Origin of the sequence: Plantibacter sp. CFBP 8804, assembly GCF_014841225.1 — a bacterium.
Classification (GTDB): Bacteria; Actinomycetota; Actinomycetes; order Actinomycetales; family Microbacteriaceae; genus Plantibacter; species Plantibacter auratus.
Genome location: NZ_JACYTU010000022.1, coordinates 1 through 41,069 on the forward strand (window position 1 = coordinate 1; position 41,069 = coordinate 41,069).

The 41,069-nt window shown below is 70.5% G+C and carries 42 protein-coding genes and 1 pseudogene; 14 read left to right on the plus strand and 29 right to left on the minus strand.

The features are described from left to right. Window positions 1–22: 22 nt before the first annotated feature. From IFU11_RS18735 to IFU11_RS18755, 5 genes are all read right to left on the minus strand, one after another. On the minus strand, window positions 23–2,032 hold the full coding sequence (locus tag IFU11_RS18735) for a hypothetical protein (RefSeq protein ID WP_192019926.1): 2,010 nt from the start codon (window positions 2,030–2,032) through the stop codon (window positions 23–25). 244 nt (window positions 2,033–2,276) lie between these two features. After that, a complete protein-coding gene (locus tag IFU11_RS18740) occupies window positions 2,277–4,103 on the minus strand; it encodes a hypothetical protein (RefSeq protein ID WP_192019927.1) in 1,827 nt (608 codons plus the stop codon). A gap of 68 nt (window positions 4,104–4,171) precedes the next feature. Continuing rightward, window positions 4,172–5,296 (minus strand): bifunctional 2-methylcitrate synthase/citrate synthase, encoded by a 1,125-nt coding sequence (locus IFU11_RS18745; RefSeq protein WP_192019928.1) that lies wholly within the window; start codon window positions 5,294–5,296, stop codon window positions 4,172–4,174. Window positions 5,297–5,420: 124 nt separating this feature from the next. Then, entirely contained in the window at window positions 5,421–6,320 is a 900-nt protein-coding gene (prpB, locus tag IFU11_RS18750; RefSeq protein WP_192019929.1) for a methylisocitrate lyase, read from the minus strand. A 31-nt stretch (window positions 6,321–6,351) separates the two neighbouring features. Next, window positions 6,352–7,890: an MmgE/PrpD family protein gene (locus tag IFU11_RS18755; RefSeq protein ID WP_371742837.1), complete on the minus strand. Its 1,539-nt coding sequence runs from the start codon at window positions 7,888–7,890 to the stop codon at window positions 6,352–6,354. 270 nt (window positions 7,891–8,160) lie between these two features. On the opposite strand from IFU11_RS18755, the gene IFU11_RS18760 reads away from it, so the two are divergent. Then, window positions 8,161–8,622, plus strand: a complete 462-nt coding sequence (locus tag IFU11_RS18760) for a hypothetical protein (protein WP_124767639.1) — start codon at window positions 8,161–8,163, stop codon at window positions 8,620–8,622. 149 nt (window positions 8,623–8,771) lie between these two features. Here IFU11_RS18760 and IFU11_RS18765 read toward each other — a convergent pair whose 3' ends face one another. The 5 genes from IFU11_RS18765 to IFU11_RS18785 all read right to left on the minus strand — a co-directional run bounded on the left by IFU11_RS18765 (window position 8,772) and on the right by IFU11_RS18785 (window position 12,933). Then, window positions 8,772–9,104 (minus strand): helix-turn-helix domain-containing protein, encoded by a 333-nt coding sequence (locus IFU11_RS18765; protein ID WP_192019931.1) that lies wholly within the window; start codon window positions 9,102–9,104, stop codon window positions 8,772–8,774. 118 nt (window positions 9,105–9,222) lie between these two features. Continuing rightward, window positions 9,223–10,047 (minus strand): SDR family oxidoreductase, encoded by an 825-nt coding sequence (locus IFU11_RS18770; RefSeq protein WP_064294896.1) that lies wholly within the window; start codon window positions 10,045–10,047, stop codon window positions 9,223–9,225. Beyond that, window positions 10,044–10,889 (minus strand): enoyl-CoA hydratase/isomerase family protein, encoded by an 846-nt coding sequence (locus IFU11_RS18775; protein WP_192019932.1) that lies wholly within the window; start codon window positions 10,887–10,889, stop codon window positions 10,044–10,046. Before IFU11_RS18775 ends, IFU11_RS18770 begins: the two co-directional genes overlap by 4 nt. Window positions 10,890–10,938: 49 nt before the next feature. After that, window positions 10,939–11,718: an SDR family NAD(P)-dependent oxidoreductase gene (locus tag IFU11_RS18780; RefSeq protein WP_192019933.1), complete on the minus strand. Its 780-nt coding sequence runs from the start codon at window positions 11,716–11,718 to the stop codon at window positions 10,939–10,941. Window positions 11,719–11,751: 33 nt separating this feature from the next. Next, a complete protein-coding gene (locus IFU11_RS18785) occupies window positions 11,752–12,933 on the minus strand; it encodes a thiolase family protein (RefSeq protein WP_192019934.1) in 1,182 nt (393 codons plus the stop codon). 150 nt (window positions 12,934–13,083) lie between these two features. On the opposite strand from IFU11_RS18785, the gene IFU11_RS18790 reads away from it, so the two are divergent. The 6 genes from IFU11_RS18790 to IFU11_RS18815 all read left to right on the plus strand — a co-directional run bounded on the left by IFU11_RS18790 (window position 13,084) and on the right by IFU11_RS18815 (window position 18,797). After that, complete coding sequence (locus IFU11_RS18790; RefSeq protein ID WP_192019935.1) at window positions 13,084–14,067, plus strand: tRNA uridine(34) hydroxylase; 984 nt, start codon at window positions 13,084–13,086, stop codon at window positions 14,065–14,067. Between the two features lie 12 nt (window positions 14,068–14,079). After that, entirely contained in the window at window positions 14,080–14,553 is a 474-nt protein-coding gene (locus IFU11_RS18795) for an SRPBCC family protein (RefSeq protein WP_192019936.1), read from the plus strand. A 203-nt stretch (window positions 14,554–14,756) separates the two neighbouring features. Further along, window positions 14,757–15,710: an L-lactate dehydrogenase gene (locus tag IFU11_RS18800; RefSeq protein WP_192019937.1), complete on the plus strand. Its 954-nt coding sequence runs from the start codon at window positions 14,757–14,759 to the stop codon at window positions 15,708–15,710. A 241-nt stretch (window positions 15,711–15,951) separates the two neighbouring features. Continuing rightward, window positions 15,952–16,857: an ATP-binding cassette domain-containing protein gene (locus IFU11_RS18805; RefSeq protein WP_137244235.1), complete on the plus strand. Its 906-nt coding sequence runs from the start codon at window positions 15,952–15,954 to the stop codon at window positions 16,855–16,857. Continuing rightward, a complete protein-coding gene (locus IFU11_RS18810; RefSeq protein WP_079706366.1) occupies window positions 16,854–17,678 on the plus strand; it encodes an ABC transporter permease subunit in 825 nt (274 codons plus the stop codon). The genes IFU11_RS18805 and IFU11_RS18810 overlap by 4 nt, the downstream gene beginning before the upstream one ends. Before the next feature lie 102 nt (window positions 17,679–17,780). Next, window positions 17,781–18,797: an MDR family oxidoreductase gene (locus IFU11_RS18815; protein WP_192019938.1), complete on the plus strand. Its 1,017-nt coding sequence runs from the start codon at window positions 17,781–17,783 to the stop codon at window positions 18,795–18,797. 360 nt (window positions 18,798–19,157) lie between these two features. Here the strand turns inward: IFU11_RS18815 and IFU11_RS18820 are convergent, their stop codons facing one another. From IFU11_RS18820 to hemQ, 9 genes are all read right to left on the minus strand, one after another. After that, complete coding sequence (locus tag IFU11_RS18820; protein WP_064294905.1) at window positions 19,158–19,448, minus strand: hypothetical protein; 291 nt, start codon at window positions 19,446–19,448, stop codon at window positions 19,158–19,160. A 111-nt stretch (window positions 19,449–19,559) separates the two neighbouring features. Continuing rightward, the gene (locus tag IFU11_RS18825; RefSeq protein ID WP_138945552.1) at window positions 19,560–19,970 is read right to left on the minus strand and encodes a DUF4190 domain-containing protein; all 411 of its coding nucleotides are present in this window, start codon (window positions 19,968–19,970) and stop codon (window positions 19,560–19,562) included. Window positions 19,971–20,163: 193 nt separating this feature from the next. Next, the gene (locus IFU11_RS18830; protein WP_064294907.1) at window positions 20,164–20,511 is read right to left on the minus strand and encodes a hypothetical protein; all 348 of its coding nucleotides are present in this window, start codon (window positions 20,509–20,511) and stop codon (window positions 20,164–20,166) included. 108 nt (window positions 20,512–20,619) lie between these two features. After that, window positions 20,620–22,035, minus strand: coding sequence for a glutamate-1-semialdehyde 2,1-aminomutase (gene hemL / locus IFU11_RS18835; protein WP_192019939.1), 1,416 nt, complete (start codon window positions 22,033–22,035; stop codon window positions 20,620–20,622). After that, window positions 22,032–23,039, minus strand: coding sequence for a porphobilinogen synthase (gene hemB, locus IFU11_RS18840; protein WP_124767648.1), 1,008 nt, complete (start codon window positions 23,037–23,039; stop codon window positions 22,032–22,034). The genes hemL and hemB overlap by 4 nt, the downstream gene beginning before the upstream one ends. 61 nt (window positions 23,040–23,100) lie before the next feature. Beyond that, on the minus strand, window positions 23,101–23,925 hold the full coding sequence (locus IFU11_RS18845) for a uroporphyrinogen-III synthase (protein WP_192019940.1): 825 nt from the start codon (window positions 23,923–23,925) through the stop codon (window positions 23,101–23,103). Then, a complete protein-coding gene (gene hemC / locus IFU11_RS18850; protein ID WP_192019941.1) occupies window positions 23,922–24,869 on the minus strand; it encodes a hydroxymethylbilane synthase in 948 nt (315 codons plus the stop codon). The genes IFU11_RS18845 and hemC overlap by 4 nt, the downstream gene beginning before the upstream one ends. Continuing rightward, window positions 24,866–26,116 carry a ferrochelatase gene (locus IFU11_RS18855; RefSeq protein WP_192019942.1) on the minus strand — a complete coding sequence of 417 codons (1,251 nt, stop codon included), beginning with the start codon at window positions 26,114–26,116 and terminating at the stop codon, window positions 24,866–24,868. The genes hemC and IFU11_RS18855 overlap by 4 nt, the downstream gene beginning before the upstream one ends. Further along, a complete protein-coding gene (gene hemQ, locus IFU11_RS18860) occupies window positions 26,116–26,838 on the minus strand; it encodes a hydrogen peroxide-dependent heme synthase (protein ID WP_064294913.1) in 723 nt (240 codons plus the stop codon). The genes IFU11_RS18855 and hemQ overlap by 1 nt, the downstream gene beginning before the upstream one ends. A 91-nt stretch (window positions 26,839–26,929) precedes the next feature. Between hemQ and IFU11_RS18865 the strand changes: the two genes are divergently transcribed. Further along, window positions 26,930–27,391 (plus strand): GNAT family N-acetyltransferase, encoded by a 462-nt coding sequence (locus IFU11_RS18865; protein WP_192019943.1) that lies wholly within the window; start codon window positions 26,930–26,932, stop codon window positions 27,389–27,391. Window positions 27,392–27,407: 16 nt separating this feature from the next. Here the strand turns inward: IFU11_RS18865 and IFU11_RS18870 are convergent, their stop codons facing one another. The 7 genes and pseudogenes from IFU11_RS18870 to IFU11_RS18895 form a co-directional block, all read right to left on the minus strand. Then, window positions 27,408–27,659, minus strand: a complete 252-nt coding sequence (locus IFU11_RS18870; RefSeq protein WP_079003603.1) for a DUF3618 domain-containing protein — start codon at window positions 27,657–27,659, stop codon at window positions 27,408–27,410. Further along, the gene (locus tag IFU11_RS18875; RefSeq protein ID WP_064294953.1) at window positions 27,649–28,071 is read right to left on the minus strand and encodes a phage holin family protein; all 423 of its coding nucleotides are present in this window, start codon (window positions 28,069–28,071) and stop codon (window positions 27,649–27,651) included. The genes IFU11_RS18870 and IFU11_RS18875 overlap by 11 nt, the downstream gene beginning before the upstream one ends. 17 nt (window positions 28,072–28,088) lie before the next feature. Next, window positions 28,089–28,535, minus strand: a complete 447-nt coding sequence (locus tag IFU11_RS18880; RefSeq protein ID WP_079706357.1) for a hypothetical protein — start codon at window positions 28,533–28,535, stop codon at window positions 28,089–28,091. 132 nt (window positions 28,536–28,667) lie between these two features. Continuing rightward, window positions 28,668–30,212 carry a protoporphyrinogen/coproporphyrinogen oxidase gene (locus IFU11_RS18885; protein ID WP_192019944.1) on the minus strand — a complete coding sequence of 515 codons (1,545 nt, stop codon included), beginning with the start codon at window positions 30,210–30,212 and terminating at the stop codon, window positions 28,668–28,670. Then, window positions 30,209–30,921: uroporphyrinogen decarboxylase family protein (locus IFU11_RS18890; RefSeq protein ID WP_305798170.1), on the minus strand; the 713-nt coding region annotated here is incomplete at its 5' end. The genes IFU11_RS18885 and IFU11_RS18890, both read right to left, overlap by 4 nt. Before the next feature lies 1 nt (window position 30,922). After that, window positions 30,923–31,297 (minus strand): annotated as a pseudogene (locus IFU11_RS20445) (uroporphyrinogen decarboxylase family protein); the annotation flags it as partial. A 76-nt stretch (window positions 31,298–31,373) separates the two neighbouring features. Next, window positions 31,374–31,847: a hypothetical protein gene (locus IFU11_RS18895; RefSeq protein WP_192019946.1), complete on the minus strand. Its 474-nt coding sequence runs from the start codon at window positions 31,845–31,847 to the stop codon at window positions 31,374–31,376. A 154-nt stretch (window positions 31,848–32,001) separates the two neighbouring features. On the opposite strand from IFU11_RS18895, the gene IFU11_RS18900 reads away from it, so the two are divergent. Then, on the plus strand, window positions 32,002–33,462 hold the full coding sequence (locus IFU11_RS18900; protein WP_137244245.1) for a glutamyl-tRNA reductase: 1,461 nt from the start codon (window positions 32,002–32,004) through the stop codon (window positions 33,460–33,462). 355 nt (window positions 33,463–33,817) lie between these two features. Here IFU11_RS18900 and IFU11_RS18905 read toward each other — a convergent pair whose 3' ends face one another. Beyond that, window positions 33,818–34,417 (minus strand): DUF4190 domain-containing protein, encoded by a 600-nt coding sequence (locus IFU11_RS18905; RefSeq protein ID WP_137244246.1) that lies wholly within the window; start codon window positions 34,415–34,417, stop codon window positions 33,818–33,820. Between the two features lie 112 nt (window positions 34,418–34,529). Here IFU11_RS18905 and IFU11_RS20885 point away from each other — a divergent pair, with 112 nt between their 5' ends. Together IFU11_RS20885 and IFU11_RS20890 are read left to right on the plus strand one after the other, a co-directional pair. After that, on the plus strand, window positions 34,530–35,372 hold the full coding sequence (locus IFU11_RS20885) for an esterase/lipase family protein (RefSeq protein WP_192019947.1): 843 nt from the start codon (window positions 34,530–34,532) through the stop codon (window positions 35,370–35,372). Beyond that, window positions 35,369–35,800 (plus strand): NUDIX hydrolase, encoded by a 432-nt coding sequence (locus IFU11_RS20890; RefSeq protein ID WP_371742838.1) that lies wholly within the window; start codon window positions 35,369–35,371, stop codon window positions 35,798–35,800. Before IFU11_RS20885 ends, IFU11_RS20890 begins: the two co-directional genes overlap by 4 nt. A gap of 231 nt (window positions 35,801–36,031) precedes the next feature. Here IFU11_RS20890 and IFU11_RS18920 read toward each other — a convergent pair whose 3' ends face one another. Together IFU11_RS18920 and IFU11_RS18925 are read right to left on the minus strand one after the other, a co-directional pair. Further along, window positions 36,032–36,937, minus strand: a complete 906-nt coding sequence (locus IFU11_RS18920; protein ID WP_192019948.1) for a serine hydrolase — start codon at window positions 36,935–36,937, stop codon at window positions 36,032–36,034. A gap of 269 nt (window positions 36,938–37,206) precedes the next feature. After that, window positions 37,207–37,977, minus strand: a complete 771-nt coding sequence (locus IFU11_RS18925; RefSeq protein ID WP_192019949.1) for an SDR family NAD(P)-dependent oxidoreductase — start codon at window positions 37,975–37,977, stop codon at window positions 37,207–37,209. Window positions 37,978–38,093: 116 nt separating this feature from the next. On the opposite strand from IFU11_RS18925, the gene IFU11_RS18930 reads away from it, so the two are divergent. The 3 genes from IFU11_RS18930 (at window position 38,094) to IFU11_RS18940 (ending at window position 41,023) form a co-directional block, all read left to right on the plus strand. Then, entirely contained in the window at window positions 38,094–38,822 is a 729-nt protein-coding gene (locus IFU11_RS18930; protein ID WP_192019950.1) for an SDR family oxidoreductase, read from the plus strand. Further along, window positions 38,819–39,496 (plus strand): FadR/GntR family transcriptional regulator, encoded by a 678-nt coding sequence (locus IFU11_RS18935; RefSeq protein WP_192019951.1) that lies wholly within the window; start codon window positions 38,819–38,821, stop codon window positions 39,494–39,496. The genes IFU11_RS18930 and IFU11_RS18935 overlap by 4 nt, the downstream gene beginning before the upstream one ends. 240 nt (window positions 39,497–39,736) lie before the next feature. Next, entirely contained in the window at window positions 39,737–41,023 is a 1,287-nt protein-coding gene (locus IFU11_RS18940; protein WP_085514313.1) for a sugar ABC transporter substrate-binding protein, read from the plus strand. The last annotated feature ends 46 nt before the right edge of the window (window positions 41,024–41,069 follow it).

A 41,069-nucleotide genomic window follows, 5' to 3' on the forward strand; every position in this document is an offset into this window, starting at 1 on the left:
GCCGGCGGGCCCGATGGTCAGCTCACTGGGTGAGGGTGAAGTCGTACCCGGACGAGGCGATGACCTTGCCGCCGACGGTCTCGGTCACGGTGCCGCCGAAGTACCGCGCCGGGAGATAGTCACGCGGCCAGGTGATGGTCCACTCCCCGGTCCGTGGGTCGGCGATCGCGGAGCCGAGGTCGGTGCCCCACGCGCCCGTGATCCGCACCCGCGCCCCCGGGTTCGCCGTACCGGTGAACACCGGCCTGGTGCCGGTGAGGGTGTCGCCGACTCTCGGCGAGGTGACGACGAGTCGGGGCTGGACGATCGTGAAGTCGTAGACGAACGTGTGCGTCACGGCCCCGTCCACGAACTGCTTCACCGTTCCCCCGACATAGCGGTTCGGAAGCAGACTCTTATTCCATGTGATCGTCCACGCCCCACTCGAGTCGACCTCGACGACCTCGCCGAGGACGGCACCGGACGCACCCCGGATCTCGATCCGCGCGCCAGGCTGGCCGGTCCCGGTGAACACCGGGGACGTCTCGGTGACCGTCTCGCCGATCGTCGGAGACGTGACCAGCAACGGAGTGACGCTCGACGCTGCGATCGTGAAGTCGTAGACGAAGGTCTGGGTCGGAGCACCGACCACGGACTGCTCCACCGTGCCGCCGACATACCGTCCCGGCAGCAGGTCCTTGTTCCACGTGATCGACCAGGCACCGTTCGCGGCGACCTCCTCAACCGATCCGAGCACCCCGCCCCACAGCCCGCGGATCACGATCCTCGAACCCGGCTGCGCCGTCCCCCGGAACACGGGGGTCGTCTCACGGATCGTGTCGCCGGACTTCGGCGACTCCACCACCAGCGGCGCGACGGGCGCCGGAGCAGCGGACTCGAACGTGGCGGACCAGACCTGGTTCAAGCCAGAACCCGCCTGGGTCACCCGACCCTCGGCCGCCCCGACCGGCGCATCGGCCTTCGCCGTCAACGTCAGCGCGACGTCCCGGTTCGTCCCCGTCACCGTGCCACGGAACCCCGGCAGCGCCGCGTCCCAGGTGAACCCGCCCGTCGCCGTCCCCGACGCGAACCCGGCCGGCACCACGATCTCCGTCGCACCGGTCGCCGTCTCGTTGAACGCTAGCGGCACGTCGACCGTCGCCCCCTGCATCACCGCGACGTCTGGCACGTTGACGGCGGGCGCTTCGCCAACCCACGCCTGGAGTTCAGCGATCTGTACGCGTCGGTCGCCCCAGGTGATGCGCCCACCCCGCGCAGCGCCGAGTCGTGCGTCCTCGTCGGCGGTCAGGGTGAACCGCAACGAGGTGGAACCGACGGGAAGGGTGCCGGTCAGCCCGCTCGACGAAACCGAGAATGCCGGATCGTCGACCGCCGTGATCGTCGTCCCGGCCGGTGGGGCGATGTCGATCCGCTGGCCTCCAGCGTCCGCACCGAAGGTCGCTTCGACGACAGCCGCCTGCCCGCGTGACACCGCGGGCACCGGAACGGAGACCGTCGGGTCGAGGTAGAGCGTCAGGTCCAACTGGTACCCCAGCCACGTGGGCCCGTCGTCGAAGATCAGGTGAGTCGGATACCCCCCGCCTGACCATTTGATGGAGCTCACGACGCGGTCGCCCAACTCGATACGCCCACTGTGGTCCATCGTGACGTCGTAGACGTCTCCCGCCGAGCAATCGCCCAGGGCGACGGTGCGGCTTCCCCCGATCAGCACACCAGGCACGAGGCAGCGTTCGCCCACTCGGATCGGGCCGGTGGCCCCGAGCGCAGGAAAGAGTGCCTCGGCTGCCGAGTCGAGCGCCTCCGCCCGGGTCACTCCCCCGATCTCCGTGGCGGCGACAAGCGAGCCCTCGGCCCCTGGGGCGAGACCGTAGTAGCCGTCGCTCCCAGGACGCCACAACACGAACTTGCCAGCGAGCGGTGCTCCGCTGTCGACCGACTCAGCGGTCGGGGTTGCAGCTGTGGAAGCCGGCGAGGTCGGCTCGCCGACCGAGGCGGAGCCCCACGTGGCACCGGCCGGGGTGACTGCCAGCATGCAGAGTGTGAGAAGAGATGTCATGAGCTTCATGAGGGGAGGAAGCAACCTTTCGTTTACCAGATGATCGCTCGAAGCCGTCACCACAGCGAGACGGTCACCCGATCGGGCGCGCTCGAGCTGGATCAAGTTAGCAGATATATCAGCACGGTACATTTGAGTCGAACATGGAGATGACACCGCCATGTTCACGCCCCGCACACGCCCGGCCGATGACGGTTCGTCGAGTCGGCGGCCCGGTGGATCAGCGGGTGAGGGTGAAGTCGTACCCGGTCGAGCCGATGACCTTCCCGCCGACCGTCTCGGTCACGATGCCCCCGGAATAGCGCGCCGGGAGGTAGTCACGCGGCCAGGTGATGGTCCACTCCCCGGTGCGCGGGTCGGCGATCGCGGAGCCGAGATCGGTGCCCCACGCGCCCGTGATCTGCACCCGCGCCCCCGGGTTCGCGGTACCGGTGAACACCGGACGAGTGCCCGTGATCGTGTCGCCGAACGTCGGCGATGTCACGACGAGCTGCGGCTGCACGAGGGTGAAGTCGTAGACGAAGGTGTGCGTCGGTACCCCGTCCACGAACTGCTTCACGGTGCCTCCGGCATACCGGCTCGGGAGGAGGCTCTTGTTCCACGTGATCGACCACGCACCGCTCGCGTCGACCCGCTCCACCGAGCCGAGGACGTCGCCCCACGCGCCACGGATCTCGATGCGCGAACCCGGCTCGCCGGTCCCACTGAACACGGGGGTCGTCTCAGTGATCGTCTCGCCGCGCCTCGGCGACTCGACCACCAGAGGGGCGATCGGCTCGTCCGGCGCACGGACGATGTTCGCCGTGAAGTCGGCGATCGTGGTGCGGGAGGAACCGTAGGTGACCTTGCCGCCCGTGGCCTCGCCGACGGGAGCGTCGTCGTTCGCCCGCAGCGTGAACCTCAGCGTGGTCGCGCCGACCGGCAGCATGCCTCCGATGCCCAACGCGTCGAGCGTGAAGGCCGGGTGGTCGACCGCGGTGATCCGCGTGTACACCGGGTGGTAGACGTCGATACGCTGACCACCGGCATCGGCGTTGAACGTCGCCTCCACCTCCACGGACTGACCGGGGGCGAGCGTCGGCGTGGGGATCGAGGCGCCGGGCGCGAGCGGCGCCGGGACCGTGAAGTCGAAACGCACCTGGACATCCGACCCGGTTCCGCTCTGGGTCGCGGCTCCCGTGTAGCGGCCGGGCTCGAGCTGGATCGACGGAACCGACCAGGAGGTCGAGTCCAGGGGGACGCTCGTGGTCGCGAGCAGGACCTGCGCGTCGGTGCGGATCGTGATGGACGATCCGGGTTGCCCGACACCGCTGAACGTGGGGGTCGGTGTGTCCACCGTGGCGCCGATCGCCGGGGTCGACAGTTCGAACGGCTCGATCGGGGCCAGCTGCGACTCCACGACGACATCGGTGAGCGCGTCCATCGTGAGCTCGACGAAGGTGTCGTTGTCCGTCCCGCCCAAGGAGTACGGACTCGACACCGGGTACAGGGCGTAGCCGGCCACCCACTTGTTCGAGACGTACCGCCACTCGAAGTCCTGCGACGGGGCCCCGGTGCACGTCCGGGCTGCGACGAGCGCCCGGGAGCCGTCGCCCGCGGGCGTCAGGCAGAGCGCCGAAGAGGTTCCCGTGCCGGTGATCGGCCCGGCCGCACCGACGGCAGGGAGGGAATACGTCCCCGCGAGAGACGCTGCTCCGCCCACCGAGGACGAGTACAGCCGCTGGACGTTCCGACCCGACTCCGGCGCGGAGAGCCCGACGTACGCCGAAGATCCGGTGGAACGGTTCTGCAGGACGAGCTTGCCGATCACCCTCGACGTGCCTGCCGAAGGGGCCACGGCGCCCGACGCACCGGGGGCATCCCCGGTGCCGAACGCGTCACCGGGTGCGTCGTCGTGCTCCTGCGGGTCCGCGATGGACCCGACGGGCGGAGCAGCGGATGCCGGACCCGGGAGTCCCACCGCGGTGAGCAGGATGGTCGCTGCGGCCAGGGCCGAGAGCGTGGAGCGCCGGAGTAGGGAGCGCGGAGCACGGATCAGAGCAGTCACGAGGACCGAGGCTACTCATCTGGAATATCGCCGTGGGGGCTGCCGCCGAATCTGTGGAGAACTCGCCCTCAGTCGGTCGGCACGTGCCGCTCGTCTGGCCCGACGTACTCGGACAGCGGACGGATGAGCGCGTTCGACGCCAGCTGCTCGGCGATGTGCGCCGTCCACCCGACGATCCGAGCGGCGACGAACAGCGGCGTGAACGTGGCCGTGTCGAACCCGATCAGGTTGTACGCCGGGCCCGAGGGGTAGTCGAGGTTCGGCTTGATGTTCTTCCGCGCGACCATGTCCGCTTCGAGCGTCGTGTACAGCTCGAGGATCTCGGGCTTGCCGTAGTGCTCGGCGAGCCGCTCGAGCGCCTTGAGCATCGTCGGCACGCGCGAGTCGCCGTTCTTGTAGACCCGGTGTCCGAAGCCCATGATCTTGCGCTTCTCGCCGAGCGCCGCGTCGAGCCAGGCGCTGGCCTGGTCAGCCGTCCCGATCTCGTCGAAGACGTGCATGACGGCCTCGTTCGCCCCACCGTGCAGGGCGCCCTTGAGCGCGCCGATCGCACCGGTGACCGCCGAGTACAGGTCGCTGAGGGTCGAGGTGATGACCCGGGCGGTGAACGTCGACGCGTTGAAGGAGTGCTCCGCGTAGAGGATCATCGAGACGTCGAACGCCTCGACGACGACCGGATCGGCCTCTTCGCCGAAGGTCATGAAGAGGAAGTTCGCGCTGTAGCCGAGGTCGTCGCGCGGCGGGACGAGCTCGAGGCCGTGGCGGCGGCGCTGGTCGTAGGCGACGATCGCCGGCAGCTTCGCGTACAGGCTCGCGGCCTTCACCGCGTTGGTCTCGGGGGTGTTGGTCTCGGCGGTCGGGTCGTTCGCGCCGATCACGCTGACGGCCGTGCGGAGGGCGTCCATCGGGTGGCTCTCGGTCGGGAGGAGGTCGATGGCCGCCTTGACGTTGTCGTCGAGCGCGCGCTGGCCCCGCTCCAACGCAGTGAACTCCGCGAGTTCGGCGTCCGTGGGCAGTTCACCGTTCCAGAGCAGGTACGCGACCTGCTCGAAGCTGCAGTGCTCGGCGAGCTCCTGGACCGGATACCCGCGGTAGAGCAGGGAGTTCGTCTCCGGGTTCACCTTCGAGACGCTCGTCACGTCGACGACGACGCCGGCGAGACCCTTCTTGATGTCGCTGGTCGCTTCGGTCATGCGTTGCTCCTTTGCGTACTGCCTGCGCGCGTCCTGCGCGCGTCGGTCGAGCTTGGCACCCGGCTCGCCCCTCGACAAGCTCGGGGAGCGGAGACCCAGGTGGTGTTCACCGGCGCGGGGACACCTACCGGTCGATGGTGAAGTTGAAGACCGAGGTGTCGAAACGGTTGTAGCCCTCGTAGTCGATCAGTTCGTAGAGGTCGGCACGGTGCTGCATCTCACCGAGCTTGCTCGTGAGCGAGCCCTCGTCGTTCAGCGTGTCGAGCGCGCGACCCGCGGCGCCCATCGCGATGCGGAGGAGCGACACCGGCCAGATGACGATGTTCACGCCCACATCGGCGAGCTGCTGACTTGTGAACAGCTCGCTCTTGCCGAACTCCGTCATGTTGGCGAGGATCGGCACGTCGACCGCGTCGCGGACGGCGGCGAACTCCTCGAGCGACCGCATCGCCTCGGGGAAGATCGCGTCGGCTCCGGCGTCGACGAGCCGCTTGGCCCGGTCGATCGCGGCGTCGAGCCCGTCGACCGCGGCGATGTCGGTGCGCGCCATGATGAGCAGGTTCGCATCGCGCCGGGCGTCGACGGCGGCACGGATCCGGCCGAGCGCGGTGGAGGTGTCGACGACCTGCTTGCCGTCGAGGTGGCCGCAGCGCTTCGGGTTGACCTGGTCTTCGATGTGGAGCCCGGCGAGCCCGGCGTCCTCGATCTCCTGGACGGTGCGCGCGACGTTCATCGGCTCCCCGAAGCCGGTGTCGGCGTCGACGATCGCGGGCAGCTCGGTCATCCGGGCGATCTGCTTGGCGCGACCGGCGACCTCGGTGAGGGTCGTCAGTCCGATGTCGGGCAGCCCGAGGTCGGCGGAGAGCACCGCCCCGGAGATGTAGACGCCGTCGAAGCCCTTCTGCTCGATGAGCCTCGCCGAGAGCGGGTTGAACGCGCCCGGGAAGCGCAGCAGCTCACCGGTGGCGAGTCGCTCGCGGAACAGCCGGCGCTTCTCGGCCGGCGTGGTCTCGCTGTACAGCATCAGCGCAGTCCCTTCTGGAGGTCGGCCGGCATCAGAACAGGCCGGTCGGGTGGGGTGCCGAGGCGAGGACCCCGGAGGCGGCCTGGATGCTCAGCTGCTTGACCTCGTCGGCGTCGAGTTCCGGGAGGCGTTCGGCGAGCGCGAGGAAACGCTCGATCTCCTCCGGGTCGAGGACGTCGGCGGCGAGGGTGCGGAACTTGTGGACGTAGTCGACGCGCGCGAACGGGCGGGCGCCGAGCGGGTGGGCGTCGGCGACGGCGATCTCGTCGACGATGGTCGACCCGTCCGTGAGCGTGATCTCGATGCGCCCGCCGAACGCCTGTTCCGCCGGGTCCAGCGAGTGGTAGCGGCGCGTCCACTCAGCGTCCTCCGCCGTCGAGATCCGGTGCCACAGCTCGACGGTGTCGGCGCGGGTGGCGCGCTCGGGACGGTAGGAGTCGACGTGGTGCCACGCGCCGTCCTGCAGCGCCACCGCGACGATGTAGGGGATGGAGTGGTCGAGCGTCTCGCGCGACGCCGTCGGGTCGTACTTCTGCGGGTCGTTCGCGCCGGAGCCGATGACGTAGTGCGTGTGGTGCGAGGTGTGGAGGACGATGCGGTCCACCTGCGGTCCCTGAGCCTGTCGAAGGGCAAAAAGCTCCGGGTGCTCGTGGTGCAGCTTGCGGGCGAGGTCGATCCACGCCTGCGCCTGGTACTCCGCCGAGTGCTCCTTCGTGAAGGAGTCGAGGATTGCGAGCTTCGGCTCACCGGCGCCGGGCAACGGGACGTCGTACGAGGCGTCGGGGCCTTCGAGCAGCCAGGCGACCACGCCGTCCTCGCCCTCGTAGATCGGCGACGGGCTGGTCTCGCCGCGCATCGCCCGGTCGACGGCCTCGACCGCCATCTTGCCGGCGAACGCAGGAGCGTGCGCCTTCCAGGTGGAGATCTCGCCCTTGCGCGACTGGCGGGTGGCCGTCGTGGTGTGGAGTGCCTGGCCGATCGCCTGGTGGATGGTGGCCTGATCGAGGCCGAGCATCGTGCCGATGCCGGCCGCGGCGCTCGGGCCGAGGTGTGCCACGTGGTCGATCTTGTGTCGGTGCAGGCTGATCGCCTTCGCGAGGTCGATCTGGATCTCGTAGCCGGTCGCGATCCCGCGGACGAGGTCGGCGCCCGTGCAGCCGACGTGCTGGGCCACCGCGACGATGGGCGGGATGTTGTCGCCCGGGTGCGAGTACTCGGCGGCGAGGAAGGTGTCGTGGAAGTCGAGCTCGCGCACGGCGACGCCGTTGGCCCAGGCCGCCCATTCCGGGGAGACGCGGCGGGCGAGGTCGGGCCCGAACACGGTGGCACCGTCGCCGCCGGTGCTGACGGGGTGGCTGAGCGCCTGGGCGCGAGCCGAGGAGACGGGCCGGCGCGTGAGCGAGGCGGCTGCGACGGCGGCGTTGTCGATCACGCGGTTGATGATCATGTCGACGACCTCGGGCGTCACCTCCACCGGATCGGTCGCGACGCGGGCGAGCTGCCAGGCGAGCTGTCCTTCGCGGGCGAGGTTCTCGTCACTGCGGTGGACGCGCAGGTGGTGCTGGATCACGGGTGTTCCTTTCGGGTGCGGCCCGTCCGAGTGTGCTGCGGGGCGTCGCATCCTCCAGCCTACGCCCGCGGGTCCGTCGCGCCGCAGCAGGAGAACCGCCCGGGAACAGGACATTTCACGTGAAATGGTCCTGCTGTCGCGCTGTTCTCCTGGCACCGTGGAATACCAGCTTCGTTCTCCGCATCCACCCAGCCCGCGTACACCGCGCATACGGCGGCCACGGACAGAGTGACACGCATACCGACCGCTGACGAACCGAAGGAGACGACCGTGCCGATGCACACCCCTGGGGCACCGCAGACCCCGCACCTGTTCGGCGACGTGATCCGAGCCGAGGCGCTCCACTACACCGAACTGTTCGCGGAGAAGCCGTTCGTGCCGGCCCTGCTGCTCTACTGCTCGAACGGTGCGTACCGCATCCTGTCGCCGGGCGAGGACCACCCCGGCAGTTACGTCGCCGAAGGGCCGCTGTCCGCGGAGCGGGTGCGCGTGAACTTCATCTCGTGGCCGTCCGAGGACTGGAACCGGAACGTCGCCTTCCACGTGCTCGACTTCGACCGGACGACCGGAGGGTTCACCCAGCGACTGCGGCTCCCGGGCGATCCCGAGCCGAGGCACCAGGCCGGCCGCCATACCGAGGTCACCGACCTCGGTGCCTGGGACGCGGACACGACGTGGGAGACGGCCGAGCCGCTCCTTCACGAGACCTTCGAGGCACTCGCCGGCGGCTGACGGAGCGAGCGGTGGGCCGAGCGAGCGGTGGGCCGAGCGAGCGGTGGGCCGAGCGAGCGGTGGACGGAGCGAGCGGTGGGCCGAGCGAGCGGCTGGCCGTCAGCGGACGGGACGAACCAGCGTGTCCGGACGATCGCCGACGGTCGGGGTCAGGCGGCGAGCAGCTGCGGGTCGGCCGCGGGGCGCAGCGGGGTGATCGTCGCGTCGGCGAGCGCGTCCTCGGCGAGGGGCAGCTCGACGACGATCGGAGCCGCCGCGGTCTCGAAGCGGTCCGCGATGTCGAACATGAGCGCGTCGAGGCGGGTGCGGAGCGCGTCGGCGATGGTCACGACCACCTCGGAGGAGGCGTCCTTGCGTCCGCGCTCGATCTCCGACAGGTAGGGCGTCGACACGGCTGCGGCGGTCGCCACGTCCTGCAGGGTGCGCCCCTGTGCCAGCCGACGCGTGCGCAGGGCCGCGCCGAGGGCTTCGCGGTACAACATGGCGACTCCTTCCGGCTGCGGGCGCGGGCTCCGTGACCGCGTGCTCTCACTGTAGGCGCGGCTCGGCCAGGCTCGGGGAGCCCGCGTTCTGCCGTCAGCGGACAGGGCGAGCCGTCCGCTACAGGAAGATGTCGGGGTAGAGCTCAGACTCGTCGACGCCCGGTGAGTACTTCGCGAGGTCGGTGACCCCGGCCTCCGCGAGGACGTCCTCCACGATGAGCGACCGACCCGTGAGCTCACGCGCCGACGCCGTCAGGACCTCGTAGGCCGCGTCGGCGTAGATCTCCGGGGTGCGACTCTTCGCCAGGAGGGCCTCGCCGCCGAGGATGTTGCCGACCGCCGCCGTCTTGATCGTCGTCTTCGGCCAGAGCGTGTTCGCGGCGATGCCGTCGCGTCCGAACTCGGCAGCGAGACCGAGCGTCACCATCGACATGCCGTACTTCGCGAGTGTGTAGCCGGTGTGCGCGCCGAGCCACTTCGGGTCGAGGTTGAGCGGCGGTGACAGCGACAGGATGTGGGGGTTCTCCGCGTCCTTCAGCATCGGGATGGCCGCCCGCGACAGCATGAACGTCCCACGCACGTTCACGTCCTGCATGAGGTCGTACCGCTTCGCATCGAGGTCGAGGGTCCGCGCAAGGCTGATGACGCTCGCGTTGTTGACGACGATGTCGATGCCGCCGAACTCACCGGCCGTCTCGAACACGGCCCGGGTGATGTCGTCGTCGTTGCGGACGTCGCCGAGGATCGGGAGCGCCTGCCCACCGGCCTCGCGGATCGCGTCCGCTGCGGTGTGGATCGTCCCCTCGAGGCGGGGATCGGGGGTGTCGGTCTTGGCGAGGATCGCGACGTTCGCGCCGTCGCGGGCCGCACGCAGGGCGATCGCGAGGCCGATGCCGCGGCTGCCGCCCGACATGAGGATGGTCTTGCCGGCGAGGGTGGTCATGCGGTGGGCTCCTTCGGGGTGGTGGTGGCGGCGCGCTTCGCCGACGCGGCGGCGCGCTTCGCCGACGCGGCCGCGAACGCCGCGACGCGCGCGACCGACTCGGGCGTCTCGATCGCCGCGCCGATCGTGCGGGCTTCGTCGTCGAGGGCGTCCTGGTAGCCGCGGCCGACGCTCTCGCGCAGCAGCCGCCGCGCCTGACCGAACGCGGCCGTGGCTCCGGCCAACCAGAACGCGGCCACCGCGCGTGCGCGGGCGTCGAGCTGCTCGGCGGGGACCACCTCGGTCACGAGCCCCCAGTCGAGCGCCTCCTCGGCGCTCAGCATCCGCGGGCCGAGGGTGAGCTCGAGCGCCCGACGCATCCCGACCGCCTCGGGCAGCAGGGTGCTCACGCCGCAGTCCGGAGTCAGGCCGATGTCGGCGTACTTGCTGACGAACTTCGCCCGGTCGGACGCGATGATCACGTCGGCGACGAGCATGAACCCCAGCCCACCGCCCGCGACAGCCCCCTGGACGGCGGCGACGATCGGCTTCGCGACCGACTGCAGCGTCCGGTGGCCCTCGTGGATGATGTCGGCGAGCTCGGTGACGAAGGCGCCCGTCGATCCCTCGCTGCCGTCACCCATCCGCGACATCGCGAGGACGTCGCCACCCGCGCAGAACGCCGGACCGTTGGCGTCGAACAGGACCGCCCGGACGTCGTCGCGCTCCGCGATCTCGAGGGCGAGGTCGCGCCACCGTCTGGCCGCACGGTCGTCGATCGCGTTGAGGCTCGCGGGCCGGTTGAGCGTGAGGTGCGCGAGGCCGTCGCTCACCTCGAAGAGGATGGTGTCGTCGCTGGTCACGGAGTGGCTCCCTGGTCGGTGGATGGGTTCGTCGGCATCGGAGAGCCGGTCATTTCGGCGCCATCCGGATCGCGCCGTCGAGGCGGATCGTCTCACCGTTGAGGTAGCCGTTCTCGACGATGTGCAGCGCGAGCGAGGCGTACTCGTCGGGGCGGCCGAGGCGGGCCGGGTACGGCACCTGGTGCCCGAGCGACTCCTGCGCCGCCTCGGGCAGTCCGGCGAGCATGGGCGTCTCCATGATGCCGGGTGCGATCGTCACGACCCGGATCCCGAAGCGCGCCAGCTCGCGGGCGATCGGCAGCGTCATCGAGTGCACCGCACCCTTGGACGCGGCGTAGGCGGGCTGGCCGACCTGTCCGTCGAAGGCGGCGACGGACGCGGTGTTGATGATGACGCCGCGGTCGCCTGCGCCGTCGACGGGATCACCGTCCGGATCGTTGTGCTGCATCGCGTCGGCCGTGAGCCGGATGACGTTGAAGGTGCCGAGGACGTTGACGCGGAGGACTCGCTCGAACGCGCCGAGGTCCGCCGGACCGTCGCGGCCGAGCACCTTCGCCGGTGGTGCGATGCCGGCGCAGTTCACGACGACCCGCAGCGGGCCACGCGACACCGCCGCTGCGACCGCCGCCTGCACCTGCTCACCGTCGGTGACGTCGGCGGGCACGAAGGTCGCGAACCCGCCGAGCTCCTCGGCCCGCTCCGCCCCGGGTGAACCGGGGAGGTCGACGAGCACGACGCGCGCACCGGCACCGGCCAGCCGCGTCGCGGTCGCGAATCCGAGTCCCGAGGCGCCGCCGGTGACGATCGCCGAACTGCCGGTCACATCCATGTGCTGGTTCCCTTCACGTGGTGGGCGCGCCCATCAGAGGCGCTCGATGATCGTCGCGTTGGCCATACCGCCGCCCTCGCACATCGTCTGCAGCCCGTAGCGGCCGCCGGTCGCCTCGAGTTGGCCGAGGAGGGTGGCGAGGAGCTTCGTCCCGGAGGCGCCGAGCGGGTGCCCGAGGGCGATCGCCCCACCCCGCGGATTGAGCCGGTCGTCGTCCACCCCGAATTCGCGTTGCCACGCGAGCGGGACGGACGCGAACGCCTCGTTGACCTCGAACGCGTCGATGTCGTCGATACCGAGCCCGCTGCGCTCCAGGATGCGGCGGGTGGCGGGGAGGATGCCGGTGAGCATCTCGATCGGGTCGCTCCCGACCGCGGCGAAGGAGACGAAGCGCGCACGCGGCGTCAGCCCCAGCTCGAGCGCCCGGACCTCGCTCATGATGAGCGCGGCGGAGGCGCCGTCGGTGAGCGGTGAGGCGTTCCCCGGGGTGATCCGCCAGGCGATCTCGGGGAAGCGCGCCGCGAGCCGCTCGTCGCGGAAGACGGCGGGGAGTCCGGCGAGCGCCTCGGGGGCCGTCCCGGCACGGACCGTCTCGTCGGTCGTGACGACGGAACCGTCGGGGAGGGTGACGGCGACGACCTCGCCGTCGAACCCGCCGGACGCCCAGGTCGCGGCGGCGCGCTCGTGGGAGCGGGCGGCGAAGGCGTCGAGCTCCTCGCGGCTGAGGTTCCAGCGGGCGGCGATGAGTTCGGCGGAGACACCCTGGCCGACGAGGCCCTCAGGGAAGCGGGCTCGGAGGGCGGAGCCGAAGGGGTCTGCCCCCTGCACGTTGGAGCCCATCGGCGCCCGACTCATCGATTCGACACCGCAGGCGATGACGACGTCGTTGCCGGCCGACATGACGCTCTGCGCGGCGAAGGTGGTGGCCTGCTGGCTGGAGCCGCACTGCCGGTCGATGGTGGTGCCGGGCGTCTCCTGCGGGAGGCCTGCGGCGAGCGCCGCGTTCCGCGCGATGTTCTGCCCCTGCTCGCCGGACTGGGTGACGCAGCCGGCGTAGACGTCCTCGACGACCGCGGGATCGATGCCGGTCCGCTCCACGAGCGCACGGATCGTGCCGGCGAGGAGGTCCGTCGGGTGCACGGCGTTCAGCGCACCGCCCGGTTTGCCCCGGCCGGACGGCGTCCGGATCGCGTCGACGATCACTGCAGTGCGCATAGCCATCTCCTTCGAGGTCTGCGTCCACCCTAGGCCTGGCGCCTGCGCCGACGGCGGCGGTTGTGGCCCTTCGACAAGCGAGGGGCCGGAACGTCCGTGTCCGCTGGACCGGCCCGACGATCCGCGGTCGGCGCCACGTACGATTGAGCGGTGGCTGACCCGAAGATCCTCCTGTACTACGCGTTCGCTCCCCTGGCGGACCCGGAGGCGATCCGGCTGTGGCAGCGCGACCTCTGCGAGTCACTCGGTCTCCGTGGTCGCATCCTCATCTCGAAGGACGGCATCAACGGCACCGTCGGCGGCGAGCTCGACGCCTGCAAGCTCTACGTCCGGAAGACGAAGGAGCACCCCGCGTTCCATGACCTCGACGTGAAGTGGAGCGACGGCTCGGGCTTCGACGAGGACGACCGCGTGCGCACGGCCAGGCACCGTCCCGCGCCCTGGCGTCGGAGCAGCGACTTCCCGAAGCTCAGCGTGAAGGTGCGCGAGGAGATCGTGTCCTTCGGCGCCCCCGGTGAGCTCGTGGTGGACGAGCACGGCGTCACCGGCGGCGGGGTGCACCTGCAGCCGACGGAACTGCACGAGCTCGTCGCGGAGCGCGGCGACGACGTCGTGTTCTTCGACGGCCGGAACGCCTTCGAGGCCGAGATCGGGCGGTTCGCCGGTGCGGTCGTGCCCGACGTCGCGACCACCCGGGACTTCGTCGCCGAACTCGACAGCGGGAAGTACGACCACCTCAAGGACAAGCCGGTCGTCACCTACTGCACGGGCGGCATCCGCTGCGAGGTGCTCTCGGGACTCATGCGCTCTCGCGGCTTCGGCGAGGTGTACCAGCTCGACGGCGGCATCGTCCGGTACGGCGAGCAGTTCGGCGACGACGGCCTGTGGGAGGGATCCCTGTACGTGTTCGACAAGCGGGGCTCGCTCGAGTTCAGCGATCACGCGGCCGTCATCGGGCACTGTGTCGTCTGCGACACGTCGACGAAGCACCTGCAGAACTGCGCGGACCCCTCCTGTAAGACGCAGTTGGTCGTGTGCGAGGCGCACGCGGACGGGCCCGACGGCGGCCCGCGATGCGCCGTGCACACCGGCGCCGACGTCTCCACCGATGCTCGCACCGACCGGCCCGCCTGATCCGCCACCGTCATGACCGCCCACTTCCGCCTCCGCACCGAGCTCGCCGGGACGATGCAGCAGGCCTTCGACCTCTCGCGGTCGATCGACGCCCACCTCGGCTCGATGGCGGACACCGGTGAACGGGCGGTCGGCGGCGTGACCTCCGGGCTGATCGGCCTCGGTGAGACCGTCACCTGGCGGGCGAGGCACTTCGGTGTGCCGTGGACGATGACGAGTCGGATCACCGCGTTCGAGGAACCCCAGCGGTTCACCGATGAACAGCTGTCCGGTCCGTTCCGGACGTTCCGCCACGTCCACCTCTTCGAACCGCTCGAGCGCCCGATGGGGACGGCGCGGACCATCATGCTCGACGACGTCACGTTCTCGGCGCCGTTCGGTCCGCTCGGCGTCGTGGCCGAACACGTCGCGCTCACCCGGCACCTGCGACGGCTCATCGAGTCGCGGAACCGGTGGTTGGCTGAGGCACTTCGACAAGCTCAGTGACCGATAGGGTGCGGCTCAGTGACCGACGGGTGCGGCTCAGTGACCGGAGGGTGCGGCGGTCCGGTCACTGAGCTTGTCGAAGTGCCGAAGGGACGATTCGGTCCCTGAGCCTGTCGAAGGGCGGATACCTCGACATCGAGACAACCCGACACCTGTCGTGCCGCGCCCTGACCGCGCACATCCGCCCCTGCCAAGATGGAGCCATGGGTGCTCGCACGAAGTCGAAACTGGCCATCATCGGGGCGGGGAGCGTCGGTTCGTCCCTCGCCTACGCCTCGCTCATCCGCGGCAGCGCCCGGCGGGTGGCGCTCTACGACATCGACGGCAAGCGGGCCTCGGCCGAGGTCCTCGACCTCGCCCATGGGACGCAGTTCACCGGGTCGAGCAGCATCACGGGCGGTGACGACATCTCGGTCGTCGCCGATGCGGACATCGTCGTGATCACGGCCGGCGCGAAGCAGGAACCCGGCCAGACCCGACTCGACCTCGCTGGCACGAACATCCGTATCCTCGAGCAGCTGCTCCCGAAACTCGTCGAGCAGGCACCGGACGCCGTCTACATGCTCGTCACGAACCCGTGCGACGTCCTCACCGTCGCCGCCCAGCAGATCACGGGGCTGCCGCGCGAACGCGTCTTCTCCTCCGGCACCGTCCTCGACACCTCCCGCCTGCGCTGGTTGCTCGCTGAGCGCGCGGGTGTCGCGACCTCGGCGGTGCACGCACTCATCGTCGGCGAGCACGGCGACAGCGAACTGCCGCTGTGGTCGCAGGCGACCATCGGTCCCGTCCCGATCCTCGACTGGGAGCTGCCCGACGGATCGCGCTTCACGGAGCAGCGGCTCGACGAGATCGCGACCGACGTCCGGACGGCCGCCTATCGCGTCATCGAGGGCAAGGGCGCGACGAACTACGCTATCGGGCTGTCGGGTGCTCGCATCGTCGAGGCCATCCTCGGCGACGAGCACGCGATCCTGCCGGTGAGCACCGTGCTCGACGGGTACCACGGCGTCAGCGGGGTCGCCCTGTCGGTGCCGAGCATCGTCGACCGTTCGGGCGTGCGCTCGGTGGTCGAGGTCACGATGTCGCCCCGCGAGGAACAGCAGTTCGCCGACTCGGCCGCTGCCGTCCGCGCGTCGCTCGACTCCCTCGGGCTGTAGCAGCCGACCTCCCTGACCCTTCCCCTCCCCCGTTCCCCAACTCAGGAGCGCCCCGGCGTGTCGGGGTCACCGCCCGGCGTGTCACCGCGACACGCCAGGCGCACTCCTGAGTTGGGGCGGTTCGGCAGCGATGTCCGGAGTTGCCGGATCTCCCCCGAGCGGCCGATGCGCAACCGGCGTCGGCCCCGATAGCGTTGCAGGACGAGGCGCGGATCCGGCCGCGCCCCTGGGGAGGCACCGGATGACCGCTGGCGTGACGATCGAGTTCGATGGACTCTCGAAATCCTTCGGGGCGGTGCAGGCGGTCGACGACCTGACGTTCCACGTGGAACCGGGCAAGGTCACCGGCTTCCTCGGCCCGAACGGAGCCGGGAAGACGACGACCCTGCGCATGCTGCTCGGCCTCGTGCAACCGACGTCGGGGAGGGCGACCTTCGGCGGTGTCCCCTACGCCAAGCTGCCGGTCCCAGCAGCGACCGTCGGAGCGGCTCTCGAGGCGGCGAGCTTCGTCCCCGGCCGCACCGCCCGCAACCACCTGCGCGTGCACGCCTCGGCAGCGCGTCTGCCGGCGAGCCGGGTGGACGTCGTGCTCGCGCAGGTCGGCCTGCTCGAGGTCGCCGACCGACGCGTCGCCGGATATTCACTCGGCATGCGACAACGGCTCGGCCTCGCGACCGCGCTCCTCGGCGACCCCGGTGTGCTCGTCCTCGACGAACCGATCAACGGGCTCGACCCCGAGGGGATCAAGTGGATCCGCGGCTTCCTCACCGCACTCGCGGCCGAAGGTCGGACCGTCCTCATCAGCTCGCACCTGCTCAGCGAGGTGCAGCAGTCCGTCGACGAGGTCGTGATCATCGCGAAGGGGCGGCTCGCGCACGTGGGCACGCTCGCGAGCCTCGACGCCGCCGACACCCTCCGCGTCGTCGTGAACTCCCCGGAGCACGAGCGGCTCGCCACGGCGCTGACCGCCGCGGGGTACACCTTCGACCAGGCCCGCTCGGGGCTCGTCGTGCACGATGTGGAGGCGATCGACATCGGCCGGGTCGCGCTCGCCGCCGGCATTCCGCTCAGTGCGTTGTCGCGGCATCGATCAGGGCTCGAGGATTCGTTCCTCGCGCTCGTCAGCGGTGGGGAGGACCACGCATGACCTCACTTCTGGCAGCCATCCGCTCCGAGTTCCTCAAGGTGTTCACCACCCGCGTGTGGTGGGGACTCGCCCTCATCCTGTTCGTGTACGTCGGTTTCGCCGCGGCCGGGGCGGCGCTCCTCTTCGCCAACATCCCGGGCGCGGCCGAGTCCAGCGGGGCCGGGGCGCAGGCGACGAGCGAGATGCTCACCCAACCCGGTCTCATCTACGGCTTCGCGACGAGCATCGGGTACGTCTTCCCCGTCCTGCTCGGTGCGCTCGCCACGACCGGCGAGTTCCGGCATCAGAGCCTGACGCCGACGTTCCTCGCGAACCCGAACCGCGGCCACGTCCTCGTCGGCAAGGTCCTGGCACTGACCGGGGTCGGCGCACTGTACGGCGTGATCGCGCTTGTCGCGTCCGTCGGTCTCGGCGGCGGCGCCCTGGCCATCAGCGGCATCGATCCGATGCTGACCGACCCCGACACCTGGGCGCTCATCGGTCGTGCGGTGCTCGCGATGGCCCTGTGGGGTGCGATCGGCGTCGGTCTCGGGGCGGTGCTGCCGAGCCAGGTGGGCGCGATCATCGTCGTGCTGGCCTTCACGCAGTTCGTCGAGCCGCTGCTGCGCCTCGCCTCCTCGTTCTCCGAGGTCACCGCGTCCATCGGCCGGTTCCTGCCGGGTGCCGCGACGGACGCGCTCGTCGGACCGAGCTTCTACTCGATGATGTCCGCTCAGCAGGACGCGCTGACCTGGTGGCAGGGCGGACTCGTCCTCCTCGGTATCGGGGTCGTCGTCGCGCTCATCGGCTACGCCACGACCTGGCGCCGCGACGTCACCTAGGCAGGGTGCGCGCGCTGGCTCGAGCCAGGCAGCCCCTCGGCGGGGAGGCGTAGGCTCGACGGACAGCCACCGACCGGTCACCGCACCGGAGACAGGAGCACCATGGGCCGCGCATACCTCGTCGAGCAGGTCGAGCACGAGGGTGGCAAGCCCACCCGGACGGTCGATCTCCGCGACCTCCCCGACACTTCGCTGCCCGACGCCGCCGTCACCGTCGACGTCGAGTACTCGAGCATCAACTACAAGGACGCCCTCGTCCTCACGGGGAAGCCGGGCGTCGTGCGGTCGTTCCCGATGGTCGCGGGCATCGACCTCGTCGGCGTCGTCGCAGCGTCGAGTGATCCCGCGTGGACGGCCGGCGACCGCGTGGCCCTGTTCGGTGACGGCCTGAGCGAGACCCGGTACGGCGGGCTCTCCGAGCGCGCGAAGGTGCGGTCCGACGCGCTCGTCCGCGTCCCCGACCACGTCTCCAGCGCACAGGCCGCCGCGATCGGCACCGCCGGGTACACCGCGGCCCTCGCCGTGCTCGCGCTCGAGCACGGCAGCGCGACCTCCGGCGCCGTCCGTGTCGGCGGGCTCCCCGTGCTCGTCACGGGAGCCGGCGGCGGGGTCGGAAGCATCGCGATCGCACTGCTTGCCGCCGCCGGCTTCGAGGTCGCCGCCTCGACCGGGCGGGTCGACGAGCTGGGTGACGCCCTGCGGCGGCTCGGCGCGGCGTCGATCGTCGACCGCGCCGAATTCGCCGAACCCGGCCGCCCACTCGGCAGCCAGCGCTGGGCGGGAGCCGTCGACTCCGTCGGCGGTCAGACGCTCGCGACGGTCCTGTCGCAGGTCGAGTACGGCGGGACGGTCGCCGCCTGTGGTCTCGCCGGCGGGTCCGATCTCCCGACGTCGGTCATGCCGTTCATCCTCCGCGGGGTCACGCTCGCGGGCGTGAACTCCGTCGAGGCGCCGCTCCCCCTGCGGCAGGCCGCCTGGGAGCGCGTGACCACCGCGCTCGACCTCGACGTCCTCGACACGCTGACCGAGACGGTCTCCCTCGCCGAGGCGACGGATGCGGCGGAACGGGTCCTCGCAGGCTCGGTCCACGGTCGGATCGTCGTCGACGTCTGCGCCTGAGCGGGCCCAAGGAACATGCCCGGCCGTCCCCAACTCAGGAGAACCGCGGCGCGGCGCACGCCCACCCCGGCGACACACCGGCCGACTCCTGAGACAGGGACATCACCCGACCCGCCGTCCCTAACTCAGGAGAGTTGCGGCGCGGCGCGCACCCACCCCGGCGACACACCGGCCGACTCCTGAGACAGGGACATCACCCGACCCGCCGTCCCTAACTCAGGAGAGTTGCGGCGCGGCGCACGCCCACCCGGGCGACACACCCGCCGACTCCTGAGACAGGGACACCGCCCAGCGCTCCAGGAACGCGACAGCGGCCGGTGCCCGAAGGCGACCGGCCGCTGCCGACGGAACTGCTGAGACTCAGTAGCCGGCGGTCGACATGACCGAGCCGAGCGCGACGGCGTAGAAGATGCCGCCGATGATGCCGAGCACGACGAGGATGATGCCGATGATGACACCGATCTTCGCGAGCTGGTTCGGGTAGCCGGCGTCCTTGGACTGCTTCTGCGCGACGAGGCTGATGATCAGGCCGACGAGCGGCACGACGATCGCGAGGATGAGGCCGACGAGGCCGAGCGTCTTGCCCGGGTAGTCGGCGGGCAGGGCGCCGCCCGGCTGCTGCGGGGCGTTGTACTGGGGTGCGTTGGTCATGATGGTTCCTCTCGAGGATGGTAGATGCGCCACGGGCGCGAGCCAACAGTAGTGGGTTAGATACCCGACAGGCGATGGGGACAACTCCCCAATCGCCCGGATGTCACCGGGCTACGGGCAGGTGATGGTGGTCGTGCCGTCGGTGTGGACACCGCTCCCGAGGGAGGCGCACGCCTCGTTGAACGCCGCAGCACCGATCGCGATACCCGCGATGGTCGCGATGATCGCGATGACGATGAAGACGATCGACAGGATGAGGCCGACCTTCGCCAGCGTGTTCTTGACTCCCGCGTTCTTCGACTGCACCAGGGCGACGATGCTGAGGATGAGGCCGATCGGCGGGGCGAGGAACGCGAGGATCAGGCCGACGATGCCGAGCGTCTTGCCGGCGGTCGCGTCGCCGGAGGGAGCTGCGCCGCCGGAGTACGCGGGAGCCGCGCCGTACTGGTCCTTCGGGGGCTGCGGCGCCTGGGGAGCCTGCGGCGGCTGGCCGGGGTATTCACCGGGAGGAGGAGTCGACATGGCTGTGGTCCTTTCGAACAGGCGGATCTACGGAGGTTCGAGCGGGCCCAGAATACCGGTCAGACGTCGTTTTGTGCCCTGTTCGAGGCAAATGATTGCGCACGGCCCTGATCAGCGCCAGGATGCGCGGCGCACCGCGTCCTCGACGACGATCCGGATCCGGCGGGGACCGCCGTGCGTCCGGCAGCTCGTCCTAGTGCAGGTCGAGGGCGGCGATGAGCTCGGCGCTGCGACGGGTCGTGATGATGAGCCGCGAGTACTCCGCGTCTTCGAGATCGATGACGACCGACGGTTTGGTGCCCTTGATCACCAGGAAGTCCATACCACCGTGGAACTTCCACTGGCCGATGGCGAGCGTCAACGGGATCGCGGTGCCCGGCGCACGGATGCCCCGGACCCAGATCCACGGGTCGTCGGTGATGGTGGCGGAACGGATGCTCGACCGTGGCACGACGACGTTGCTCCGACGCAGCGAGAGCGCCTTGTCGTACGCGGACAGCTCGATCTCCAGTCGGTCGGGGTGCAGACGCAAGGAGGCCATGCCTCTAGTCTGCCAACCCCCACCGACGTTCGCGTTGCCGGAAGTTCACAAAGCGGTAACGCATGGTCTGTGCAGCGTCCGACGTCGCCTGCGGAGCGACCGTCCGACTCAGCGGATGGCCGCCGCAGCCGCACGGGCCGCTGCGGGCAGGGCGTCGACGATACGCCCGATCGCCTCGTCGTCGTGCGCCGCGGAGACGAACCAGGCCTCGTACACGCTCGGCGGGAGCGACACCCCCGCGTCGAGCATGCGGTGGAAGAAGGCCGGGTAGCGGAAGGCGTCCTGCTGCAGGACCGCGGCGTAGTCGGTCGGTGCGGTCTCGCTGAAGGCGAAGGAGAACAGGTTCCCGGCGCGTTGCACGGTGTGCGCGACCCCGGCCTCCGTGAACGCGTTCGAGGTCGCCTCGGACACGATCGCGGCCGCCGCGTCGACCCGACGATAGACCTCCTGGTCGGCGAGGCGCAGCGTCTCGATGCCGGCGGCGAGGGCCACCGGGTTCCCCGAGAGCGTCCCGGCCTGGTAGACCGGGCCGGTCGGTGCGAGCAGGTCCATGAGTTCGGCGCGCCCACCCAGCGCAGCGAGGGGCATGCCGCCGCCGATGACCTTGCCGAAGGTGAAGAGGTCGGGCTGGTACACGCCGACGGGGATGCTGATGGCACCGGTCGAGTTCGCGACGGCGTGGTTGCCGGCCTCCCAGGCCTCGGCACCCGGGACGGGCTCCGTGCCGGGCGCGACGGCGGCGAGTCCGCGGTTGTCGAGCCCCCACCAACCGGCGGAGGAGACGCGGAACCCGGTGAGCACCTCGTCGATGATGACCAGCGAGCCGTACTCGTGCGCGAGCTTCACGACGCTCGCGTTGAACCCGGGAGCCGGCGGGACGACGCCCATGTTGGCGGAGGCCGCCTCCATGATGATCGCGGCGATGTCCTGGCCACGCTCGGCGAAGACCTCGCGGAGTGCCGACCGGTCGTTGTACGGGACGACGATCGTCTGGGCGGCCGTCTCGGGAGTGACCCCGGCGGACCCCGGCAGGGCGAGGGTCGCGACGCCTGACCCCGCTTCGGCGAGCAGGCCGTCGGAGTGGCCGTGGTAGTGCCCGGCGAACTTCACGATGAGGCTGCGACCGGTGGCACCGCGCGCGAGGCGGATGGCCGTCATGGTCGCCTCGGTGCCGGTGGAGACCATGCGCAGCTTCTCGATCGGCGCGACGCCGGACGCCTGGACGCGCTCCTTGACGAGCTCCGCGAGCTCGGTCTCGGCCGGGGTGGACGCGCCGAAGGAGAGGCCACGGGCCGCAGCGGCCTGCACGGCCTCGACGACCTGCGGGTGCGCGTGTCCGAGGAGCGCGGGGCCCCACGCGCTCACGAGGTCGACGTACTGCACGCCCTCGGAGTCGGTGATGTAGGGGCCGGTCGCGGACACCATGAACCGCGGCGTGCCGCCGACGGAGCGGAAGGCACGGACGGGCGAGTTCACCCCACCGGGGATCGACCGCTGGGCTCTGGCGAATGCTGCGTCGTTCATCGGGTTCCTCCTGCACGCAGACCGCGCGCCTCATCCAACCAACCGGCGAGTTCGACGGCCCAGTAGCTCAGGACGGCCTCGGCTCCGGCGCGCTTGATGGACAGCACCGACTCCTCGATCGCGCGTCGGCGGTCGATCCAGCCCTGCCGGGCGGCGGCCTCGATCATCGCGTACTCGCCGGACACCTGGTACGCCCAGACCGGGATCGACACCGTGTCGGCCACGTCGGCCAGGACGTCGAGGAAGCTCCCTGCGGGCTTCACCATGACGATGTCGGCGCCCTCTGCCTCGTCGATGAGCGCCTCGCGCAGACCCTCACGACGGTTGGCGGGATCGAGCTGGTAGGTGCGGCGATCGCCCTGCAGCTGCGAGTCGACGGCCTCGCGGAAGGGGCCGTAGAGCGCGGACGCGAACTTCGCCGAGTAGGCGAGGATGATCGTGTCGTCGAACCCGGCGGCGTCGAGCGTCTCGCGCACGGCGGCGACCTGGCCGTCCATCATGCCCGAGAGGCCGAGGAGGGCCGAGCCGGACTCCGCCTGGGCCAGCGCCATGTCACGGTAGCGGTCGAGCGTGCGGTCGTTGTCGACGCGCCCGCGGTCGTCGAGGACACCGCAGTGCCCGTGATCGGTGAACTCGTCGAGGCAGAGGTCGGTCTGCACGACCAGGGCGTCGCCCACCTCGGCGACGAGCGCGCGGGTCGCGACGTTGAGGATGCCATCGGGGTCGGTCGCGCCGGAACCCACGGCGTCGCGCTCGGCCGGGACGCCGAAGAGCATGACCCCACCGATGCCGGCCGCAGCCGCCTCAGCCGCGGCACGCTTGGCGCTGTCGACGGTGTGCTGTCGGACACCCGGCATCGAGGAGATCTCGACCGGCTCGGAGACGCCCTCCCGCACGAACATCGGGAGCACCAGCTCCGCCGGGTCGAGTCGCGTCTCGCTGACGAGGCGACGGATGGCCGGCTGCTGCCGGAGACGACGGGGACGGGTCTCGGGAATGCTCACCCGTCCAGCCTACGCGCCGCTGCCGACGAGCCCTCCCGGTTCGCGCAGGGCGTGAAGCCGGTCAGCGGATCCCGTCGCCGGCGTCCTCGTCGAGGTTCCGGCTGAGCGCCACGGACACGATCGCCTCGATCAGCGAGTCGACCGTCTGCTGCTCCGCCACGACGTCGACCCGGAGCCCGTAGCCTCGGGCGTCACGAGCCGTGCGGGGTCCGATCGCCGCGATGACGGTGCTCTCGGGGATCTCGGGGAACTGCGAACGGACCTGCTCCGCCACGCTGCCCGAGGTGACGAGGATGGCACGCACCCGGCCGCTGGCGACGTCGGCGACGATCTTCTCGGCCACCGGGACACCGACCGTGCGGTAGGCCACGACGGACTGGACGTCGTGTCCGGCGGCGATCAGGCCCTCCGTGAGGAGCGGCTTGGCGATGGCCGAGCGGAGCGTGAGGATGCGCTTCGGGTGCGGTTCGAGCGCCGTGAGCTCCTGCACCATGCCCTTGGCGGAGTTGTCCTTCGCCGGCACGAGGTCGACGCTGTAGCCGACGGCGGTGAGCGCGGCAGCGGTCGTCTCGCCGACGGCAGCGACCCTCGTCGTCTCGGGGATCCGGATCCGCTGCGAGGACAGCACGTCGACCGTGGTCGCGCTCGTCACGGTCAGCCAGTCGAACTCTCCAGCCTCGAGCGCCGTGAGCGCGGCCCCGAGGGTCTCCGGGTCGTCGGTGCTGGCGAAGTTGATCATCGGGGCGACGACGGGCGACCCGCCTTTGCCACGGACCGTCCCGGCGACCGAGTCGCCCCACGGACCGCCGCGCGGCACGAGGACGCGCCACCCGCCGAGCGGCTTGGTGGCGGTGGGAACGGTGTTCGACTTCGTCCAGTCCTTCACGCAGCGCCTCCCAGCGGGGCGAGGTCGGCTGCGCCGGCCTCGATGAGCTCGTCTGCGAGCGAGACACCGAGTGCGTCGGCCGCCTGGAGCAGCTCGCGTCCGTGTCCGTCGCCGGAGAAGCCCTCCGCGCGGCTCTCCAGATGGATCATCTCGGTGCCGTCGAGCGAGTAGACGGCGGCCTGCAGGACGAGGTCTTCGTCGTCGAGCCAGGCTGCCGCGCCGACGGGGGCCGAGCAACCGGCCTCGAGCCGACGGAGCACGGCCCGTTCCGCCGTGGCCTGCCAGCGGCTCGGCGCGTGGTCGAGCAACGCGATGGAACCGGCGATGGACGATTCGTCGTCATCGAGGCACTCGATCGCGAGCGCCCCCTGCCCCGGCGCGGTCGGCCAGGTGTCGAGGTCGAAGAGCCCGGTCACGGCGTCGAGGCGTCCGAGGCGGGTGAGACCGGCGGCCGCGAGGACGACGGCGTCGAGGTCGTCGTCGATGCGGCGCAGGCGGGTGTCGATGTTGCCGCGGATGTCGACGACCTCGAGGTCGGGCCGGATGCGCTTCAGCTGGGCGATCCGACGCGGTGAACCGGTGCCGATCCGTGCGCCCTGCGGCAGGTCGTCGAGCGAGCGGTCGCCCGAGGCGCACAGGGCGTCGCGGGGATCCTCGCGCATCGGCATGGCGGCGATCGTGAAGCCCTCGGCCGGAGCCGTCGGCAGGTCCTTCAAGGAGTGCACGACGAGGTCGCAGGCGCCGTCGAGCAGCGCGTCGCGGAGTGCGTTGACGAACACACCCGTCCCGCCGATGGTCGAGAGCGACTCGCGACTCGTGTCGCCCTGCGTCGTGACGGTGACGATCTCGACGTCCTCACCGGTGGCCGCCGTGAGTGCGTCGGCCACATGACCGGTCTGCGCCAGCGCCAGGGCGCTGCCGCGGGTTCCGATGCGAAGGGTCATGGGGCGATCCCCGAGAACGCCGGTTTGAAGCCCAGCCGGGCGTTCTCGCAGCACCCGGGGCGGCAGACGTCGTACCAGGGGCCGAGGTCGGTCATGTGCGGTCGTTCCTCGACGGGCGTGCCGTCGCGGCGCTCGAGGACGAGGTCGACGAGTCCCTTGACGTAGGCGGCGGCGGTGCCAGGCGTCGGGACGCGGACGGCGGCCAGGCCGTGCTCGCCGGCCGTCTCGATGGCCTCGTTGTCGAGGTCCCACATGACCTCCATGTGGTCGCTCACGAAGCCGAGCGGCACGATGACGATCGCCTTGCGGCCGGCGGTGGGCAGCTCGGCGATCGCGTCGTTGATGTCGGGCTCGAGCCACGGCATGCTCGGCGGGCCGGAGCGCGACTGGTAGACGAGCTGCCACGGCACCGAGACGCCGCTGCCGACCGCGCCACCGAGGACACCGGCCTCACGGAGCTGGTCGATGGCGTTCGCCATGACGACCTCGGCCACCGCCAGGTGCTGGGCCTCGTACGCGCCGTGGTCGCCGAAGCCGCGGAAGTCGGGGCCGGAGCGCGCGGCGTCACCGGTGGGGATCGAGTGCGTCGCGAAGAGCACCTCGATCTCCGTCTCGGCGGAGAGCTCGGGCTGTTCGCGCAGGTACTCGGCGATCGCGTCACGGACACCGTCGATGAACGGGGTCACGAAGCCGGGGTGGTCGAAGAACTGACGCACCTTGTCGATCTGGATCTCGCCCTGGAGGTTCGTCTCGTCGACGGCGATCGCGAAGTCCTCGCGGTACTGCCGACAGCTCGAGTACGAGGAGTAGGCGCTCGTGGCGATCGCGATGAGCTTCGTGAAGCCGCGCTCGTGCGCCTCGGTCAGCGCGTCGCGCAGGTACGGGTCCCAGTTGCGGTTGCCCCAGAGGACCGGGAGGTCGATGCCGCGGGAGGCGAGCTCGAGCTCCAGGGCCGCCTTGAGCGCACGGTTCTGGTCGTTGATGGGGCTGACGCCGCCGAAGTGGCGGTAGTGGTGCGCGACCTCTTCGAGACGCTCCTCGGGGATCCCGCGCCCACGGGTGACGTTGCGGAGGAACGGGATGACGTCGTCCTGGCCCTCTGGTCCGCCGAAGCCGGCGAGGAGGATGGCGTCGTAGTCCGTCGGCTCGGAGACGTGCTCAGGACCGGCTGCTGCAGCGTCGGTCGCGCCGCGGACGATGCGCTCGGCGGCCTCGGCCCCGGTGCTCCCCAGGTTCATGGCGGCCATCAGCGCACCACCTCCAATGCCTCGGCGGGCGTGATACGACGGCCCGTGAAGAACGGCACCTCTTCGCGCACGTGGCGGCGCGCTTCGGTGTTGCGCAGGTCGCGCATGAGGTCGACGAGTTCGACGACGTCGTCGGCCTCGAGCGGCAGGAGCCACTCGTAGTCACCGAGGGCGAAGGAGGCGACGGTGTTGGCGAGCACACCCGTGAACGCCGCACCCTGACGGCCGTGCTCGGCGAGCATCTTGCGACGCTCCTCCTCCGGCAGGAGGTACCACTCGTAGCTGCGCACGAAGGGGTACAGGCAGAGCCAGCCCTTCGGCTCGATGCCGCGGAGGAACCCGGGGACGTGCTGCCGGTTGAACTCGGCGTCGCGGTGGACGCCCATGGCGTTCCAGGTGGGTGCCAGCGAACCGAGGATGGCGGTGCGGCGCAGCTCGCGGAGGCCGGCTTGCAGACCCTCGGCGGTGTCGCCGTGGAGCCACAGCATGAGGTCGGCGTCGGCGCGGAGGCCGGAGACGTCGTAGATGCCGCGCAGGGTCACGCCCTGGGCTTCGACGAGCGCGATGGATGCTTCGAGTTCGGAGACATGCTCTTCGCCGAGCGGCAGCGCACTCGCCGGCTCGCGGCGCAGGACAGCCCAGAGGGTGAATCCTGAGGGGCCAGTCGGGGTGGCTGAGTCGGTCGGGTGGTGCGATGCCTCGGCAGAGGCCGGGTGAGTCATAGTCCTATCCTCACCCAGTTCGGTCGATTGGGCAAAAGGGGCAGGTCACGATTGACACCGAGCCCAGCCTCACCGCCGATACAGTCGGGTGATGATCAGCGAGCAGCCTCCCGTCGAGTACCACGTCGCCAGAGCGGCCGAGATGGATCCGGTGACGCTCTACCGCGTGCTGAAGATCCGCGTCGACGTCTTCGTCGTCGAGCAGACGGCGCTCTTCGCCGATCTCGACGGACGCGACATCGAGGACGGGACCCTCATCGCCTGGGCGCAGGAGGGCGACGAGGTGCTCGCGACGATCCGGATCCTGACCGAGGCCGAGCACTCGGAGATCGGACGGGTGGCCACCGCGTTCACCGCCCGCGGGCGGGGTCTCGCCGCGGAACTGATCCGCCGCGCCGTCGCCGACCACGGGCATCGGGAACTCCGCATGGGCGCCCAGAAACGCCTCGCCGACTGGTACGGCCGGTTCGGATTCGAGATCAGCGGCCCCGATTACGTGGAGGACGACATCGTGCACGTCCCGATGACGCGCGTGGCCACCCCGAAGGACTGACCGGCGGCGGGACGCGTCAGCGCGCGATGGCGCGGACGATGCCCCACACGGCCAGCCCGGCCGCACCGGCGAGGCCCGCGACACCGGCGTAGAAGACCGCCGGGCGTTCGACCTTGACGGTCGCGATCTGCACGATGGCACGACGCTTGGCGCGGTGCACCTGCTTCGGGACGTTGAGCTTGTCCTCGATCGCGTTCAGCGTGGCGACGAGCTCGGCGCGAGCCTGCTCGGGCGAGGGCGTCGCCCCCGGGAACTGGTCAACGGTCATACTCGCCGAGTCCCTTCACTGCCTTGATGTCTTCCTTCACGTTGTCCATCGGGCTCGGGTCCTCGTTGATCTTCTTGAAGTACCGCAGCGCGATGAGCACGAGGACCGCCGCGACGAGGACGAAGAGCACGAAGACGCAGAGCGCCGCCAGCCACGAGGGCATGACGAGCGCGAGCGCGAGGATCAGCACGGCGACGAGCACGCCGACCGCGAAGAACAGGAACACCGCAGCGCCGGCGACGAACGCCGCTCCGATGCCCGCGTACTTGCCCTTGTGGGCCAGCTGCGTCTTGAGGTTGGCGATCTCGGCCTTGACCAGGTTCGAGACGACCCCGGGCAGCTGGCCGACGAGGGTCAGGAGGGATTCGTCGCGCTTGTCGTAGCGCGGCTCCGAGCGGTTGCGGTCACTCATGAACGGCATCGTCGGTGCTACTCGCCGCTCTTGGGCTTCGGTGCCGTCGTCTTGGGCGCGGCAGGCTTGCGCACTGCGGGCTTCGAGGCCGACGACGTCGAGGTGCCGGAGGCCGTGCGTGCGTCCTTGACCGTCTCGGACACGTCCTGGACGGTGTCTTCGGTCTTGGACTCAGCCTTGCGGTGCACTGAGCCTGTCGAAGTGTCGAGCTTCTGGCCGGGCGTCGAGCCCTGCTGGCTGACGACCTTCGCGACGGCGCTGACGCCGCTCCACAGCGCCGCGGGGACCTCGCTGATGCGTGCCTTGGCGAAGTCCTCGACCTTGCCGCGCTGCGCGCGCACCGGCTTCGCGTTCCACAGCTTGACCCACTGCGTCTTGATCTGCTCGTAGCGTTCGCGTCCGGCGCGGGTACCGAGCACGTAGCCCGTGAGCCCACCGACGACGAACATGACCTTGCCCTTCATGGCGCCTCCGTCTGTTCGAGTGGTGCTGTGATGCTGCATCCAACGGGACCAGCGTAGTCGGGTGTCACTCCGACGCCACCATCCGGTCGGGGGTTGACAGGAAAAGATGCCGGGTCGGGCATATGGGCGCGTCTACCGCTGCAGCGCCTGATGGCGGAGTCGTGCCGCCGCCTCGTGGGCGTCGGGCACCACCGAGGCGAGCCCCGTGCCCGACAACCAGGCACCCGTGACCGCGAGGTCGGGCACCTCGGCCACTGCTTCCCGGATGGCCGTCGAGCGTTCGCGCTGGCCGCGGGCGGCGGTCGGCTGCGTCCCCGTCCAGGAGATGCGGTGGAAGCCGCGGACGCTGCCCGGGTCGAGCTGGACGCCGAGCATCGCGGACGCGTCGTGCAACGCCGTCGAGAGCAGCTCCTCGTCGGTCAACGCGCTCGTCGCGTCGGCTTCGCCCTGACGACCGAAGGACAGGCGGACGACGTGGCGGTGCTCACCCTGCTCCTTCGCGCGATCGGCGAGCCAGGCCCACTTCGCCGTCGCATGGGTGAGTGCCTTGGCGTGGAGCGTCGAGCCGGGTGCGACGAGCAGCCCGGAGCCACGCGGTGCGGCGTCGAGTGCCGGTTCGTCGAGCACGATCGTCACGAGCTCGATGGGCGCCGGCAGGACCGGGTCGCCCGCGTCGTCGCCGGCGGCGGGGAGGTCGCGGAGCGCCGGCCCGACGTCGGCCAGTAGGTTGCGGGCCGGCTGCTCGGGCGTCGCGATGAGGAGGAGGTCGGCCTCGAGCACCCGGCCGTCGGTCAGGGCGACGTACCAGGGGACCTTCGACGCACCTGCAGCCGCGGGACGCTCGCTCATCCGCGGGAGGCCTGCGTCGCCGAGGCCGACACCCGGTCCGTCCACGTCGATGTCGAACGGGTTCCGAGAGATCGCCGTGACGGCGACGCCGGTGATGAGCGTCGACCCCCACCGCTCGAGTTCCGCGGTCAAGCCGTCGACGAGGACGGTCATGCCGCCGTCGAGGCCACCGACCGCGGCACCGGCGGGCGCGTTCTCCCGGAGGGCCGCGACGGCGAGGGACAGCGCCCCGGTGCGGGTCAACGCGGCGTTCAGCCCGGGAGCCGCGCGGTCGACGTCGAGGTCGTCCGGAGCGGCCGAGTAGACGCCCGAGGTGACCGGTGCGACGAGGAGGTCGTGGACGGCCGCGCCCATGCGCTTCCGGACGAGCGCACCGAGGTTGTGCTCGGTGCCGATCGTGAGCGGCGGGCGGATGCGGTCGAGATAGGCGCGCAGGGCACCCTTCCAACCGATGACCCGACGGACGTCGTCGGCGAGGGGGTTCGTCGGGATGCCCAGCAGCCCCGCCTTGGGGAGCGGGACACTCCGCTGCGGCTGTCCGGGCTTGGCGACGTGCAACCAGGCCCCGGCCCGGTTGGGACGCACGACGCGGTCGGTCAGCCCCAGCTGCTCGATGAGCTCGGCGACCGAGCCACCGCGCGTCGCGAAGCTCTCGGCACCGACGTCGACGCGGAGACCTGCGACCTCGGCGGCCGCGAGCGCGCCACCGAACGACTCCTGCGCGTCGACGACCGTCACCGAGATGCCGACCTTGGCGCAGTCGACCGCGCCGACGAGTCCGGCCACACCACCGCCGATGACGACGAGACGCTTCGGCTCGAGACTCATGCGGGCTGCCAATCGTGGGCGAGGGCGACGATGCGGGTCAGGACGTCCGGGTCGGTCTCGGGCGGGACCCCGTGGCCGAGGTTGAGGACGTGCGACGGCGCCGCCGTCCCGCGCTGGAGGATGTCGAGGACGTGCGCCTCGAGGACCGGCCATGGGGCGGCGAGCAGTGCCGGGTCGATGTTGCCCTGCACGGGGACGCCGCCACCGAGACGTCGGATGCCCTCGTCGAGCGCCAGCCGGTAGTCGATCCCGACCACGTCGGCGCCGACCCGGTGCATCGCACCGAGCAGTTCACCGGTCCCGACGCCGAAGTGCACCTTCGGGACGGGGAGGTCGGCGACGTGCGCGAGCGCGGCCCGGGAGGCCGGGGCGACGTGACGCTCGTAGTCCTCGAGGGAGAGTGCCCCCGCCCACGAGTCGAAGAGCTGCGCGGCCGACGCGCCGGCGAGCACCTGGGCGCGGAGGAAGCGACCGGTGACGTCCGCGCACCAGGCCATGAGCTTCGCCCACGACGCCGGGTCGGCGTGCATGAGGGTGCGGGCGGCGAGGTGGTCCTTCGATGGTCCGCCCTCGACGAGGTAGGCGGCGAGTGTGAACGGCGCACCCGCGAAGCCGATGAGCGGCGTGCGGCCGTCGCCGGTCCCCGCGAGCCCGGCGACGGTGAGCGCGACGCCCTCGCGGATCGGCGCAAGCGTGTCGTCGAGGACGGNCCGAACGGCGGAACCCATGACGGGACCACGGCCCGGCACGATCTCGACCGCGACCCCGGCCTGCTTGAGCGGCACCACGATGTCGCTGAAGAAGATGGCCGCGTCCGTCCCGTGCCGTCGGATGGGCTGGAGGGTGATCTCGCTCGCCATCGCCGGGTCGAGGCAGGCGTCGAGCATGGCCGTCCCGATCCGCAACTCGCGATACTCGGGCAGCGACCGGCCGGCCTGACGCATGAACCAGACGGGCGTCCGCTCGGGGCGGGTGCCGCGGTACGCGGTGATGAGCGGCGACGACTGGGTCACGCCGGTGACGAGGGGGTGTTCGGGTGGGAGACTCACCCCTCCATCCTCCCATTCCCGCGCTGAGCGCGGCATGGGCGAAGCCCCGCGATGCGCGGCCCTGCCGGTGCGGACCGTCCGGCGACGGCCCGCACCGGAGTCCGACCGTGGTTCAGAGCCGGTGCGACACGCTGCACGAGTGGTCGTAGCCGACCGACTCGTCGAAGGTGAACTCCACCGTCGCCACGAGATCGTCGATGGACGGCGACGCGGAGAGGTCCTGCCAGATCCCGAGCGAGTGCCACTGGCCGTCCTGCTTCATCGAGTCGGGCGAGTGGATCCACCGCGTCGCCCCGCCGTTCTGCGACAGGCCGAGGTCGATGTTCGCCTGATCGCCAAAGGGCGCACCGCCGGCGGTGATCCGGTACTCCTCCAGCGAGACGGTCGTCTTGCCCGAGGCGTCGCTCCCGTTCCAGACCAGGTGGACCTCGCCGGTCGCATGGAACAGACCACCCGTGTACGTGCAGGTGACCACGACATCGCCGCCCCGTGGGTACGAGGCCGGGGTCGGGGCCGCACCCATGAGCCCAGGCGTGACCATCGCTGCCGCGGCGGCGAGCGTGACGACTCTCCTGAAGTGCTGCATAACGTTCTCCTTCGATCGTTGTGTTCCGTTCGGTCGAACGGCTTGATTCGTAGTATTGCATCTGACATTTCATATGTCAGTACCCGACTGGTGGTGAGGGTGCCCTGAGCGACATCCCGGGAGCCCGACAGCGCCGCTCGGGTAGACTCGTCGGGTGCTCATGTGTGTGACGGCGAGCCATAAGAACGCCACCTTCGACCTCCTCGAACGACTCTCAGTCGGTGCCGAGGGCGTTGCCGCGCGCCTGGTCGAGCACCACGAGTGCGTCTCGGGTGCCGTCGTCGTGGCCACCTGCAACCGGTTCGAGGCGTACATCGACCTCGACGAGCCCGTCACCGCCGCCGCATCCGTCGCCTTCGAGGCCGCTGCGGAGGCCGTCAGCGAGACCACCGGCATCCCCGCCGAGCAGCTGCGGGAGGTGTTCGACCTCAGCGTCGGCACCGCGGCAGCCGAGCACCTCTTCGCCGTGTCGGCCGGACTCGAGTCCGTCGTCGTCGGCGAGGGCGAGATCGCCGGCCAGGTGCGGCGCTCCCTCGAGGCCGCTCGCGCGGGTGGCACCACCAGCTCCGAACTGGAGCGCCTGTTCCAGCGCGCGTCCCAGACCTCCCGCGGCATCAAGAACCGCACGCCGCTCGGGCGTGCCGGGCGCTCCATCGTGCGTCTCGCCCTCGACCTCGCGGAGAGCCGTATCGACGACTGGGCCACGCAACGCGTCTTGCTCGTCGGCACCGGTGCGTACGCCGGCGCGAGCCTCGCCGCCCTCCGCGACCGCGGCGTCACCGACGTCCTCGTGTACTCGCCGTCCGGCCGCGCCGAGAAGTTCGCGCGCTCGCACGAGATCGGCTGGATCGGACACGACGACCTCGCCCGCACCACCGGCGAGGTCGACATCATCGTCACCTGCACCACCGCCGAGGGCCACGTGGTCGACGCCGAACTGCTCCGCGCGGGTCGCACGGCCGTCGCCGCCGACCACCGTGCGCGAGCCGCGGCTGCCACGGACGCACCGACGCTCTCGCTGGTCACCGCGGCCGACGCACCGGCCGCACCCGAGCCCACCGGGGTCTCCGCACTCGTCCACGACGTCATCACCGAAGCCGCCGCCGAGTGCCCCGTGCCGCACGCCTCGGCCCAGCTCGTCATCGACCTCGGCCTGCCGCGCAACGTCGACCCCGACGTCTCCACCGTTTCCGGCGTCGTCCTGCTCGACCTCGAGACCATCCGCATCCACGCGCCGCTCGAGGAGCTGCAGGCCACCGAGGTCGCGCGCTCCATCGTCAGCCGCGCCGCACAGAAGTTCGCCGCGGTCGGCGAGGAGCGCAGCCTCGAGCCCGCCGTCGTCGCCCTTCGCAGTCACGTGCACGCGCTCGTCGAGGCCGAGGTCGCCCGCGCGACCGCTCGTGGCGACGACGACGGCTCGACCGCCCGCGCACTGCGTCACCTCGCCGGAGTGCTGCTGCACGAACCGACGGTGCGGGCACGGAACCTCGCCCGCAACGGCGAGCAGGCCGCGTACACGACGGCGCTGCAGACGCTCTTCGGTATCGAGGTTCCCCAGGCACCGGCGGTCGTCGCACCGGTAGCCGACACCGACTCGGCCGCGTCCGCCTCCTAGGCTTCCGACGGCAAACTGGCGTCGGGCAGCCCGGTCGCCGAGCCTGTCGAGGTGCGCGCGAACACGCGACCGACCATGGACGTTCCCCGTGGGCCCTTCGACACTTCGACAGGCTCAGTGCGGCGCAGCTCAGGGACCGGAGAGGGTTACCGCTCAGGGAACGAGTCAAGCACCGCCCTTCGACACTTCGACAGGCTCAGTGCGGCGCAGCTCAGGGACCGGAGGAGGGTCACCGCCCAGGGACCGGAGGAGGATCACCGCTCAGGGACCGGGGCGGGAAGGGCGCTGGAACGACGAACGGGCACCGGCGCGATGCCGATGCCCGTCATGATCCGCCTGCGGAGCAGGCCGTGGATCAGTAGTCGTAGTTGTAGTCGTACGAGCTCGCGCCGGCGATCGCGCCTGCGATGATCAGGAAGTAGAAGATGATCACGATGATGCCGGCGAGGACCGACACGCCGCTCACGATGGTGCCGGCGAGGGCCAGGCCACGGCCCTGCTCGCCGGTGCGCTTGATCTGCCCGAGCGCGATGATGCCGAGCACGAGGCCGACGACGCCGAACCCGACGAACGGGGCGATGAGCGAGATGATCGCCATGACGTTCGTCTTCGGGCCGGTCGGCTGCGCGTAGCCGTACGGCGCCTGAGGCTGTCCGTACGGAGCGGCGGGCTGGCCGTAGGGGTTCTGCTGCTGCCCGTAGGGTGCCTGCGGCTGGCCGTAGGGGTTCTGCTGCTCGCCGTAGGGAGCCTGCGGCTGACCGTACTTCGGCTGCTCGCCGTACTGCGGAGCCTGCTGGCCCGGCTGCTCACCGTAGGGCGAGGGCTGGCCGTACTGCGGAGCCTGTTCCCCGTACTGCGGAGCCGGCGGAACCTGCGATTCGCCGTAGGCCGGCTGCTGGGGGTTCTGGCTCTGACCGTATGGGTCGTTCGGCTGGCCGGAGTTCGGATCAGTCATGAAGGTGCACCTCGCGCATAGGGGTTCGACGAACGGACTCATGCTTGCAGCGTGCCGTCGCCTTGTCAACACAGGGTAACCCGCGATCCCTGATGTCCACTGGGCTCGCGCGGTGCGCACCGGAGGCGGTGGCAAGATGGACGAGGGGGTGCGGATGGACGAGGAGTCGGTGGCGGAAGCCGAGGACGTCGCGCTCGCCGACGCCCCGCCGGTCGCGGAGCGACCCGGCGCGCTGACCATCGCCGGGATCGTCGCCGTCGACTGGGTCCACTCGGTCGTCTGGCACACGCGGGCCTTCTTCAGCGGCCGCATCCCGAAGGAGTACGCCCGCGGCGACGCGAGCCGACCGGTCGTCGTCCTCATCCCCGGTGTGTACGAGACCTGGGCGTTCCTGAAGCCGGCCGCAGACCGCCTGAACGCCGACGGCTACCGGATCCGCATCGCCCGCGGTCTCGGGTACAACCGCAAGCCCATCCGCGACACGGCGGCCCGCTTCGCCCGCGCGCTCGGACGGCTGCCGAAGCCCGCCGCCGGGTGCGTCATCGTCGCGCACAGTAAGGGAGGACTCGTCGGGAAGGAGCTGCTCCTCACGGAACGCGAGCGGCTGGGCCTGCTCGGGGTCGTCGCGATCTGCTCGCCGTTCTCCGGGTCGGTGCTCGCGAAGTACGTGGTCGACCCGAGCCTCCGCGCGTTCCTCCCGACGGACGAGACCATCGTCGCGCTCGGCGCCCCGCACGACGTCAACGCCGACATCGTCTCGATCTACAGCACCTTCGACCCGCACGTGCCGTCCAGCAGCGTGCTGCCCGGAGCGACGAACGTACTCCTCCCGGTGCCTGGTCACTTCGTGATCCTCAGCACGGACGAGCTCAAGGACGCCGTGGAACTCGCCGTCGACAGGTTCGCCGATCGGGTACGGCCCGCACTCGACACCGAGAACCCGGCCGACCGGTGAGCCGCGCACCCGAGAGCTCTGGCAGCGCGCTCCCCGACATCCTCGTGTCCGCGGTCGCGATCGTCCGCGGACGGCGGGTGCTCATGGTGACGGCTCGCGGCCGCGACGTCCTCTACATGCCGGGCGGGAAGATCGACGCGGGCGAGACGCCGGCCGAGGCCGCCGTCCGGGAGGCACGCGAGGAGGTCGCGGTCGAGATCGATCCGGCGCGGGTGACGCCGTTGTTCACGGTGGTCACGCAGGCGCACGGTGAACCCGACGGCCGGCTCGTGCGGATGCACGTCTTCGCGGTCGAGACGGACGAGACACCGACGCCCTCCGCCGAGGTGAGCGCGGTCCACTGGGTGGGCACGGAGTCACTCGACCGCTGCCCACCTGCGGGGCGCGACGTGCTCGAGCGCCTGGCGGCGGCGGGGCTCATCGACTGAGCGGCGGGTGGGGTCCGGTCCCCGAGCCTGTCCAAGGGTGAAAGCCTCAGCACCGGGCTGCCCTTCGACAAGCTCAGGGGCCGATGAACAACTGGGACCGGACAGCCCACGAGTCAGCCACCCCGGTCACTGAGCCTGTCGAAGTGCCCACGGACACGCCCTTCGACAAGCTCAGGGACCGGCGGAGGTGAGCCCTTCGACAGGCTCAGGGACCGGACGAGTGAGACCGGCTCAGTGCACGTACTCGAGAAGGTCCTGGCCGAGGATCCGGACGGCGTCGACCACGCCGAGGCGGGTGCCGAGCTCCGTGTCGTCGTAGCTCGTGCACACGGCGTAGCTCACGGCGCCGTTCGGGCCGCGGAGGATACCCGCCTCGGCTCGCACGCCGACCCCGGAACCGGTCTTGTTGAAGAGCTGGATGCCGTGGTCGGGCTCACGGTGGGCCAGGGGGTCGAGCCCGAAGCCCGAGGCGACGAGCGAGAGGTCGGTGTTGAGCGACAACCAGGCCAGGACCCGGCGGCTCGTGGTCGCGTCGACGATCTCGCCCGTCGCGAGTGCCTGGAACAGCCAGGCGAGTTCGCGGGCGGACCCGACGGAGAGCTGCGGTGCGTTGTCGGGGCCGCGGTGGTCGCGGACGATGTCGAGGAGGGCCGTGCGCTTCAGCCCGATCTCCTCGGCACGGTGGCGGACGGCGTCGAGACCGATGTGGCGGAGCAGGACGTTCGTGGCGAGGTTGTCGCTCGTCGCGCCGACGAGGGCAGCGAGGTCGGCGACCGGGAGAGACGGCGCTTGGAGGTGCTGCCAGATCCCGGACTCGGCGACGGCGTCGAGTGGTTCGCGGTCGAGGATGGTGAGGCCGCTGAAGTCGGCGTCGCCGAGGCGGGCCGCGACCTCGATGAGGAGGAGGACCTTGCCGATCGAGGCGGTGGGCACGACGACGTGGTCGTCGGCCGACATGAGCATCTCGCCGGTGGTGATGTCGTTGATCCGGAGGCTGACCTGCGCGCCCGACGCGGCCAGCTCGCCGAGGGCGCTGAACCCGCGGGTGAAGGGTTCGATCTGGGCGGAGGCACGGTGGCGCCCTCGACGCGCATCGCGCGAACGGCGACGTTCCGACTCGTGCACTCGTGAAGCCACGGCTGACCGAACTCCTCTGCTCCAGATGGTGATCCCGACGATCCTTCGGGTGTGGACCAGCCCCGGTCAGCCCACTCGACGGGCGTCCGACGACCCGCGCAGCGGGCCTCCGGATGTGCCGTCCACGGTATCGTAAGCGCCCTTCGCGCTGGCTGCGAATCTGGGCCTGGGAACGTCGTTCCCGGGCGCGTCGGTCCGACATCCGTCGCTTCCATCGCCCGCGAATCCGGTCGGTCCACCGCCCGGATCCCGCAGGTTTCAGCTCGTGATCAGCCGCGGGCGCGGGCTGGGAACTGGGTCGCGAACTTGCCGCCGCTGACGTCGATCAGCGCACCGGTGACGTAGCCCGCCTGGTCGCTCGCGAGGAACCGGACGATGTTCGCGACGTCCTCCGGTTCCTCCCATCGGCGCACCGAGAGCGTGTCGAGGAGTTCGTCCTGCTGCGCCGTCGGCAGCTCGGCGAAACCGTTCATCGCCGTCGGCACCATGCCGGGTGCGTAGGCGTTCACCGTGATGCCCCACGGCCCCAGCTCGCTCGCGAGGACCCTGGTCAACTGGACCACCGCGGACTTGGACGCCGCGTAGGCCGCGCTGCCGACGCTCGGGATGACGGCGGCGAAGCTCGCGGCGTTGATGATGCGGCCGGAACGCTGTCCCTTGAGATACGGGATGACCGCCTTCGACACCCGGAAGACGCCGCCGACGTTGACGTCGAAGCACCTGGTCCACGCGGCGTCGCTCGTCTCCTCGAGCAGTGACTGCACGTTGATCCCGGCGTTGTTCACGAGGACGTCGATCCCTCCGAGCCCGGTGGCAGCCGCCGCGACCGCGCTCGACACCGAGTCCTCGGATCGCACGTCACACGTGATGGCGACGAGGTCGCCGTGGTGGGACGCCACGAGCGCGTCGAGGGAGGAGACGTCGAGGTCGAGCACCGCGACGCGGGACCCCTCGGCGAGGAAGGACTCCACGAGGGCGAGCCCGATCCCTCGAGCACCTCCGGTCACGATCACCCGTCGGTCCGTCAGGTCCAGCAGCATCGGTGTCTCCCGTCGTCCGAGCGCATCCGTCGACGCGCCGACCCGGTGTCGACGGCCGCGTACGCACCAGGCGAGTAAAACATACTTATGGTCGGCCAGCTCGCTACACTGGCGCCATGACGGATCGAGTGCTCTGGGTGACGGGTGGCGGCAGCGGCATGGGACAGGCCGTGGCGGTGGCGGCCGCCGAGGCGGGATGGCGCGTCGCCGTGACGGGGCGACGCCGCGAGGCACTCCTCGAGACCGTCGGAGCCGTCACCTCCGCGGGCGGTGTGGCCGTCGCCGCGGAGGCCGACGCGACGGACCCCGCTTCGCTCGCCCGAGCCCACGAACGCGTCGTCGCCGAGCTCGGCCCGGTCGACGACCTCGTCACCGCGGCGGGCCTGAACGCGCCTCGGCGCCGGTGGGACGACCAGTCGATGACGGAGTTCGCCGCGATCGTCGACACCAACCTCACCTCGGTCGCACGGACGATCGACCTCGCGCTGCCCACCATCCGCGACGCCCAGGGACGGATCATCGCGATCTCCTCCTTCGCCGGCTGGCGCTTCTCGACGAAGGGTGGCGTGGCCTACAGCGCGAGCAAGACCGCGCTCGCCTCGCTCTGCGCGACCCTCAACGAGGAGGAGGGGGCCCACGGCGTCGGCGCCACCCACCTCTGCCCGGGCGACGTCGACACCCCGTTCCTCTCCATGCGGCCGCAGGTGCCGGACGCGTCGGCGCGCGAGACGATGCTGACGCCCGAGGACATCGGCCGCGCCGTTCGGTTCATCCTCGACGGCCCGCCGCACGTGCGCATCGACGAGCTCGTGATCTCCCCCACCCGTCCGTCCGCACGGGCGTGAGCCGCTCACCGGGGGCGTCGGCCTTCGAACGGACGCTCGACCGGATCGGTACCGACATCGTCGACGGCGGACTACCCGCCGGCAGGGTGTGCACGGTGGACGAGCTGGTCGCCATGGCAGGACATTCCCGCTCGGTGGTCCGGGAGGCGACCCGCGTGCTCTCCGGCATGGGACTCCTCGCCAGCAAGGCGCACGTCGGCCACACCGTGCAGCCGTCGTCGAGCTGGGACTGGTTGCAGCCTCGGGTGCTCCGCTGGGCGCTGGCGAGCGGACGACGGGAGTCCACCATCCTGGCGATCCGCGAACTCCGCACTGCGACCGAGCCGGAGTCGGCGCGGCTCGCGGCCGAGCGACGCAGCGACGAGGACGCCCGTGAGCTCCGCGTGACGAGTGAGGCGCTCCGCGCGGCTGCGGTTCGCCAGGATCCGATCGCGTTCCTCGAGGCCGACCTCCTGCTGCATCGCCTCATCCGGCGCGCGGCGGCGAACCCGATCCTCGACCGGGTCGGCGACGCCGTCGACGAGGCACTCCGGGATCGTGTGGACCAGCTGCCCGGTGACGGCATCGACCACCACGACGCGGCGTTGCACACGGACCTCGCGTCGGCGATCGAGGCGCAGGACGGCGAGCGGGCCGCCGCGACGATGCGCGTGATCATCCTCCGCACGGCCTGACGACGGCGGCGCCCGTCCGCCATCCACACACACGGTTCTCGCAGCTTCGTGAAACACGTCCGTCACGCAGGTAACGACCGTGTTGCAGTGCTGGAAAATATTTGCAAGCTTCCTGTACTTATTGAATACTGTTTCCACACCCACTGAAAACAGCAGGGATCGACCGCGGTTTCCCGGTCACTCCGGATCCCGGGCCAACGACGGCCCGGACTCCCGATCCCAGAATCGAGGAGCAGCACCATGCGCAAGCGCACCCTTCCGCTGGCCGTCCTCGCCACCGCGGCACTCGGCCTCACCGCCTGTGCCGGTGGCGGTTCCGGCTCAGGCGACGTCTCGGCAGACGGCCAGACGCTCACCGTCTGGATCATGCAGGGCACCAACCCCGACTCCGAGGCCTTCTTCAAGGAGGTCGGCTCGGCCTTCAAGAAGGAGACCGGCGCCACCCTCAAGGTCGAGTACGTGCAGTGGGCCGACGCCCACGACCGCTTCGTGACGTCGATCGCCGGGAACACCACCCCCGACGTCGCCGAGACGGGCACCACCTGGACGGCCGAGTTCGCCGACGCCGGCGCCCTCGCCCCCATCGGCGACTACGTCGACAAGGCCGGCCTGAAGGACGACCTCGTCCAGGGCCTCGCCGACTCCGGCACCTACGACGGCGAGCTCTACGGCATGCCGTGGTACGCCGGCGTCCGCTCGATCGTCTACCGCACCGACGTCTTCGAGGAGCTCGGCCTCAAGGCGCCGACCACCTGGCAGGAGATCATCGACGCCGGCACCGCGATCAAGGCCGCCAAGCCCGACATGATCCCGTTCCCCGTCCCCGGCGACGCCGAGTTCACGGCCTACCCCTGGGTCTGGGGCGCCGGCGGCGAGGTCTCCGAGCTCGACGGCGACACCTGGAAGTCGGGTCTCGCGAGCGACGACTCGCGCAAGGGCATCCAGTTCTGGACCGACCTGGCCACCAAGTACGACCTCTCCTCCTCAGGTGCCACCACCTGGAAGGAGACCGACGTCCTCGACAACTTCGTGCAGGACAAGGTCGCCATGGCGATCATGGGCTCCTGGACCCCGGCGACGATCGTCCAGAAGAACCCGGAGCTCGAGGGCAAGTTCGCCGCCATCCCGATCCCGGGTGAAGACGGCGGCATGTCACCCTCCGTGCTCGGTGGTTCGCACCTCAGCATGTTCAACACCTCGAAGAACAAGGACCTCGCGTTCCAGTTCATCGAGATGATGACCACCGGCAAGTTCGCCTCCGAGTGGGCCGAGCAGACCGGGTACTTCCCCGGCCAGACCTCGCTCCTCAGTGACTCGACCGAGAGCGACGACCCGCTGGTGAAGCCCTTCGCCGAGCAGTTCGTCGACGGCGGCGCTTCCCTCCCCGTGACCCCGAAGTTCGGTGCGGTGCAGGCGAAGAAGACCACCAACGCGATGATCCAGGCCATCCTCTCCGGAAGCAAGTCGGTCGACCAGGCGACGACCGATGCCGCCAAGGAGATGGACGACATCATGAACGGCAAGTAGCCGATCGTGTCGACCCTCACCCCGCCCACGGTCACCCGCGAAGCCC

What these genes read in the sequence shown, in the direction of transcription:
- IFU11_RS18870 (WP_079003603.1), bottom strand. Translation starts at nt 27,659, where the DNA reads ATGACCGTTGACCAGTTCCCGGGGGCGACGCCCTCGCCCGAGCAGGCT.
- IFU11_RS18830 (WP_064294907.1), bottom strand. Translation starts at nt 20,511, where the DNA reads ATGGCCTCCTTGCGTCTGCACCCCGACCGACTGGAGATCGAGCTGTCC.
- hemL (WP_192019939.1), bottom strand. Translation starts at nt 22,035, where the DNA reads ATGAACGACGCAGCATTCGCCAGAGCCCAGCGGTCGATCCCCGGTGGG.
- IFU11_RS18810 (WP_079706366.1), top strand. Translation starts at nt 16,854, where the DNA reads ATGACCTCACTTCTGGCAGCCATCCGCTCCGAGTTCCTCAAGGTGTTC.
- IFU11_RS18855 (WP_192019942.1), bottom strand. Translation starts at nt 26,116, where the DNA reads ATGGCCGCCATGAACCTGGGGAGCACCGGGGCCGAGGCCGCCGAGCGC.
- IFU11_RS18815 (WP_192019938.1), top strand. Translation starts at nt 17,781, where the DNA reads ATGGGCCGCGCATACCTCGTCGAGCAGGTCGAGCACGAGGGTGGCAAG.
- IFU11_RS18905 (WP_137244246.1), bottom strand. Translation starts at nt 34,417, where the DNA reads ATGACTGATCCGAACTCCGGCCAGCCGAACGACCCATACGGTCAGAGC.
- IFU11_RS18885 (WP_192019944.1), bottom strand. Translation starts at nt 30,212, where the DNA reads ATGAGTCTCGAGCCGAAGCGTCTCGTCGTCATCGGCGGTGGTGTGGCC.
- IFU11_RS18765 (WP_192019931.1), bottom strand. Translation starts at nt 9,104, where the DNA reads ATGTTGTACCGCGAAGCCCTCGGCGCGGCCCTGCGCACGCGTCGGCTG.
- hemC (WP_192019941.1), bottom strand. Translation starts at nt 24,869, where the DNA reads ATGACCCTTCGCATCGGAACCCGCGGCAGCGCCCTGGCGCTGGCGCAG.
- IFU11_RS18925 (WP_192019949.1), bottom strand. Translation starts at nt 37,977, where the DNA reads ATGCTGCTGGACCTGACGGACCGACGGGTGATCGTGACCGGAGGTGCT.
- IFU11_RS18825 (WP_138945552.1), bottom strand. Translation starts at nt 19,970, where the DNA reads ATGTCGACTCCTCCTCCCGGTGAATACCCCGGCCAGCCGCCGCAGGCT.
- IFU11_RS18820 (WP_064294905.1), bottom strand. Translation starts at nt 19,448, where the DNA reads ATGACCAACGCACCCCAGTACAACGCCCCGCAGCAGCCGGGCGGCGCC.
- prpB (WP_192019929.1), bottom strand. Translation starts at nt 6,320, where the DNA reads ATGCTGTACAGCGAGACCACGCCGGCCGAGAAGCGCCGGCTGTTCCGC.
- IFU11_RS18785 (WP_192019934.1), bottom strand. Translation starts at nt 12,933, where the DNA reads ATGCGCACTGCAGTGATCGTCGACGCGATCCGGACGCCGTCCGGCCGG.
- IFU11_RS18895 (WP_192019946.1), bottom strand. Translation starts at nt 31,847, where the DNA reads ATGCAGCACTTCAGGAGAGTCGTCACGCTCGCCGCCGCGGCAGCGATG.
- IFU11_RS18770 (WP_064294896.1), bottom strand. Translation starts at nt 10,047, where the DNA reads ATGACCACCCTCGCCGGCAAGACCATCCTCATGTCGGGCGGCAGCCGC.
- IFU11_RS18930 (WP_192019950.1), top strand. Translation starts at nt 38,094, where the DNA reads ATGACGGATCGAGTGCTCTGGGTGACGGGTGGCGGCAGCGGCATGGGA.
- IFU11_RS18940 (WP_085514313.1), top strand. Translation starts at nt 39,737, where the DNA reads ATGCGCAAGCGCACCCTTCCGCTGGCCGTCCTCGCCACCGCGGCACTC.
- IFU11_RS18745 (WP_192019928.1), bottom strand. Translation starts at nt 5,296, where the DNA reads ATGACCGAAGCGACCAGCGACATCAAGAAGGGTCTCGCCGGCGTCGTC.
- IFU11_RS18880 (WP_079706357.1), bottom strand. Translation starts at nt 28,535, where the DNA reads ATGAAGGGCAAGGTCATGTTCGTCGTCGGTGGGCTCACGGGCTACGTG.
- IFU11_RS18780 (WP_192019933.1), bottom strand. Translation starts at nt 11,718, where the DNA reads ATGGATGTGACCGGCAGTTCGGCGATCGTCACCGGCGGCGCCTCGGGA.
- IFU11_RS18805 (WP_137244235.1), top strand. Translation starts at nt 15,952, where the DNA reads ATGACCGCTGGCGTGACGATCGAGTTCGATGGACTCTCGAAATCCTTC.
- hemQ (WP_064294913.1), bottom strand. Translation starts at nt 26,838, where the DNA reads ATGACTCACCCGGCCTCTGCCGAGGCATCGCACCACCCGACCGACTCA.
- IFU11_RS18800 (WP_192019937.1), top strand. Translation starts at nt 14,757, where the DNA reads ATGGGTGCTCGCACGAAGTCGAAACTGGCCATCATCGGGGCGGGGAGC.
- IFU11_RS18865 (WP_192019943.1), top strand. Translation starts at nt 26,930, where the DNA reads ATGATCAGCGAGCAGCCTCCCGTCGAGTACCACGTCGCCAGAGCGGCC.
- IFU11_RS18795 (WP_192019936.1), top strand. Translation starts at nt 14,080, where the DNA reads ATGACCGCCCACTTCCGCCTCCGCACCGAGCTCGCCGGGACGATGCAG.
- IFU11_RS18735 (WP_192019926.1), bottom strand. Translation starts at nt 2,032, where the DNA reads ATGCTGGCAGTCACCCCGGCCGGTGCCACGTGGGGCTCCGCCTCGGTC.
- IFU11_RS18875 (WP_064294953.1), bottom strand. Translation starts at nt 28,071, where the DNA reads ATGAGTGACCGCAACCGCTCGGAGCCGCGCTACGACAAGCGCGACGAA.